50 protein-coding genes are annotated in these 47,461 nt (G+C 71.8%); 25 read left to right on the plus strand and 25 right to left on the minus strand.

Annotation, left to right across the window (positions count from 1 at the left end; translation table 11 throughout):
- Positions 1-12: 12 nt before the first annotated feature.
- Positions 13-1,563 (minus strand): flavin monoamine oxidase family protein, encoded by a 1,551-nt coding sequence (locus tag HF577_RS14535; protein WP_169396375.1) that lies wholly within the window; start codon positions 1,561-1,563, stop codon positions 13-15.
- A 255-nt stretch (positions 1,564-1,818) separates the two neighbouring features.
- Here HF577_RS14535 and HF577_RS14540 point away from each other — a divergent pair, with 255 nt between their 5' ends.
- The 4 genes from HF577_RS14540 to HF577_RS37485 all read left to right on the plus strand — a co-directional run bounded on the left by HF577_RS14540 (position 1,819) and on the right by HF577_RS37485 (position 5,362).
- The gene (locus tag HF577_RS14540; protein WP_169396376.1) at positions 1,819-3,360 is read left to right on the plus strand and encodes an APC family permease; all 1,542 of its coding nucleotides are present in this window, start codon (positions 1,819-1,821) and stop codon (positions 3,358-3,360) included.
- Positions 3,360-4,124, plus strand: a complete 765-nt coding sequence (locus HF577_RS14545; protein WP_169396377.1) for an IclR family transcriptional regulator — start codon at positions 3,360-3,362, stop codon at positions 4,122-4,124. Before HF577_RS14540 ends, HF577_RS14545 begins: the two co-directional genes overlap by 1 nt.
- A 306-nt stretch (positions 4,125-4,430) precedes the next feature.
- Entirely contained in the window at positions 4,431-5,015 is a 585-nt protein-coding gene (locus HF577_RS37480) for a DUF222 domain-containing protein (RefSeq protein ID WP_211174282.1), read from the plus strand.
- A 23-nt stretch (positions 5,016-5,038) separates the two neighbouring features.
- Positions 5,039-5,362, plus strand: coding sequence for an HNH endonuclease (locus tag HF577_RS37485; RefSeq protein ID WP_211174283.1), 324 nt, complete (start codon positions 5,039-5,041; stop codon positions 5,360-5,362).
- A gap of 120 nt (positions 5,363-5,482) precedes the next feature.
- Here the strand turns inward: HF577_RS37485 and HF577_RS14555 are convergent, their stop codons facing one another.
- Positions 5,483-7,033 (minus strand): flavin monoamine oxidase family protein, encoded by a 1,551-nt coding sequence (locus HF577_RS14555; RefSeq protein ID WP_169396379.1) that lies wholly within the window; start codon positions 7,031-7,033, stop codon positions 5,483-5,485.
- A 325-nt stretch (positions 7,034-7,358) separates the two neighbouring features.
- Between HF577_RS14555 and HF577_RS14560 the strand changes: the two genes are divergently transcribed.
- From HF577_RS14560 to hypB, 12 genes are all read left to right on the plus strand, one after another.
- Positions 7,359-8,429: an NADH-quinone oxidoreductase subunit B family protein gene (locus tag HF577_RS14560; RefSeq protein WP_169396380.1), complete on the plus strand. Its 1,071-nt coding sequence runs from the start codon at positions 7,359-7,361 to the stop codon at positions 8,427-8,429.
- Between the two features lie 13 nt (positions 8,430-8,442).
- The gene (locus tag HF577_RS14565) at positions 8,443-10,251 is read left to right on the plus strand and encodes a nickel-dependent hydrogenase large subunit (RefSeq protein WP_169396381.1); all 1,809 of its coding nucleotides are present in this window, start codon (positions 8,443-8,445) and stop codon (positions 10,249-10,251) included.
- Positions 10,252-10,260: 9 nt separating this feature from the next.
- Positions 10,261-10,797 carry a NifU family protein gene (locus HF577_RS39725; protein WP_169396382.1) on the plus strand — a complete coding sequence of 179 codons (537 nt, stop codon included), beginning with the start codon at positions 10,261-10,263 and terminating at the stop codon, positions 10,795-10,797.
- Complete coding sequence (locus tag HF577_RS14575) at positions 10,798-11,469, plus strand: DUF5947 family protein (protein ID WP_169396383.1); 672 nt, start codon at positions 10,798-10,800, stop codon at positions 11,467-11,469. It begins immediately after the preceding gene.
- A gap of 1 nt (position 11,470) precedes the next feature.
- Entirely contained in the window at positions 11,471-12,097 is a 627-nt protein-coding gene (locus HF577_RS14580) for a DUF6084 family protein (RefSeq protein ID WP_169396384.1), read from the plus strand.
- A complete protein-coding gene (locus HF577_RS14585; RefSeq protein ID WP_169396385.1) occupies positions 12,094-13,497 on the plus strand; it encodes a hypothetical protein in 1,404 nt (467 codons plus the stop codon). Before HF577_RS14580 ends, HF577_RS14585 begins: the two co-directional genes overlap by 4 nt.
- Positions 13,494-14,024 carry a hydrogenase maturation protease gene (locus HF577_RS14590; protein ID WP_169396386.1) on the plus strand — a complete coding sequence of 177 codons (531 nt, stop codon included), beginning with the start codon at positions 13,494-13,496 and terminating at the stop codon, positions 14,022-14,024. Before HF577_RS14585 ends, HF577_RS14590 begins: the two co-directional genes overlap by 4 nt.
- Positions 14,025-14,146: 122 nt before the next feature.
- The gene (locus HF577_RS14595; RefSeq protein ID WP_169396387.1) at positions 14,147-14,419 is read left to right on the plus strand and encodes a HypC/HybG/HupF family hydrogenase formation chaperone; all 273 of its coding nucleotides are present in this window, start codon (positions 14,147-14,149) and stop codon (positions 14,417-14,419) included.
- A 37-nt stretch (positions 14,420-14,456) separates the two neighbouring features.
- Positions 14,457-15,584: a hydrogenase formation protein HypD gene (gene hypD / locus HF577_RS14600; protein WP_169396388.1), complete on the plus strand. Its 1,128-nt coding sequence runs from the start codon at positions 14,457-14,459 to the stop codon at positions 15,582-15,584.
- The gene (hypE, locus tag HF577_RS14605; protein WP_169396389.1) at positions 15,581-16,780 is read left to right on the plus strand and encodes a hydrogenase expression/formation protein HypE; all 1,200 of its coding nucleotides are present in this window, start codon (positions 15,581-15,583) and stop codon (positions 16,778-16,780) included. Before hypD ends, hypE begins: the two co-directional genes overlap by 4 nt.
- Before the next feature lie 9 nt (positions 16,781-16,789).
- Positions 16,790-17,119: a hydrogenase maturation nickel metallochaperone HypA/HybF gene (locus HF577_RS14610; RefSeq protein WP_169396390.1), complete on the plus strand. Its 330-nt coding sequence runs from the start codon at positions 16,790-16,792 to the stop codon at positions 17,117-17,119.
- A 1-nt stretch (position 17,120) separates the two neighbouring features.
- Entirely contained in the window at positions 17,121-17,903 is a 783-nt protein-coding gene (gene hypB / locus HF577_RS14615; RefSeq protein ID WP_169396391.1) for a hydrogenase nickel incorporation protein HypB, read from the plus strand.
- A 63-nt stretch (positions 17,904-17,966) separates the two neighbouring features.
- Here the strand turns inward: hypB and HF577_RS14620 are convergent, their stop codons facing one another.
- Together HF577_RS14620 and HF577_RS14625 are read right to left on the minus strand one after the other, a co-directional pair.
- Positions 17,967-18,824: an NAD-dependent epimerase/dehydratase family protein gene (locus tag HF577_RS14620; RefSeq protein ID WP_169396392.1), complete on the minus strand. Its 858-nt coding sequence runs from the start codon at positions 18,822-18,824 to the stop codon at positions 17,967-17,969.
- Between the two features lie 119 nt (positions 18,825-18,943).
- Positions 18,944-20,017, minus strand: a complete 1,074-nt coding sequence (locus HF577_RS14625; RefSeq protein WP_169396393.1) for an aldo/keto reductase — start codon at positions 20,015-20,017, stop codon at positions 18,944-18,946.
- A 178-nt stretch (positions 20,018-20,195) separates the two neighbouring features.
- On the opposite strand from HF577_RS14625, the gene HF577_RS14630 reads away from it, so the two are divergent.
- The 3 genes from HF577_RS14630 to HF577_RS14640 all read left to right on the plus strand — a co-directional run bounded on the left by HF577_RS14630 (position 20,196) and on the right by HF577_RS14640 (position 22,750).
- Positions 20,196-21,086 (plus strand): AraC family transcriptional regulator, encoded by an 891-nt coding sequence (locus tag HF577_RS14630; RefSeq protein WP_211174284.1) that lies wholly within the window; start codon positions 20,196-20,198, stop codon positions 21,084-21,086.
- Between the two features lie 97 nt (positions 21,087-21,183).
- Entirely contained in the window at positions 21,184-21,852 is a 669-nt protein-coding gene (locus HF577_RS14635) for an alpha/beta hydrolase (RefSeq protein WP_169396394.1), read from the plus strand.
- Positions 21,842-22,750 carry an alpha/beta hydrolase gene (locus HF577_RS14640; protein WP_169396395.1) on the plus strand — a complete coding sequence of 303 codons (909 nt, stop codon included), beginning with the start codon at positions 21,842-21,844 and terminating at the stop codon, positions 22,748-22,750. Before HF577_RS14635 ends, HF577_RS14640 begins: the two co-directional genes overlap by 11 nt.
- A 28-nt stretch (positions 22,751-22,778) precedes the next feature.
- On the opposite strand, the gene HF577_RS14645 is transcribed toward HF577_RS14640, so the two are convergent.
- From HF577_RS14645 to HF577_RS14670, 6 genes are all read right to left on the minus strand, one after another.
- Positions 22,779-23,210, minus strand: a complete 432-nt coding sequence (locus HF577_RS14645) for a peptidase inhibitor family I36 protein (RefSeq protein ID WP_169396396.1) — start codon at positions 23,208-23,210, stop codon at positions 22,779-22,781.
- Positions 23,211-23,421: 211 nt separating this feature from the next.
- Entirely contained in the window at positions 23,422-25,722 is a 2,301-nt protein-coding gene (hypF, locus tag HF577_RS14650) for a carbamoyltransferase HypF (RefSeq protein WP_312859133.1), read from the minus strand.
- Positions 25,719-26,378: a D-sedoheptulose-7-phosphate isomerase gene (locus HF577_RS14655; protein ID WP_169396397.1), complete on the minus strand. Its 660-nt coding sequence runs from the start codon at positions 26,376-26,378 to the stop codon at positions 25,719-25,721. Before HF577_RS14655 ends, hypF begins: the two co-directional genes overlap by 4 nt.
- Positions 26,369-26,626, minus strand: coding sequence for a HypC/HybG/HupF family hydrogenase formation chaperone (locus tag HF577_RS14660; RefSeq protein WP_169396398.1), 258 nt, complete (start codon positions 26,624-26,626; stop codon positions 26,369-26,371). The genes HF577_RS14655 and HF577_RS14660 overlap by 10 nt, the downstream gene beginning before the upstream one ends.
- The gene (locus tag HF577_RS14665; RefSeq protein WP_312859134.1) at positions 26,623-27,150 is read right to left on the minus strand and encodes an SIS domain-containing protein; all 528 of its coding nucleotides are present in this window, start codon (positions 27,148-27,150) and stop codon (positions 26,623-26,625) included. The genes HF577_RS14660 and HF577_RS14665 overlap by 4 nt, the downstream gene beginning before the upstream one ends.
- Complete coding sequence (locus HF577_RS14670) at positions 27,107-27,550, minus strand: helix-turn-helix transcriptional regulator (RefSeq protein ID WP_169396399.1); 444 nt, start codon at positions 27,548-27,550, stop codon at positions 27,107-27,109. The genes HF577_RS14665 and HF577_RS14670 overlap by 44 nt, the downstream gene beginning before the upstream one ends.
- A 386-nt stretch (positions 27,551-27,936) precedes the next feature.
- Between HF577_RS14670 and HF577_RS14675 the strand changes: the two genes are divergently transcribed.
- The gene (locus tag HF577_RS14675; protein WP_169396400.1) at positions 27,937-29,103 is read left to right on the plus strand and encodes a uroporphyrinogen decarboxylase/cobalamine-independent methonine synthase family protein; all 1,167 of its coding nucleotides are present in this window, start codon (positions 27,937-27,939) and stop codon (positions 29,101-29,103) included.
- Positions 29,104-29,121: 18 nt separating this feature from the next.
- On the opposite strand, the gene HF577_RS14680 is transcribed toward HF577_RS14675, so the two are convergent.
- Together HF577_RS14680 and HF577_RS14685 are read right to left on the minus strand one after the other, a co-directional pair.
- The gene (locus HF577_RS14680) at positions 29,122-29,691 is read right to left on the minus strand and encodes a TetR/AcrR family transcriptional regulator (RefSeq protein WP_246266371.1); all 570 of its coding nucleotides are present in this window, start codon (positions 29,689-29,691) and stop codon (positions 29,122-29,124) included.
- A gap of 142 nt (positions 29,692-29,833) precedes the next feature.
- On the minus strand, positions 29,834-31,024 hold the full coding sequence (locus tag HF577_RS14685; protein ID WP_407692208.1) for an MFS transporter: 1,191 nt from the start codon (positions 31,022-31,024) through the stop codon (positions 29,834-29,836).
- 72 nt (positions 31,025-31,096) lie between these two features.
- Here HF577_RS14685 and HF577_RS14690 point away from each other — a divergent pair, with 72 nt between their 5' ends.
- On the plus strand, positions 31,097-31,675 hold the full coding sequence (locus tag HF577_RS14690; protein WP_246266372.1) for a CGNR zinc finger domain-containing protein: 579 nt from the start codon (positions 31,097-31,099) through the stop codon (positions 31,673-31,675).
- 10 nt (positions 31,676-31,685) lie between these two features.
- Here HF577_RS14690 and HF577_RS14695 read toward each other — a convergent pair whose 3' ends face one another.
- Positions 31,686-32,546 (minus strand): EamA family transporter, encoded by an 861-nt coding sequence (locus HF577_RS14695; protein WP_246266373.1) that lies wholly within the window; start codon positions 32,544-32,546, stop codon positions 31,686-31,688.
- A 62-nt stretch (positions 32,547-32,608) separates the two neighbouring features.
- Here HF577_RS14695 and HF577_RS14700 point away from each other — a divergent pair, with 62 nt between their 5' ends.
- On the plus strand, positions 32,609-33,118 hold the full coding sequence (locus tag HF577_RS14700) for an Lrp/AsnC family transcriptional regulator (protein ID WP_312859136.1): 510 nt from the start codon (positions 32,609-32,611) through the stop codon (positions 33,116-33,118).
- A gap of 12 nt (positions 33,119-33,130) precedes the next feature.
- Here the strand turns inward: HF577_RS14700 and HF577_RS14705 are convergent, their stop codons facing one another.
- From HF577_RS14705 to HF577_RS14725, 5 genes are all read right to left on the minus strand, one after another.
- Positions 33,131-34,411, minus strand: a complete 1,281-nt coding sequence (locus tag HF577_RS14705; RefSeq protein ID WP_169396405.1) for a sensor histidine kinase — start codon at positions 34,409-34,411, stop codon at positions 33,131-33,133.
- The gene (locus HF577_RS14710) at positions 34,408-35,100 is read right to left on the minus strand and encodes a response regulator transcription factor (protein WP_169396406.1); all 693 of its coding nucleotides are present in this window, start codon (positions 35,098-35,100) and stop codon (positions 34,408-34,410) included. Before HF577_RS14710 ends, HF577_RS14705 begins: the two co-directional genes overlap by 4 nt.
- 196 nt (positions 35,101-35,296) lie before the next feature.
- Positions 35,297-36,175 (minus strand): fumarylacetoacetate hydrolase family protein, encoded by an 879-nt coding sequence (locus HF577_RS14715; RefSeq protein ID WP_169396407.1) that lies wholly within the window; start codon positions 36,173-36,175, stop codon positions 35,297-35,299.
- 14 nt (positions 36,176-36,189) lie between these two features.
- Positions 36,190-37,308 carry a cupin domain-containing protein gene (locus HF577_RS14720; RefSeq protein ID WP_169396408.1) on the minus strand — a complete coding sequence of 373 codons (1,119 nt, stop codon included), beginning with the start codon at positions 37,306-37,308 and terminating at the stop codon, positions 36,190-36,192.
- Positions 37,305-38,594 carry an FAD-dependent oxidoreductase gene (locus HF577_RS14725; RefSeq protein ID WP_169396409.1) on the minus strand — a complete coding sequence of 430 codons (1,290 nt, stop codon included), beginning with the start codon at positions 38,592-38,594 and terminating at the stop codon, positions 37,305-37,307. Before HF577_RS14725 ends, HF577_RS14720 begins: the two co-directional genes overlap by 4 nt.
- A gap of 59 nt (positions 38,595-38,653) precedes the next feature.
- Here HF577_RS14725 and HF577_RS14730 point away from each other — a divergent pair, with 59 nt between their 5' ends.
- Positions 38,654-39,442 carry an IclR family transcriptional regulator gene (locus HF577_RS14730; RefSeq protein WP_169396410.1) on the plus strand — a complete coding sequence of 263 codons (789 nt, stop codon included), beginning with the start codon at positions 38,654-38,656 and terminating at the stop codon, positions 39,440-39,442.
- A gap of 1 nt (position 39,443) precedes the next feature.
- On the opposite strand, the gene HF577_RS14735 is transcribed toward HF577_RS14730, so the two are convergent.
- The 4 genes from HF577_RS14735 to HF577_RS14750 are packed head-to-tail and all read right to left on the minus strand — an operon-like array spanning position 39,444 to position 42,937.
- A complete protein-coding gene (locus HF577_RS14735) occupies positions 39,444-40,412 on the minus strand; it encodes an ABC transporter substrate-binding protein (RefSeq protein ID WP_169396411.1) in 969 nt (322 codons plus the stop codon).
- Between the two features lie 32 nt (positions 40,413-40,444).
- Positions 40,445-41,215 (minus strand): ABC transporter ATP-binding protein, encoded by a 771-nt coding sequence (locus tag HF577_RS14740; protein WP_312859137.1) that lies wholly within the window; start codon positions 41,213-41,215, stop codon positions 40,445-40,447.
- The gene (locus HF577_RS14745) at positions 41,199-42,056 is read right to left on the minus strand and encodes an ABC transporter permease (protein WP_312859138.1); all 858 of its coding nucleotides are present in this window, start codon (positions 42,054-42,056) and stop codon (positions 41,199-41,201) included. The genes HF577_RS14740 and HF577_RS14745 overlap by 17 nt, the downstream gene beginning before the upstream one ends.
- Positions 42,053-42,937 (minus strand): ABC transporter permease, encoded by an 885-nt coding sequence (locus HF577_RS14750; RefSeq protein ID WP_312859139.1) that lies wholly within the window; start codon positions 42,935-42,937, stop codon positions 42,053-42,055. Before HF577_RS14750 ends, HF577_RS14745 begins: the two co-directional genes overlap by 4 nt.
- Positions 42,938-43,096: 159 nt before the next feature.
- Between HF577_RS14750 and HF577_RS14755 the strand changes: the two genes are divergently transcribed.
- Positions 43,097-43,930 (plus strand): class I SAM-dependent methyltransferase, encoded by an 834-nt coding sequence (locus HF577_RS14755; RefSeq protein ID WP_169396412.1) that lies wholly within the window; start codon positions 43,097-43,099, stop codon positions 43,928-43,930.
- Between the two features lie 42 nt (positions 43,931-43,972).
- On the opposite strand, the gene HF577_RS14760 is transcribed toward HF577_RS14755, so the two are convergent.
- From HF577_RS14760 to HF577_RS14770, 3 genes are read right to left on the minus strand one after another with little or no spacing between them, the layout of a single operon-like run.
- Entirely contained in the window at positions 43,973-45,493 is a 1,521-nt protein-coding gene (locus HF577_RS14760; protein WP_312859140.1) for a tripartite tricarboxylate transporter permease, read from the minus strand.
- A gap of 1 nt (position 45,494) precedes the next feature.
- The gene (locus HF577_RS14765) at positions 45,495-46,031 is read right to left on the minus strand and encodes a tripartite tricarboxylate transporter TctB family protein (RefSeq protein ID WP_169396413.1); all 537 of its coding nucleotides are present in this window, start codon (positions 46,029-46,031) and stop codon (positions 45,495-45,497) included.
- Positions 46,028-47,098, minus strand: coding sequence for a Bug family tripartite tricarboxylate transporter substrate binding protein (locus HF577_RS14770; RefSeq protein ID WP_169396414.1), 1,071 nt, complete (start codon positions 47,096-47,098; stop codon positions 46,028-46,030). The genes HF577_RS14765 and HF577_RS14770 overlap by 4 nt, the downstream gene beginning before the upstream one ends.
- Before the next feature lie 148 nt (positions 47,099-47,246).
- Here HF577_RS14770 and HF577_RS14775 point away from each other — a divergent pair.
- The coding region (locus tag HF577_RS14775) for an FAD-dependent oxidoreductase (RefSeq protein WP_246266375.1) at positions 47,247-47,461 on the plus strand (215 nt) is incomplete at its 3' end.

The following is a 47,461-nucleotide window of genomic DNA, read 5'->3' on the forward strand; positions in this document are numbered from 1 at the left end:
GGGTCGGGCCCATCAGTTCGGGCCTCCGACCCGGCTGTGCAGGGCGGCGACGACGGCCCGGGCCGAGGTGAACGCGCCGTGCTGCCACGCGATCGCGTTCGAGAGGTGGTCGCCCGCGAAGTAGATCTTGTCGACGGGCTGCAGGAGCAGCTTGTACTCCGGGCTCGTGGAGTCCCACGACGCCCACGCCGACTCCGAGAACCGGGTGCGCCGCCAGCTGCCGGAGAACGACGAGGTGACGTCCTTCCGGTACTTGTCGCCGTGGATCTCGGCGCCTTCCGCCAGCGCCTTGGCCAGCCGCTGGCGGTGGGTGAGCGACTCGAAGGCCTGGTGGCGCCGTCCGGTGTTGTAGTAGCCGACCACCACGCCCCGGTCGGAGTGGAAGTGGTCGTAGGGGAACATGATCTGCGCGATGTCCTTGTCGGTGTTGCTCGCGCCGCCGTAGATGCGCTCGTCGGTCTCCCACCAGCGCCTCGAGTACTCGATGCCGAGCTTCCCCGATGAGGTCACCTTGGCCGCCTTGAGCGCCGCCAGCACGTCGGCCGGGAGGTTGTTGCCGAGCCGCCCGATCAGGTGCGGCGGGATCGTGCAGACGACGTAGTCGGTGGTGACCGACTGCGCCCGCCCGCCCGCGGTGTACTCGACGGTGACGCCCTCGGGCACGTTGCGCATCGCCGTGACGACGGACCCGAACCTGACACGGTCGCCGAGCCGGTCGGAGAACGCGTGGTAGATGCGGTCCATCCCGCCTACCGGGGTGAACATCATCGTGGCCTGGTCGTACTCGAAGTCGAACGCGAAGTTGCGCCCGATGCCGCTGCGGATGACGTCCGACATGCTGTGCGGAGGGGCGAGCCGGGTGCCGTAGTCGGTGCCCGCCCCCGGTTCCGACGTGTAGCCGCGCCGGGTGGAGCCGACGTAGCGCCCGTCGCTGCCGAGGTCGCCGAGGTCGGTGAGGAACTCCGCCAGTGCGTGCTTGTCGTCGGCCGAGAGCACGTCGTCGAGCGCACCTCGCGAGGCCGCCTTCTGCAGCAGCTCCGCCACATAGCCGTAGGTGTCGGCCTTCGCCGCCCGGTAGGTCATCGACGTCTTCGACAGCGGGGTGTCGCTGGCGTAGTTCACCAGCGTGTTCGCGTTCTGGTTGCCGAACGGCTGGATCTCGACGCCGAGCTCCCTGCAGTAGTCGAGCGTCACGTGGCTCTGCGGGATCCGCGTCGCGCCCATGTTGAAGAAGTGGCCGTCGGAGAACGTGGAGCGCTGCGTCTCGCCGTTCAGGTCGGTCTCCTCGGTGCCCGCCCGGATCGACCACACCCGCCCGCCCGGGCGGGTCCGGGCCTCCAGGACCGTGACGTCGTAGCCGGCCTTGCCGAGCTCGTAGGCCGTACACAGGCCGGCGGGCCCGGCACCGAGGACGGTGACCGAGTGGTGTCCCGGCACCTGCCCGACGAGGTCACGGATCGTGGGCGACCGGAACGGCACCTCCGCGGCGGCCGGGGCCAGCCCGATCGCCGACATCGCGCCGTACATCACCCCCGCTCCCCCGGTGGCTCCCAGCCCCTTCATGAACGATCTCCGCGTTACCGGCAACTCGCGCTCCTGCTCCCCAGTCCGGACGACCAACGGACACCCATGCTCGGAGACGAAGAATTCGGGCAAAGGAAGCGCCGCGAACGATTCGGCGCTCACCGAGTGGGAGAGCGCGGCCCGGTTCCCACTCGCGGGACGGCGGTTCGACCCCGGCGGGCAACCTCACCGCAACATGGCGGTCCTAGCTTCCGGTTGATCACGAGCCGTGGCCAGGCGACCCCGGAGGCAACGATGTCGGCGCTCTCGGACGCCATCAGCCGGTCGTTCTCCGCCGGAGAGCCCGAGCGTCCGGCGGTCTCGCCGTTGCGTGCACTCGGGCGCCGCAGGCTCTCCGGCATCGAGGTGCTCGCCCAGTCGGTGGCCACCACCGCGCCCGCGGCGTCCATGGTGGTGCTGCCGATGACCGTGCTGCGGTACGCGACGCCCCTGACCGGGGTGCTGACGATCCTCGGCGCGACGATCCTGATCTTCCTGATCGCCGTGTGCGTCACCCGGTTCACCCGGCGGCAGGCCGCGGCCGGGGGGCTCTACAGCTTCGTGTTCCAGGGACTGGGCACGCGGGCCGCGCTCACCACCGGGGTCGCGATCCTCGCCAAGTACGTGGGAAGCGCGACGCTCACGCTCTACAGCGGCACCGCTGCGCTCTCCGCCGTGCTGGGCGAGCTCGGGATCGACGTCACGGGGCACGCGGCCACGGTCGCGGTGCACGCCGCCGTCGCCGCCGTGGCGCTGGCGGTGCTGGTGCGCGGCGCCCGGTTCGCCGCGCTCGCGCTCCTCGCCGTCGAGGCCGGGTCCCTGCTCTTCATCGTCGCCCTGACCCTGCTGCCGCCCGCGGGGCCTGCGCCGCCGGCGCCCACCGGGGCTCCGCACGGGTTGCTGTACGTCGCACTCGCCGCCGTCTTCGCGCTGGCCGGGTTCGAGAGCGCCACGTTCTTCGGCCCCGAGGCCAAGCGCCCGCTGGTCACCATCACCCGGACGGTCCTGCTGACGCCGTTGATCTGCGGCGGCCTGTTCGTGTTCGCGGCGTGGGCCGCCTGGACCGGCCGCGCCACCACCCTCGTCGAGGCCTACCTGCACGGCACGGCCTCGGGCGCGTCCGCCCCGCTCGTGATCGCCCTCAACCTCGGGCTGACCTGCTCGTGGCTCGCGTCGGCCACGGCGTCGTCACACGCGGCGTCCCGGCTCGTGTACTCGATGGGGGTGGAGCGGCTGCTGCCGCCGTTCCTCACCGCGGTGCACCGCCGGTTCCGCACCCCGTATGCGGCCCTGCTCTGCATCATGCTGCTCGTCACCGTGGCGAGCGCACTCAGCACGGCCGTCCCCGTGGCCGACACGCTGCGCACCGTCGTCAGGGCGATGGTCGTGGCGGCCTACGTCCTCGTGGCGGTGGCGTCGATCCGGTTCCTGCGCCGGATCCGCGAGCAGACGCCCGGCGCCGTCGGCTGGGCGCTGGTGGCGAGCCTCGCGGGAACCGCACTGCTCGCCTACCTGCTGGTCGCGCGCGTCGTCGACGCCGACGTCGGGGCCCCGGCCGTGATCGTCGCGCTGCTGTCGGCGGGCGCGGTCTGGCACCGTCACCTGCGCCGACGCCGCCCCGGGGACCTCACCAGGGTGGGCGCGTTCGACTGCGCGGAGTCCGCCGACGTCCTGCCCGGCGCCGGCGTGTTCGCCCCCGACGCCCACGGCAACCCGGTCCTCGTCGCCGGTCGGGCCCCGCCCCGGCGCCGGCCTCCACAGCGCGAGGCGCCACCTCACGACCCCGACGCGGCCTGATGGGCGCGGTCACGTCGCGGCCACACGAGCCCGGCGGCCATGAGACGCGGGCTGCGCAGAAGGCGTTGATGCTCCTGGAGGCCGTCGCCCAGCTCGGGTCGGGTGCCACGGCGAGGGACATCTCGAGCCTCAGCGGGATCCCCCCGGCCACGGCGTACCGGCTGCTGAACCTCCTCGTCGCCGACGGGTTCCTCGTGCGGGTCTCCGACCTGTCGGGGTTCGCGCTCGGGCGCCGGACCCGCGAGCTGGCAGGTGAGGTGGGCGCCCCCGCCGCCGAGGACTTCTCGACCGCCCACGCCGTGGTGGAACAGCTGCGGGCCCGCGTGCGGTTCGGCATCTTCGTCGCGTCCTACGCGGACGACCGCGTCCGGCTGGTGGACCGGGACCCCGACCACGAACTGGCGGGCGAGAGCGTCATCCGCACGCATCTGCACGCCTCGGCGATCGGCAAGCTGCTGCTGTCGCACCGGCCCGGGCTGGAGCCCCGCGGACCGCTGCGCCCGCTGACCGGGCGCACCATCGTGGAGCCGGACACCCTCGCCGCCGAGCTGAGCAGGATCCGGGAGTCCGGCATCGCCCACGAGGTGGACGAGATCCGGGTGGGCCGCTCGGCGCTGGCGGTGCCGCTGCGCGACAGCCGGATGACGGTGATCGGGTGCATCGCCGCGATCGGGCGGACCGGGCGCGTCAACAGCGACGACGAGGAGCTCGCCGGGCTCCTGCGCACCTACGCCGAGCGCATCGTCGCGGAGATCATGGCCTAGGCGGGTTGTTGACGCGGCTGATGGGTGGTTGGCCGGTGCTGCCGTCGCGGAGCGTTCGCAGTGGCGGATCACCGTGCCGGGTGGGGCGGTGGAGCCTGGCCGGCCGGGCGAGTGCGTGGCGGGTCGGACGGCATGCGTTGTGGAGGCCGCCAGCCCGACCGGTGGGCCGACGCGGGCCGGGCCGAGCTTGGAATGGTCGCTGCCGCGGACGGCCCTCGCCCGGCAGGCCACCGCCACGAGCGCAGAACGGCTGCTGACCTGCGACGGCCAACATCGATCGAACATGTGTTCGAGTATGATGAAGGGGTGTCGGACAGCCCGCTCACCACCGCGCATCGCCTCCTGGTCGAGGCGATCGACGCGCTGTCCGCGGCCACCGACGGCGCTACCGACGATGACCTGCTGTCCGTGCTCACGCTGTGCGGGGGCACGAGCAGGCGGTTGGACCGGCTCACTGTTGCCACCGTGGCCAGTTTGGAGCGGCGGGGCACGTTCGCCGAGCGCGGCTACACGTCGACCCCGGCGGCGTTGGGGGATCTGCTCGGCTGGGAGCGGTTCGAAGCCCGCCACCGGGTGGTCGCCGCCGAACAGGTATGCCCGCGGGTGAGCCTCGATGGCACCGCGTTGCCCGCGAAGCTGCCTGCCACCGCCGCGGTGTTCGCCGCCGGGCACACCGGGCTGCGGCACGTCGCGGTGATCGCCCGCGTGCTCGCCGGCCCGGCCGCGCAGCGGAGAAGGCGGCCGTCTACACCCCCTCCGAATTGCAAACCTGGGGTACCGCTCTGGTGGAGGCCCTTGACGAGGACGGGCCCGAGCCTGATGACCGGCCGCCCGCCCTGGTCAACGAACTGCACCTGGTGCGTCACCGTGGGAAGGCGGGCGGCGCGCTGAAGGGCCGGTTCGATGACGCGGCGATGTTCGATGCCATCGCCACCGTGATCGACGCCCACGCCCGGCCCGACGGTCTGCGCCGCGCGATCGCCGCCCGCGACCGGGGGTGCGCCGGGTGCGGGCGACCGCCGTCGTGGTGCGAGGTCCACCACGTCACAGCCCGGCAGGACGGTGGTGACACGGCCCTGCACAACTGCGTGATGCTCTGCCGGGCGTGCCACCGGCTCCAGCACCACTCCGAGTGGGAAGTCCGCATCCGCGACGGATTGCCCGAACTCATCCCACCCGCCTGGATCGACCCCCAACGAAGACCCCGCAGACGACCACTCCTGCACCTCGCCGCATAAAGGGGGGCGCACAGAGAGGCGCAGTCGGCAGAGCCTGTGATCACTGGGGGACACATGTGCCCGCGCTGCGATCCTGGCCGGTGACAGGCACTTGTAGCCGGTGGGCTCGCTAGCAGCCCGTCAGTGCAGACCGGCGGCGCGGGCGTGCACGGCGGAGACGGCGGCGCGGGCCGAGGTCAACGCCCCGTGCTGCCAGGACATCGCGTTCGAGAGGTGGTCGCCCGCGAAGTAGATCCGGTCCACGGGCTGCAGGAGCAGCTTGTACTCCGGGCTCCTGGAGCTCCACGACGCCCACGCCGACTCGGAGTACTGGATGCGCCGCCAGCTGCCCGAGAACGACGAGGCGATGTTCTTCGTGTAGCTGTCCCCGTGGATCTCCGACCCCTCCGCCAGCGCCTTGGCCAGCCGGTCGCGGTGGCGCAGCGGCTCGAAGATCTCCTGGCGCCTCCCGGTGTTGTAGTAGCCGACCACGACGCCCCGTGCGCCGTGGAAGTTGTCGTAGGGAAACATGATCTCCCTGATGTCTTTGTCGGTGTTGCTGATGCCGCCGTAGATCCGCTGTTCGGCCTCCCACCAGCGCGTCGAGTACTCGATGCCGAGCTTGCCCGACGCGACCGGCCTGGGCGCCCGCAACGCGGCGAGCACCGCGGGGGGAAGGTTGGTGCGCAGCCGTTCGACCAGGTGCGGCGGCAGGGTGCACACCACGAAGTCGCTGGTGATCGACCGGGCGACGCCTCCGGAGGTGTAGTCGACGGTGACCCCGTCGGGGACGTTGCGCATCGCCGTCACGACCGTGCCGAAGTTGACGCGGCTACCGAGCGTGCGCCCGAACGCGTAGTAGATGCGGTCCATCCCGCCGACGGCCGTGTACATCATCATCGCCTGGTCGTGCTCGAGGTCGAACCCGAAGTTGCGCCCGATCCCGCTGCGCACCACGTCGGAGAGGCTCGGCGGCGGCGGAAGCCGGGTGCCGTAGTCGGTGCCGGCGCCCGGTTCGGAGAGGTAGCCGCGCCGGCTGGAGCCGACGTAGCGCCCGTCGCTGCCGAGGTCGCCGAAGTCCTTGAGGAACTCGGCGAGCGCCACCTTGTCGTCGGCACTCAGCACGTCGTCGAGCGAGCCGCTCGAGGACGCCTTCTGCAGCAGCTCCGCGACGTACCCGAAGGTGTCGGCCCTGGCCGCCCGCTGGGTGATCGAGGTCTTGGTCAACGGGGTGTCGCTCGTGTAGTTGACCAGCGCGTTCGCGTTGTGGTTGGGGAACGCCTGGATCTCGACGCCGAGCTCGCGGCAATAGTCGAGCGTGACGTGGCCCTGCGGGATCCGGGTGGCACCCATGTTGAGGTGCTGGCCGCCGGCGAACGTGCAGCGCTGCGTCTCGCCGTCCAGGTCGGTCTCCCGCGTCCCGTCCCGGATCGACCACACCCGCCCGCCGGGTCGTAACCGTGCCTCCAGCACGGTCACGTCGTAACCCGCCTTGCGGAGCTCGTACGCCGTACAGAGACCGGCGGGCCCGGCACCGAGCACGGTGACCGAGTGGTGCCCGGGGGCCCGTCCGACGAGGTCACCGAGCGACGGCGCCCGGAACGGCTCCGCCGTCGCGGCCGGGGCCAGCCCGATCGCGGACATCGCCCCGTACATCATCCCCGCTCCCCCGGTGATCCCGAGGCCCTTCATGAACGATCTCCGTGTCAGCGCCACCCCGTACTCCTGACCCCCCCGGGTCCCACGACCGAACTCGGCCGGCGAAAAGCCGGGCCGACCCTCGTGTTCGGACAATAAGCGGGGGGTTCCGTTTCCGCCGTCCGGACGTACTCCAACCGGGCCGTGGTCGATATCACGGGCGGCGTTCCGGCGATCAAGAACCACCCGATCCGGTCACTGCACACGACACCTAGTGACAGCGATCACTTACTGCGCTCGGCCGCGGCCGTTAGAACGGACACATCCACCACGTCGGACAGGCGCTTTCCTCCGGGGCGGCGCCATCGAGGGGACGGCTATGTCCACCACCGAAGCGTCCAGCACGGAAGCCACGGAGGCCGACGCGCCGACCGTCCATATACTGTGGATCAACGCGGGACTGAGCTGCGACGGCGACTCCGTCGCCCTCACCGCGGCCACCCAGCCCAGCATCGAGGAGATCGCCCTCGGCGCCCTTCCGGGCCTGCCGAAGATCGCGGTGCACTGGCCGTTGATCGACTTCGACAACGGGCCCGTCGGTGGCAACAACGACTTCATCGAGTGGTTCTTCAAGGCCGAACGCGGCGAGCTCGACCCGTTCGTCCTGGTGGTCGAGGGCTCGATCCCCAACGAGAAGATCAAGCCCGAGGGTTACTGGTGCGGGTTCGGCAACAACCCGGAGACGGGCCAGCCGATGACCACCAGTGAATGGCTCGACCGGCTGGCACCCAAGGCCCTCGTCGTGCTCGCCGTGGGCACCTGCGCCACGTACGGCGGCATCCACGCGATGGCCGGGAACCCGACCGGCGCGATGGGCGTGCGCGACTACCTCGGCTGGAACTTCACCACCCCCGCCGGCATCCCGATCGTCAACGTGCCCGGCTGCCCGGTGCACCCGGACAACCTCTCCGAGACGATCCTGTACCTGCTCTACCAGGCCACCGGCGCGGCACCGATGATCCCGCTGGACGACGCGGGCCGTCCGACCTGGCTGTTCGGCCAGACGGTGCACGAGGGCTGCGACCGGGGCGGCTACTACGAGCAGGGCCAGTTCGCCACCGAGTACGGGTCGCCGAAGTGCCTGGTGAAGCTCGGCTGCTGGGGCCCCGTCGTCAAGTGCAACGTCCCCAAGCGGGGCTGGATCAACGGCGTGGGCGGCTGCCCGAACGTGGGCGGGATCTGTATCGGCTGCACCATGCCCGGCTTCCCGGACAAGTTCATGCCCTTCATGGACGCCCCTCCCGGCAGCCGGATCTCCGGCGCCGCAAGCGGCATGTACGGGGGAATCATCCGCCGGCTGCGCGGTATCACCGAGCGGAAGCTCGACAAGGAACCGAGCTGGCGCAAGAACGGGCGCGAGCTGACCACCGGCTTCACGAAGTCCTGGTAAGGGGAACGCGTCGATGACCACCACACAGGCAAAGCCGAGCAGCACGGGCACCGACAAGACCGGCCTCACCGAGATGGCTTGGGACCCGATCACCCGGATCGTCGGCAGCCTCGGGATCTACACCAAGATCGATTTCTCGCAGGAGCGCGTCGCGGAGTGCCACTCCACGTCGTCGGTGTTCCGCGGCTACTCGATCTTCATGAAGGGCAAGGACCCGCGCGACGCCCATTTCATCACCAGCCGTATCTGCGGCATCTGCGGCGACAACCACGCGACCTGCTCGGTCTACAACCAGAACATGGCCTACGGTGTCCGCCCGCCGCATCTCGGCGAATGGATCATCAACCTCGGCGAGGCCGCCGAGTACATGTTCGACCACAACATCTTCCAGGAGAACCTGGTCGGGGTGGACTACTGCGAGCGGATGATCGCGGAGACCAATCCCGGCGTGCTCGAGCTCGCCAACCGCACCGAGTCGCCGCACGGCGGCGACCACGGCTACAAGACCATCGGCGACATCATGCGGGCGCTCAACCCGTTCACCGGTGACTTCTACCGCGAGGCGCTGCAGGTCAGCCGGTACACCCGCGAGATGTTCTGCCTGATGGAGGGGCGCCACGTGCACCCCTCCACGCTGTACCCGGGCGGCGTCGGCACGGTGGCCACGATCCAGCTGTTCACCGACTACTACACCCGGCTCATGCGCTACGTGGAGTTCATGAAGCGCGTCGTGCCGATGCACGACGACCTGTTCGACTTCATGTACGAGGCGCTGCCCGGCTACGAGGAGGTCGGTCGCAGGCGCGTGCTGCTCGGCTGCTGGGGCGCGTTCAACGACCCCGACCACTGCGACTTCCAGTACCGGACGATGACCGGCTGGGGCCGGAAGATGTTCGTCACCCCCGGCATCGTGGTGGACGGCGAGCTGGTCACCAACGACCTCGTGGACATCAACCTCGGCATCCGGATCCTGCTGGGCAGCTCCTTCTACCGGGACTGGGAGGACCAGGAGACCTTCGCGACGCACGACCCGCTCGGCAACCCGGTCGACCGCAGGCACCCGTGGAACCAGCACACGATCCCGGCGCCGCAGAAGCGCGACTTCGACGACAAGTACAGCTGGACGATGTCGCCGCGCTGGTACGACGGCACGGACCACCTCGCGCTCGACACCGGCGGTGGCCCGCTGGCCCGGCTGTGGGCCACGGCGCTCGGCGGGCTGGTGAACATCGACGAGATCAAGGCCACCGGGCACAGCGTGCAGATCAACCTGCCGCGCACCGTGCTCAAGCCCGAGGTCAGCTTCGAGTGGAAGATCCCGCACGACAAGCAGGGCCGGCCGCTGTCCAACGCCATCGAGCGCAACCGGGCCCGCACCTACTTCCAGGCCTACGCGGCCGGGTGCGCGCTGCACTTCATCGAGAAGGCGCTCGCCGAGGTCCGCGGCGGCAACACGAAGACCTGGCAGAAGTTCGTGGTCCCGGACGAGGCCATCAGCGTCGGTTTCACCGAGGCGGTCCGCGGCGTGCTGTCGCACCACATGGTGATCCGGGGCGGCAAGATCGCGAACTACCACCCGTACCCGCCGACGCCGTGGAACGGCAGCGTGCGCGACTCGTTCGGCACGCCGGGCCCGTACGAGGACGCGGTGCAGAACACCCCGATCTTCGAGGAGAGCCGCAACGAGGACTTCAAGGGCATCGACATCATGCGCGCGGTCCGCAGCTTCGACCCGTGCCTGCCGTGCGGCGTGCACATGTACAAGGGCGACGGGAAACCGCTGCACCGCATGACGTCGCCGTCGATGCTCAACACGATCTGAGCGGCAGCGGTGGCATCGACCGACCTCGACCCGCAAGGACTCGCCGGACGCATCGAGGAGCTCCTGGAGGGCATCACGACCGACGGCGGTCCCGCGGTGGGGCATGCCGCGGAAGAGCTGGTGCGGGTGCTGATGAAGTTCTACGGCGCCGGCCTGGAACAGATGGTCTCCATCGCCGCGGCCGGTGCCGGGGACACCATCGTGCACCGCATGGCGGCGGATCCGCTGGTCGCCGGCTTGCTCGCCCTCCACGACCTGCATCCCGTGCCGGTCGAGCAGCGGCTGGGGCACGCCCTGGACACGTCCCGGCGCAAGCTCGGTTCGCACGGCACGGGCCTCCGCCTCGCCGGCATCGACGACGAGGGCCGGGTGCACGTCCAGATCGCGGGTGGCGGCTGCGGGACGGACACCATCAAGGACGTGGTGGCCGCGTCGATCAGCGAGCTGGCCCCTGAGGTGGCGGGCGTGGTGTTCGACGCCGCACCCGCGGGCCCGGCGCTGCTGCAGATCGGCGTACGCCCCCCGTCGCAGGAGAAGGTGGGCTGAGTGGCGTCACTGTCCTCCCTGCGCCGGTTCCTGGCCGATCCTCCTGACCAGGCACCGGCGCAGGAGGTCTGCGAGCTGTGCGCGACGCCGGTACCCGCCCGGCACCCGCACCTGGTGCAGGTCGCCGAGCGCCGGATGATCTGCGCGTGCGGCCCGTGCGGCTTCCTGTTCGACAACCCCGGCGCTGGGGGTGGCGGCTACCGCCGCGTCCCTGACCGGTACCTGTCCGACCCGGACTTCCGGCTCTCCGACGCGCAGTGGGACGCGCTGCAGATCCCCGTCGGCATGGCCTTCTTCCTGCGCAACTCCGCCCAGCAGAAGCTGATCGCCTGCTACCCGAGCCCGGCCGGGGCCACGGAGAGCGAGCTGGGTCTCGAGGCGTGGACGGCCGGGGTCGGCGGCGGGCGGCTGGCCGCCGAGCTGGAGCCCGACGTCGAGGCCCTGCTGGTCCGCCGGGACAAGGCGGGGTCCGGCGGTGCCCAGGGTCGGGCGGCCGAGTGCCTGCTCGTCCCCATCGACGCCTGCTACCGGCTCGTCGGGCTGGTGCGCCTGCACTGGCGCGGGTTCGACGGCGGCGCGGAGGCGTGGCGGGAGATCGACGGGTTCTTCGAGGCCCTGCGCGCCGAGGCCCGGCCGCTCGCACCCGCGGCCCCGCCCGAACCGGAGGCCTGACGTGCTGCAGTTCGCCTGTACCGGAGCCCGGCCCGAGCCCTACGCGGCCGGCCCGTCGCTCCTGTTCGACCTGCGCATCAGCGAGGACAGCGGCAGGCGCGTGCACTCGGTGGCGCTCAAGACCCAGATCCGGATCGAGCCGCGCGGGCGGACCTACACCGCCGAGGAGTCCGCGAAGCTCGTCGACCTGTTCGGTGAGCCGTCGCGGTGGGGGGAGACGCTCAACGCCCTGCAGTTCGCCCAGATCGGCTCCACCGTCACGGGCTTCACGGGCGAGACCACGGTGCCGATCGCGGTGCCGCTGACCTACGACCTCGACATCGCCGCCACGAAGTACTTCCACGGTCTCACCCAGGGCGAGATCCCCCTGCTGATGCTCTTCTCCGGCACCGTGTACTACGCGACGCCCGCCGGCGTCCAGATCGGGCTCGTGTCCTGGCACGAGGAGGCGGCGTTCCGGCTCCCGGTGGCCACCTGGCGCGCCGCGATGGACGAGCACTACCCGGGAGCGGCGTGGGTGCGGGTCAGCACGAGGACCCTCGACGCCCTCTCGGCCTACCGCTCGGAGCGGGTGATCCCGAACTGGGACGACACCTTCGAGCGGCTGCTCAAGGAGGCCGGGCCGTGAGCACGCGTGACTCCGCCGACCCCGTGCTCGACCAGGTGGCCGCCGTCGCCGACGCGGTGCTGTTCGAGGGCTACCTGCTCTACCCCTACCGGGCCTCGGCGCAGAAGAACCGGCTGCGCTGGCAGTTCGGCGTGCTCACCCCGGCGAGCGACGACACCGAGCCCACCCGCAACCGCATGGAGTGCCTGCTCGAACCGGTTCCCGGCGGCGGGGGCGAGCTGCACATCCGGCTGCGCTGCCTGCAGCTGCAGGCCCGGTCCCCGCGCACCCCGGACGGCACGCCCGTCGAGGAGCTGGTGGTCGACGGGCAGCGCCACCTGAGGTTCGAGGAGGGCGTGCCCCGCTACGTCGACGCCGAGCTGAGCCTCGACCGCCTCCTGCGCGACGAGGTGACCGTGTGGGTCCTGCTGCCGGGGTCGCGAGACGTCGAGGAGCTCCGCGACGCGAGTGGCGCCGTGGCCGGCCGGCTCGTGCGCGAGTGCTGGCCGGTGGCCGCGCGGCTCGTGGTCTCGGCCACCGACCTGCCGGGGCCCTACCTGGTGCACCGGCTGCGGCTCGACATCGTCAACGACAGCTCGTGCGCGCCCGGCGCTCCCCGCGAGGAGGTGCTGCGCACGTCGCTCATCGCGGCGCACACGCTGATCGCGGCCCGTCCCGGCACGTTCCTCTCGCTCACCGACCCGCCGCGGTGGGCCGAGCCCGCGACGAAGGAGTGCGTCAACGAGCACACCTGGCCGGTGCTCGCCGGCCCGGAGGACCGCACCGACCTCCTGCTGTCCTCGCCGATCATCCTCGCCGACCACCCCCAGCTCGCCCCGGAGAGCACGATCAACCTCTTCGACGGGCTGGAGAACGACGAGATCCTCACCCTGCGGACCCTCGTGCTCACCGACGAGGAGAAGGCCGAGGCCCGCGCCACCGACCCGCGCGCCGCGGGGATCATCGACGCGGTCGACGCCATGCCGCCGGAGATCCTCGAACGGCTGCACGGGGCGATCCGCTCGATGCGACCGGCGGGAGCGACGTCGGTCGACATCCCGGTCTTCGACACGAGCAGCGCGGCCTTCGGCTCCGACAGCCCTGCGGCCCAGCCGCCGGAGCAGCTGCCCTGGTGGGACCCGGGGCAGGACGCGGCCGTCGACCCCGACACCGACGCGGTGATGGTGGGCGACATCCCGGTGGCCAAGGGCAGCCAGGTCGTGCTGCGCCCCGGCCGCAGGGGTGACATCCAGGACCGCTTCCTCGAGGGGATGCGCGCCACCGTGCACGCCGTCGTCCACGACGTCGACGGCGGGGTGCACGTCGCGGTGTCGGTGGACGGCGACCCGGCCGCGGAGATGCAGCTCGCCCACGGCCGTTTCCGCTACTTCCATCCCGACGAGCTCGAGGCGCTGTCGTGACCGGCCCGGGGTCGGCCGGTCGGGTGCTCGTCGCCGGGGTCGGCAACGTCTTCCTCTCCGACGACGGCTTCGGCGTGGCGGTGATCGACCAGCTGCAACGGGAGGGCACGCTGCCGGCGGGCGTCGAGCTCGTCGACACCGGAATCCGGGGCATGCATCTCGCCTACCAGCTCCTCGACGGCTACCGCGCGCTGGTGATCGTCGACGCGATCCAGCGCGGCAGCGCGCCCGGCACCCTCCACACGCTGGAACACGACCTCGACGCCCCCCGCTCCCGCACGACCGAGGCCGCACTCGACGGCCACGGCATGGATCCCGACGCCGTGCTGGCGCTGCTCGACGGGCTGGCCGGGTCGCTGGGCCTCGCGCGGCCGGTCGAGCGCGTGTTCGTGGTCGGCTGCGAGCCCGCCGTGCTCGCCGAAGGCATCGGCCTCAGCCCGCCGGTGGCCGCCGCGGTGGAACCCGCCGCGCTGGCCGTCACGGCGCTGGTCACCGTTCTCATGATCGACGAAGGAGCTCCGAGATGATCCGCAAGATGCTGCTGTTCGTGCTGGTGGCCGGGATGGCCACGGCCACGGTGCTGACCCTGCAGTCCCGTGCCGAGATCGCCCGGTACCGCGACCTGCGCCGGATGTAGGAGGAGATCCCCATGTGCCTGGGCATTCCCGGCGAAGTGATCGAGCTGATGACCGAGCACGAGGACCTGGCGATGGTCAGCGTCGAGGGCGTCAAGCGCGCGGTGAACATCGGGCTGCTGCACGACGAGGACCTGAAACCGGGCGACTGGATCCTCATCCACGTCGGCTTCGCACTCTCGAAGATCGACGAGGCCGAGGCTAAGGCGTCACTGGACTTCCTCACCGGGCTCGGCGACGCCTACACCGACGAGCTCGAAGCGCTCGCCGCCAGCGACATCACCTAGCGAGTACCGACTCTCGGCCAGAGGTAAGGGGACGGCGATGAAGTTCGTCGACGAGTTCCGCGATGCGGGCATGGCCCGCACGCTGGCGACGCAGATCGCCGCGCTGTGCGAGCCCGGCAGGCACTACAAGTTCATGGAGGTGTGCGGCGGCCACACCCACACCATCTACAAACACGGACTCGAGGACTACCTGCCGGAGACCGTCTCGCTGGTGCACGGCCCGGGCTGCCCGGTCTGCGTGATCCCGATGGGCCGCGTCGACGACGCCATCGCCATCGCCGAGCACGACGACGTCATCCTCACGACGTTCGGCGACATGCTGCGGGTGCCCGGCGGCCGCGGCTCGTTCTTCGACTCGAAGGCGGCGGGCGCCGACATCCGGATGGTCTACTCGCCGCTCGACGCGTTGAAGATCGCGCGGAAGAACCCGGACAAGCGCGTGGTCTTCATGGCCATCGGGTTCGAGACCACGGCGCCGTCCACGGCCATGACCGTGCTGCGCGCGGCCGCCGAGGGTCTCGACAACTTCTCGATCTTCTGCAACCACGTCACGATCATTCCGGCGATCAAGGCGATCCTCGACTCCCCCGACCTGCGCCTGGACGGCTTCCTCGGCCCGGGGCACGTCTCCACGGTGATCGGGTGCCGGCCCTACGAGTGGATCGCGCGCGACGCCCACAAGCCGCTGGTCTGCGCGGGCTTCGAACCGCTCGACATCCTGCAGTCGGTGTACCAGCTGCTGGTGCAGCTGAAGGAGGGCCGCTGCGAGATCGAGAACCAGTACGCGCGGGTGGTGCCGTGGGACGGCAACCCCAAGGCGTTGCAGGTGATCGGTGAGGTGATGGAGCTGCGGCGGCACTTCGAGTGGCGCGGGCTGGGCTTCATCTCCCACTCGGCGCTGCAGGTGCGGGAGCGCTACGCCCGGTTCGACGCCGAGCGCATCTTCTCCGTGCCCGGCGTCCGGGTCGCCGACCCGAAGGCCTGCCAGTGCGGCGAGGTGCTCAAGGGCGTGCTCAAGCCGTGGGAGTGCAAGGTCTTCGGCACCGCGTGCACGCCGGAGACCCCGATCGGCACGTGCATGGTGTCGTCGGAGGGCGCGTGCGCCGCGTACTACAACTTCGGCCGCTTCAGCCGGGACCGCGTGAAGGAGGCGACCCGGACATGACCCAGGATCTCGGCTCGACCATCCCGACGCGGGCGAACTGGGCGGAGGAGGCGGTCACCACGGCCGCCGCCCAAGAAGCACAGAACCCCCATGCCGGCGCCGAGCACCTCACCCGGGAGGAGCAGGTGCTGGCCCGGATCGCGAAGGCCCGCTCCCGCAAGGCGAAGATCAAGGAGGAGCGGGTCACGCTCTCCCACGGGGCAGGCGGGAAGGCCACGCAGACGCTCATCGAGGCGGTGTTCCTCGACGCCTTCCGCAACCCGGTGCTGGAGCAGTTGGAGGACGGCGCCCAGCTCGCCATGGCCTGGGCGGACGGCGGCACCGGACGGCTCGCGTTCACCACCGACTCCTACGTGGTGTCCCCGCTGTTCTTCCCCGGTGGCGACATCGGTGACCTCGCGGTCAACGGCACCGTCAACGACCTGGCGATGTGCGGGGCGCGGCCGCTGTACCTGTCCTGCGGGTTCATCCTGGAGGAGGGCTTCCCGGTCGCCGACCTGCAGCGCATCGTGGCCTCCATGGCCGCCGCGGCCGCGGCGGCCGGGGTGCAGATCGTCACCGGCGACACGAAGGTGGTCGAGCGCGGCAAGGCCGACGGCTGCTACATCACCACCGCGGGCGTCGGCGTGCTGGAACGCCCGGTCGTGCTGTCGGCCGCGGCGGCGAAGCCCGGCGACGTCGTGCTCGTCTCGGGCCCGATCGGGGACCACGGCATCACCGTGATGCTGGCGCGCGGCGAGCTCGACATCTCCGCCGACATCGTCTCCGACACCGCCCCGCTGCACGAGATCACCGCGGGGCTGCTCGACGCCGCGGGCGAGGGCGTGCGGCTGCTCCGGGACGCGACCCGCGGTGGCGTCGCCACGATCTGCAACGAGGTGGCGGTGGCCTCGCAGGTGGCCGTCGTGCTCGACGAGGCCGCGCTGCCGGTGCGGCCGGTCGTCAACGGCGCGTCCGAGCTGCTCGGGATCGACCCGCTCTACGTCGCCTGCGAGGGCAGGCTCGTCGCCGTCGTCGCGCCGGAGCAGGCCGATGCGGCGCTCGCCGCGCTGCACGCGCACCCGCTCGGCGACGGCGCCGCCGCGATCGGGACGATCAAGGACGACCCGCCGGGGCTGGTGCTGCTGCGTACGGCGTTCGGCGGCACGCGGATCGTCGACCTCCTGGTGGGCGACCCCCTGCCCCGGATCTGTTAGCGCGCTGACGTGCACGAACTGTCGATCACCCAGACCGTCGTCAGCACCGTGACCCAGCGGATGCAGGACGCCCGCGTCTGCCGCATCCGGCTGGAGGTCGGCAGGCTGTCCGGTCTCGTGCCGGACGCCGTGCGGTTCTGCTTCGAGATGGTGGCGGCCGGCACCACGTGCGAGGGCGCCGTGCTGGAGATCGACGAGCCGCCGGGACGGGCGGTGTGCCGCACCTGCGGCGCGGCGTTCGAGACCGGCGAGGTGCTGCCGCTGTGCGACTGCGGCAGCGCGGACATCGAGGTCCACGGCGGGCGCGAGCTGCGGATCCGAGAGGTGGAGGTGGTGTGAGGTGTGCGCGACATGCGGCTGCTCCGACGACGCCGGCGTGCGGGTGACGGACCCGGTGGCGGCCGGCCACGACCACCCGCACGACCACGGCGACGGGCACGGCCACGGGCACCGCGAGCCGGACTCGCGGACCGTCGCCCTCGAGGTCGACCTGCTGGCCAAGAACGACGACCTGGCCGGGGACAACCGCCGGTGGCTCGCGGAGCGGGAGGTCGTCGCGCTGAACCTCATGAGCTCACCGGGCTCGGGCAAGACCACGCTGTTGACCCGCACGATCACCGACCTCGGCGACGAACTGCCCTGCGCGGTCCTCGAGGGCGACCAGGAGACCCTGCTCGACGCCGAGCGCATCGGCGCCACCGGAGCGCGCGTCATCCAGATCAACACCGGTGCGGGCTGTCACCTCGACGCCGACATGGTCGCAGCGGGACTGCGTGCGCTGGCTCCCGCGCGGGGCTCCCTGCTGTTCGTCGAGAACGTCGGCAACCTGGTCTGCCCCGCGCTGTTCGACCTCGGCGAGGCGGGCCGGGTCGTGATCATGTCGGTGACCGAGGGAGCCGACAAGCCGCTCAAGTACCCCCACATGTTCCGCACGGCCGACCTGATGCTGGTGAACAAGGTCGACCTGCTCCCCTACGTCGACTTCGACGTGGAGTACTGCGTCACGGCCGCCCGCCGGGCCAACCCCGCGGTGGAGGTGCTGGAGATCTCCGCCACCCGGGGAGACGGCCTGGAGTCCTGGTACGACTGGCTGCGCCGGCGTGCGGGGGCGCTCACGGCGTGAAATGTGCACCAGAGCTGCGGAACCCCGCATCGGCAGCGCTGGTGTTCATCTCACGCCCGCCGCTCAACCCTGGGCGAACACGTTCAGGGGGTCGGTGTGCTTGGGCTCCCAGCCCAGCTCACGCTTCGCCTTGGCCGGGGTGAGCTGCTGGTCGAGAGCGAACGCGTCCGCGATCGGCCCCATCTCGGCCCGAGCCTGCTCGAGCGTGATGGACGTGGTCTTCCCGTCCAGGCCCACGGCCTGCGCACACGCCTCGGCGACCTGCCTCGCGGTCGGGTTCACCCCGCCCACCCCCAGGTAGACCGAACCCGCCGGCGCCGACAGGGCGGCCACGTAGAGCGGGGCGAGGTCGTCGATGTGCACCAGTGCCCAGTGGTTGGCGCCGTCGCCGATGTAGGGGATGGCGCCGTTCTTCCGGCCGGGCTGGACGAAGAAGTCGTCGATCAGGCGGTTGTCGCCGCCGTAGAGCAGCCCCGGTTGCACGATGACGGGGCGCCCGCCACCGGCCGCCCGCGCCAGCACGGCGTCCTCCACGGGCTTGCGCCAGGCCACCGCGCCCGGCGGGTTCCACGGCGCGGTCTCGTCCTGGACCCCGTCGGTGTCGCCGTAGACCCAGCTCCCGCCGGTGTGCACGTAGGTGCCGCCGCCCACACCGTCCAGCATCGCCGTGGCCGCAGCGAGGTCCTCCTCCCCCGAGGTCGCCTGGGCGAGGTGGATCACCCCTTCGGAGCGGGCGGCGGCGTCCCCGAGGACGTCCAGGTCGGTCAGTGCGCCGCGGACCGCGGTCGCGCCGGCCGCCACGACGGCCTGTTCGGCGCGCTCGCTGCGGGCGAGTGCCTCCACCGTGTGGCCCTGGTTGATCAGTTCGGCGATCGTGGCCCGGCCGATGTAGCCGGAACCTCCGGTCAGAAAGACCCTCATGACAACTCCCTCTTCTTGCATCACGTGCACCCAACGTGCTCCGTGACCCCGGTCCCCGTCCAAGACCTGTTCCGCGGTCTGCGATGCCCGCTCGGCATCGCCGCCCGCCGTCACGACGGTCAGTAGCGGGTGGCGGAGGCGCGCAGCAGCGGGGACACCGGCGAGGAATGACCGTCCACGGTGGCGCCGGCGTACTGCAGTGTCGGTGCCAGTTCCCTGTTGTTCCGGGCGGGGAAGTTCAGCGTGGGAGCCGACACGTCATCCAGCGCGGCGCGCTGGGCATCGCTGAGCGTCACGTCCACGGCGCCGAGGTTGGTCTCGAACTGGTCCATCCGGCGGGCACCGATCACGATCGAGGTGACGCCGGGTCGCCCCTTCAGCCAGGCCAGGGCGACCTGGGCCGACGGCACGCCCATCTCGTGGGCGATGGCGTTGAGGGCGTCGATCACGACCAGGTCGGCCGCGCTCGGCATCCGCCCGCGGGTGGTGTCGACCGAGGTGGTGGTGGCGCTGGAGTACTTGCCCGACAGGAACCCGCCCTTCAGCGGCGACCACGGCATCACCCCCATGCCCATCGCCCGGGACATCGGGATCAGCTCCCCTTCCGAGGTCCGCTCGAGCAGGGAGTACTCCAGCTGCAGCGCGATGATCGGCGTCCATCCGCGAAACCGTGCGAGCGTGGCCGCCTCGGCGGTGGCCCACGCCGGCACGTCGGAGAAGCCGACGTAGCGGATCTTGCCCGCGCTGACCTGGTCGTCCAGCGCGCGCAGCGTCTCCTCGACCGGCGTGACCGGGTCGAAGTTGTGCAGCCAGTAGATGTCGACGTAGTCGGTCTGCAGGCGCCGCAGCGAGTTCTCCAGCTGTTGCACGATCGCCTTACGGCTGGGTCCGCCGCCGTTCGGATCCTTTTCGTGCAGATTGCCGAAGAACTTCGTGCCGAGCACAACGCGGTCACGCAGCGACGGCCGGTCGGCGAAGTAGTCGCCGATGATCTTCTCGGAGTGGCCGTTGGTGTAGAGGTTGGCGGTGTCGATCGAGTTCCCGCCGCGGTCCAGATAGGCCGCGAGGATGTTCGTGGACTCCTCTGAGCTGCTTCCCCAGCCCCAATCCTCACCGAAGGTCATGGTGCCCAGGGTGAACGGGCTGACCCGCAGGCCCGACCGGCCGAGGGTGACATAGGAATCGAGGGACATCGTGGACCTCCAGGCCGATATGACGACGAGACGCCGGTGAAGCGGTCTCCCGGTACAACTCCAGTGAAGTCGGCGGCGGCGTGATCACCTAGACCGATGCGGGCGATCCGTTGCACGATCCGCTCAACTTTGCCCGGATCGTGGTGGCGGACCTGCGCCCGCGTGGTTCACTCGGACGATGAGCCCGCTCGACGAGCTCGGTCGCCGGATCACGCGGCTCGCCGGGCGCAACCCACGCCCGTCATGGATCGAGGGCGTGATGGTGTTCGCCGCCGAGCACGTGACCGAGCCGATGAGCTCGGTCACCGAACCGATGCTCGCCCTGGTCGTGCAGGGAGCGAAGCGCTCGATCCTCGGTGACCATGTCTTCGAGCACCACCCCGGCCAGGCCGGAGTGGTGACCGTTCACCTTCCGCTGATCTCGCAGATCATCCGGGCCAGCCCTGACGAGCCGTTCCTCGCGCTCGGGCTGCGGCTCGAACCCGCGACCATCGCGCAGCTGCTGGTCGACGCCGGTCCCACCACGACCCGCCCGCACGACGGCCCCGGCATGGCCGTCGACGACGCGGACGACAACCTGCTCGACGCCATCGTCCGGCTGATGCGGCTGCTGGACGAGCCACGCAACCTCCGGGTGCTGGCGGCCGGGGTGCGGCGCGAGATCCACTGGTGGCTGCTGAACGGCCCGCAAGCGGGCTTGATCAGACAGGCCGGGATGGCTGACAGCCGCCTGGCCCTCGTCGCCCGCGCGATCGGATGGATCAGGTCCCGGTACGACCGCGTGATCCGCATCGACGACCTCGCCGCGGAGGTCGGCATCAGCGTCTCGTCCCTCAACCGCCATTTCCGCGCCGTGACCGCGATGAGCCCGCTGCAGTACCAGAAACAGATCCGGCTGCAGAAGGCCCGCATCCAGCTCATCGCGGCACCACACGACGTGGCCGCGATCGGATACGCCGTCGGGTACGACAACCCCTCGCAGTTCAGCCGCGAGTACCGGCGGATGTTCGGGGCGCCCCCGGGCCAGGACGTGGCACGCCTGCAGAACATGGCCGTCGTCCAGGAGTAGCCACTGCGCGGAGTCTCCGTGGTGGTGCATGCAGGGCATCACAGGAGCCCGATCAGGTCTTGGACGCGACCCGCAGGGCGCGGGCACAGTCGGAGCAATGAAACCCGGGATCAACCGCGACGCGGTGCTGTGGTCGGAGTCCGAGCACAGGCGCAGTGAGCGACCCGTGCTGGTGATGCTGCACGGCTGGAGCTACGACGAGACCCACCTGTACCGGCGGCTCGCGTCCCGGCTACCGGACGAGCTCGTGGTCGCCTCGGTCAGGGCGCGCATCCCCGAAGCGGGTGGGTACGCCTGGTTCCCCAGCGCAGGAAACCCGATCGGCGATCCTGCGCCCCACGTGGCGAACGCCGCGACCGACGACGTTCTGGACTGGGTGCGCACTCTCGACGCGCCGTCGATCGGCCTGCTCGGGTTCTCCCAGGGTGGCGCCATGGTGCACCAGCTGATGCGGCACGCCCCGGAACGCTTCGCCTACGGCGTCAACCTCGCGGGGTTCGTCGTGCGCGATCACCAACCCGGCGACACCACCCTGGCCACCCTGCGCCCCCCTGTCTACTGGGGCCGCGGCGGGCACGACCGGGTCATCCCGGACGACGCCATCGAGCGCACCGAACGATGGCTCGAGGAGCACGCCACCGCCGACACCCACGTCTACCCCGGCTTGGGACACGACGTCGCCGGACGAGAGATCGACGACGTGGCGGCGTTCGTCGCCGACCAGATCTACTCCGCCTCCAGGTCAGGAGACTCCCATGCGTCATGACATCGAGTTCGACGCCGAAGGCGCGCTGCTGCGCGGATGGTTCTACGAGGCCGAGGGGGCGACCGGTCCCGCGCCCTGCGTGGTCATGGCCCATGGCTGGACGTCGACGAAGCGCATGTACCTCGACCGGTTCGCGGAGGTGTTCGCTGCTTCCGGCCTGTCCGTGCTGGTTTTCGACAACCGCGGCTGGGGTGACTCCGATGCGGCACCGGGGAAGCCACGGCACGAGGTCGACCCGTGGGAACAGGTTCGGGACTACCAGCACGCCATCACCTGCGCACAGAACCGGTCCGAGGTCGATCCGGACCGGATCGGCGTGTGGGGCACGAGCTTCTCGGCCGCGCACGCCTTCGTGGTCGCCGCCGTGGACCGCCGGGTCAAGGCGGTGAGCGGGCAGGCACCGTTCATCAGCGGCCGGGCGACCTACGCGAACCTCGCCCGGGTCGACAACCACGTCGTCGGCCCGGAGGTGTTCACCGCCGACCGGCGGGCCCGCGCCATGGGCGAGCCGGCGGCCACCGTGCCGGTCATCGGCAACGATCCCGGCGAGCTGGTCGGGCTACCGACGCAGGACTCCTACGAGTGGTTCACCCACGCACGGGCGGAGCTCGACCCCAGCTGGCCGAACGAGGTGACGCTGCGCAGCCTGGACAACTTCTACGGCTACGAGCCGGCGCGGTACCTGCCGGACATCACCCCGACACCGCTGCTGATGATCGTCGGCCGCGAGGACGGGCTGACCGGGGGGAACCTGGCCGCCTCGGCCTACCGGACGGCGGCCGAGCCGAAGAAGATCGTGTTCTTGCCCGGCGGACATTTCGTCGCATACACGGGTGCCGGTTTCCTCGTGGCGTCCCAGGCGGCCCGCGACTGGTTCCTGGAGCATCTCTCGCCGTGACCGGCGCGAGGTGACCCGCGCCACCCGGTCAGCAGGGCTTCACCGACGAGACCGCGTTGTCGAGGTTCACCGGGAACTGCTGGATCTGGGTGTGCGGGGGGAACTCGATCCGCTGCCCCTTGAAGTTCGCGTCGGTGAACAGGCACATCTTGGTGTTCGAGTTGTTCACGGCCGAGGAGATCTTGTCGTTGAGGTTCAGCGGGGTGAGATCGGGAATCGTCGAGTTGGACAGATCGGCGAACCCACCGTCGAAGCCGGAGGCGTCGAAGACGTCGAACTCGCCGGGAACGCCCGACGCCACCACCGCAGCGGAGCCGGGCTGGGCGGCGGCGCTGGTGAACACGGCCGCCGTCGGCTCCGCGGCGGACGCCGTACCGGTACCGACGAGGGTCAGCGCGGCGACCGCTGCGGCCCCGGCGATCGCGGCGACCAGGACCCGGCGAACCGAGTTTCGGGACATTACGGGCCTCCTGTCATGAGCCGCCGCATCCTGCACCGGCCGACATATCCAGACACGGCCGAACGCGGGCATCTGTTCACACCGGCCGCATGGCATACCTCATAACCGGCGGCCTGAACCATCGGACGCCGCCGTGCGTTGTTTCTGCACGACATGGCCACATAACGCGATCAGAACCCGCCACCGAGCAGCGATATGTGTCCGTGTCGCGTCAGGAGATCGTCGCGGCGGCCACCGCCACCTGGCCGAGGCTGATCCCGCCGTCGTTGCACGGCACCCGGGAGTGCACGAGCACCCGCAGCCCGGCCTCGGTCAGCCGCCGGGACACCCCCTGCAGGAGCCGGATGTTCTGGAACACCCCGCCGGACAGGGCCACCACGTCGAGACCGGTGTCCGCGGCGGCCGACACGGCCGCGGCCACGAGCGCGTCGTGCAGGCCGGCGTGGAAACGGGCGGCGATCACCGGCGCCGGGGTGTCTGCCCGGAGGTCGGCCACGACGGCGCGCACGAGGTCGCCCACGCGGATCAGCTCGCCGTCGAGCCGCACGGCGTAACCGTCGCACTCCCCCACCGCCGACGCGGCCTGCTCCAGCTCGACGGCCGCCTGGCCCTCGTAGTTCACCCGGTCCCGGACCCCGACGAGAGCCGCGACGGCATCGAACAGGCGACCGGCGCTCGTGGTGACCGGGACGTCCACACCGGATCCCAGGAGCCGCTCCACCTGTGTCCACAGCGGACCGTTGCGGGCCACGACGGCGAGGCCCGCCGGGTCGGTGCCGGTGGCGTGCAGCCAGGCCGCGGCCATCCGCCACGGCTGCCGGATCGCCGTGGCTCCGCCCGGCAGCGGCACCGGCTCCAGGTGCGCCAGCCGCCGGAACCCGGTGAGCGAGACCGCGAACACCTCCCCGCCCCACAGCACACCGTCCGGGCCGTAGCCGAGGCCGTCGCACGCGATGCCGATCGCCGGCCCCGCCTCGCCGTTCTCCGCCAGGCACGCGGCCAGGTGGGCGTGGTGGTGCTGCACCCCGACCAGCCGCAGGCCCGGCTCCGCCTCGGCCCTGGCGAGCGCGTACTTCGTGGACAGGTACTCCGGGTGCAGGTCGTGGGCGAGCACCGCGGGCGTGACGTCCAGCAGCCGTCCGAGGTGCTCGATGCCGTCGAGGTACGCCCGCAGCGTCTCGGCGTTCTCCAGGTCGCCGACGTGGTGCGACGGGAACGCCTCCGCGCCCCGCAGCACGCAGAACGTGTTCTTGAGCTCCGCACCGCAGCCGAGCACCGGCTCCCCGGCGACGACGCCGATCCGCAGGGGCTCCGGGGTGTAGCCGCGCGAACGGCGGATCGGGTAGGCGCGCCCGGCCACCACCCGCAGCACCGAGTCGTCGGCCCGGGTGCGGATCGGCCGGTCGTGGGTGAGGAAGGCGTCGGCGATGCCGGCGAGCCGGGTGACCGCATCGTCGTCGAGGTGGGCGATCGGCTCGTCGGAGACGTTGCCGCTGGTCAGCACGATCGGGGCGGCGAGGTCGTCGAGCAGCAGGTGGTGCACGGGCGTGTAGGGCAGCAGCACGCCGACGTGGTCGTTGCCGGGGGCGACGGCGGTGGCCAGTGGCGCGCCCGGGCGTCTGCGCAGCAGCACGATGGGCGCGCGCCGGGACGACAGCTGCGCCGCCTCGGCCGGCCCGACCTCGCCGAGCGTTCCGGCGGCGTCCAGGTCCGGGGCCAGCACCGCGAACGGCTTGTCCTCCCGGTGCTTGCGCGCCCGGAGCTCGGCGACGGCGCGCTCGTGCCCGGCCGAGGCCGCCAGGTGGTAGCCGCCGAGCCCTTTCACGGCCAGCACCCCGCCCCCGGCGAGCAGCCGCGCCGCGGCGGTGACCGGTTCACCGGAGAGCTCGCGACCGGTGGCGTCGACCAGCCGCAGGGTGGGCCCGCAGCCGGGGCAGCACACGGGCTGCGCGTGGAACCGCCGGTCGGCCGGGTCGTGGTACTCGGCGGCGCAGGCCGCGCACATCGGGAAGCCGGCCATCGTGGTGGCGGCCCGGTCGTAGGGCACCCCGGTGACGATCGTGAACCGGGGCCCGCAGTTCGTGCAGGTGATGAACGGGTGGCGGTAGCGCCGGTCGGCCGCGTCGCGCAGCTCGGCGACGCACTCGGCGCAGGTGGCGGTGTCGGCTGGGACGAGGGTGGCCCGGCGGCCGCGGGCGGAGCTGGCGGCGATGGCGAAGGCGGTGTCCCCGCGCACCGGCATGTCCGTGGCGGCGACGCCGGTGACCAGCGCCAGCGCGGGCGGCCGGTCCTGCAGGGCGGCGAGCAGCGCGTCCAGGGCAGGCGCGGCGCCCTCCGCCTCGATGACCACGCCGGACTCGTCGTTGCCCACGAACCCGGCCAGCCCCAGCTGCCCGGCGAGGCCGTGCACGAACGGCCGGAACCCCACTCCCTGCACGATGCCGCTGACCCGGATCCGGGCCCGCACCCGCTCCCCGGCCCGCGGTTCGACCTGCGCGGGCGGTTCGGTCACGGGCGGCCCAGCGCGCGCTGCACCAGCTCCCACAGCACGTGGTAGGTGGTGGTCTGCGCCTCCTGGATGCGGTGCACCGACGCCGAGGGCATCACGAAGAGGTAATCGATCTCCCCGCGCGCGGCAGCCTCGGCCATCGACCCACCCGAGTACCCGGCGAGCCCCACGGTGAGCAGGCCCCGCTCGTGCGCGACGGCCAGGCCGCGCAGCACGTTGGCCGAACCTCCGCTCGTGGACAGGGCCAGCGCGATGTCGTCCGGGCGGCCGGCCGCGGCCACCGGCCGGGCGAAGACGTTCTCGAAGCCGACGTCGTTGGCCAGCGCCGTGAGCGTCGCGACGTCGGCCGCGAGCGCGAGGGCGGGCAGTGGTCGCCACGCCGGCCCGGGGTCGACACAGAGCGCGGCCACGGCTGCCGCGTCCGTGCTCGACCCCCCGTTGCCGAAGGCCATCAGCCTCCCGCCGCGCTCGAAGCGCTCCGCCATCGCGGTGGCGCAGGCCGCCATCCGGGCGTCGTCGGCGGCCACCACCTCGCGGCGCAGCCGCCCGATCTCGTCGACCTTCTCCGCCGTGGAACGCGCGACGTCGGCCAGCAGGGAGTCCAGGTCGGCGGACCCGGAGTGCAGGAACGGGTAGAGCGACTCGATGCTCATGACCATCGGCCTCCGTGCCGGGCCGGTCCGGAAGGGTCCACCCTGGCGATGGCCTCGCCGGCGTGCACGAGGACGGTGTCACCGACCACGGCGTCCACGAGGGCGACGCTGACCTCCTCCTCGGTGCCCGGCCCCGCGCCGGTGTCCACCATGGCGAGCCCGTCGCCGAGCAGGGCGGTGACCGTGACCGCCACCGCCGTGTCGGAGCAGGTGATGCACACCTCGCCCGGGTGCGGGTCGGGAGCCGGGTTCATGCCAGCACCTCCGGCGCGTCCAGGAAGACGTGCACGAGCTCCCACAGCACGTGGTAGACGGTCACCTGGCCCTCGCGCACGATGCGGGTGTCGTCGGAGCGCACTGCGATGACGTGGTCGAGGCCCCCGAGTGACGCGACGAGGCCGCCTTCCCCGCCCAGCAGCGCGACGGTCAGGAGGCCGCGGTCCCGCGCCGCCGCCAGGCCGTCGGCGAGAGCGGCGTCGCCGCCGTCGGGCGCGATGCCCAGCGCGATGTCCTCGGGCTCGCCGAACAGACCGAGCTCGGCCCGGAACCCGGTGGATCCCCCGGGCAGCGACAGCGCGGGCAGCGCACGTTTGCCGATGATCACCGGATGCACGAACTCCACCACCACGTGCGCGGCGTCGGCCGCGGAGCAGCCGGTGCCGAACGCGAGCAGGCGGCCCCCGCGGTGGAAGCGCCGCGCCATGGCGTGGCAGGCGGCGGCGAGCGCGGGCGCGTCAGTGGCCAGCAGGCCGATCGGCCCGTCGCGCCGCGTGAACACCGTTCGTGTATCCGCAGCTGTCAGCTCGACGGTCAATTCGGCTCCCCTCGGGGCATCCCCGCTTGGCGGCGGCGACCACCCGGGCGTAGCGATCGAGGAAGATGTGCAGGGCCTCGTGCGTCTGCTCGAGGCTGTCGGCGAGCGAGTCGAGGCAGGTCACCCCGTCCGGGGTGACGTAGTAGGTGCGCCGGGCCGGGCCGACCTCGGAGGTGTGCCACTCCGAGCGGACCAGTCCTTGCCGCTCCAGGCTGCGCAGCGCGCGGTAGACCCCGCCGGCGTCGCCGTCCCCGTCGTGCATGGGACGGAGCCGCGCGGCGAGCTCATAGCCGTGGTCGGGCTGCTCCCGCAGGAGCAGCAGCAGGCAAGGCTGCAGGAAGTTGCGCGGTTCGAGCTCGGCCATGGTGGGCGTTGCCCTCCGGGTCGGCGGTGGTGGGCGCCTGACCTGGCCGATGTTCCCACTGTGTGACGCGAACCACAAGACAGGTCGGTCTCACGGGTGGACGACATCGGCCCCCGACCGGGTGTAGCGGCTATCACATCGGTCGATAACCCGTCGAGAACGGGATAATCGGCCCCGGATCGGGAACGTTCCTGGTAATCGCGCGCCTCTCGTTGACCGTTCCTGCCGACCCGACTACCCTTTCCTCGCATGCGTGAGACAGACCTGTCTCCTTCTGCCGTCCTGCCTATTCACATGTCTTCGCCGCCGGCACCGAGTACCGCGTCCGTCGATCACGCCGAGCCCGGCGTCCGCGTGTCCAGGGATTCTCGAGGAGGAGATCCACAATGGCCTACGACCCGCGCACGGCCACCGGAGTCCCCACCGAGCCGGTGGGCTCACTGCCCCGGCCCGCGAAACTGCAGGAGGCCTACGCGAAGTACGACGCAGGCGAGATCAACAAAGATGACCTCGAGAAGCTGCAGGACGCCTCGGTGAAGGACTCGATCGAACGGTTCGAGGCCACCGGCTCACCGATCATCTCCGACGGCGAGCAACGGTGGTCGTCGTTCGCCACCTATCCGATCGCCGACACGTTGGCCGGCACCGGGCTGGCACCGGGACTGGCCCCGGGCGGCCAGTTCTTCGCGATCTTCGCCGACGGCCACGGACGTCAGCTGCCGAAGCTGGAACACGGACCGTTCCGCTACAACCAGCATGCGGCCGACACGCTGCGCAAGTCGATCCCGTACGCGAGCAGGCCGATGAAGCAGGCCGTGATCGCGCCGTCGATGCTGGCGCTGCTCTACCCGTTGAAGGACCCGGTGGAGGGCTACAGCCGCGAGGAGTTCGAGGCGGCACTGGTTGACGAGTGCGAGAAGGACATCCGGGAGGCCTTCGCCGCCGGGGCCGAACGGGTGTCGGTCGACTTCACCGAAGGCCGGCTGGCCACCCGCGAGGATCCCCGCAACCCGTGGACCGGAGCCGGTCTCCTGCCGCACTTCATCGAGCTCAACAACCGCGTGATGGCCCGGTTCTCCGCCGAGGAGCGCCGCACCATCGGCATCCACACCTGCCCCGGCGGCGACCGCGACTCGGTGCACTCGGCCGATGTGCCCTACAACAACCTCCTCGGCACGATGTTCGACATCAACGCCGGGTACTTCCTGATCCAGCTCGCGTCGGAGCGGGAGAAGGACCCCGTCTACGCGACCATCGGCAAGAACCTGCGCTCCGACGCCGACGGTGTCGCGCAGATGGCCTACATCGGCGTCACCAACCCGCAGAACCCGCGGGTCGAGAGCCCGCAGGAGATCGCCGACCAGCTCATCCGGGCGGCCAACTTCATCCCGAGGGAACAGCTCGGCTCCACCGACGACTGCGGGTTCTCCCCGTTCTCCATCGACGAGAAGCCCAACCACGGCTCACCCGACTACGCCAGGGACGTGGCCTTCCAGAAGATCACCTCCCGCGTGGAGGGTGCCCGCCTGGCCGCCGAGAAGCTGGGCCTCTGAGGGGTGCGCGACGCCCGGTCAGTCCGGGACGCCGTGGGCCCGGAGCAGCAGCACTCCCAGCTCACGGGCGGCCGACGCCGCGCCGGCATCGCCCTCGTGGGCCGCCATGATGGAGCCCTTCATCAGCACGTGCCACTGCCGGGCCACCTGGTCCGGGTCGGCCACGCCCGCGGCCTCGGCGAGCTCCCGGAGGTAGCCCCGGATGCGCGCGAGGTGCGCCACGCTCGCCTGGAACACGGGGCTGCCCTTGTCGTTGACCGCCATCATGGTGGTGAGGAAGGCGCAGCCCTCGAAATCGGGCCGCTCGAACCATTCCGAGAACAGGTCGAAGATGGCCAGCAGCTGATCCTGGGGGCGCGTGCCACGCAATTGGCTCTCGTGCTGGAGCCATTCCTCGGTCCACAGCCGCTCACGGCGGCGGAGGAAATCGAGGATCAGGTCGTCCTTCGACGGGAAGTTGCGGTACAACGTCATCTTCGCGGTGCCGGCGCGAGCGATCACGGCATCCACACCGACGTCCCGCACGCCGTTGCGGCTGAACAGCTCATAGGCGGCGCGGCGGATCCGCTCGCCGCCACTCTCCGGCAAGCGTCGGGAACCGTCACTACCCGTTGTCGTCACCCGCATCCGTTCCGCCGTGGTTCGCCGAAACGATACCTCCCCGATCGGGCGGCAAACGGGTCGCGCCGTGGCGTTCCGGTGACGTGCCGCGGCACAGACGGCACGGTTGTCAGCGGTGACCGGACCGGCTGATCCGCACGACCGCGAAAGCCTGCACCGCCGCGGCGGCGAGCAGCACGGCGATGGCAGGCGGGTAGCCGCCCGCCAGGTCGACGAGCAGCCCCATCAGCAGCGGTCCGAGCCCGGCGACGGTGTACCCGACGCCCAGTGCCATACCGCTGGTCGCCGCGCTGGCAGCGGCGTCCGGAGTCCGCCACGCGACCACGGCGAGCCCGAGCGGGAAACCGGCACCGGACCCGATCCCGATGAGCACCACCCACGGCCACGGCCCGGCCGCCGGGTTCGCGGGGGCCAGCAGCAGCCCCGCCGTGCCGACGGCGGTGCAGGCCAGCGCCACCGCCGACCAGAACCCCCAGCGGCGGTGCCGCTCGGCCAGTGCCGGGAGGAACAACGCCCCCGGGATCTGCGCCATCGCCCACACCGCGAGCAGCAGGCCGGCCCGCTCCCCGCTCCACCCCAGGCTCGAGACGTAGGGCGCGAGCCAGGTCATCCAGCCGTACACGATCAGCGACGCGCCGGCCTGGTGACAGGCCACCAGGCGGGAGAACCCGTCGCGCCACGGCAGGCGCGGGCGCGCCGGTGCCGCCGCAGCGGCGGGTACGCCGCGCGTGACCGCGCTCCAGCCGGCCAGCGCCAGCACCGCCGGTACGGCCCACCCGGCCAGCGCCAGCGACCAGCCGCCGACGACCACGGCGAGCGGCACCGCCACCGCGCTGGCCACGGTGGCCCCCACCATCATCGCCACCACGTAGCCGCCGGTCACGGCGCCCGCCCGCGCGGGGAGGTACTCCTTCACCACGCCGGTCAGGAGTACGCCGGCGAGCCCGATGCCGAACCCGACCAGCAGGCTGCCTCCGATCAGCGCGACGATCGCGGGGACGCCGCGGGCAAGACTGCCCGCCGCGACGAGGCCCACCGCGGCACCGAGCGCGCGCTCGGAACCCAGCCGGACTCCCAGCGCGGGACCGGCGAACGACCCGGCCGCCATCATCAGGACCGCCGCGGTCTGCACGAAGCCCGCCTCGGCCGCAGAGATCCCGAGGTCGGAGCGGACGCCCTCCAGCAGCGGCGGGTAACCGGCCAGCGCGGCCCTCAGGTTGAGGGCGACGGCCAGCAGGCCCAGCAGCACCGACCCCGGGCGGACCCGGGATGCGACGGATGTCGAGCCCGGCACGGCCATCACCTCTCGAAAGGGATGTAAGGTCTCTTCATCCATTACCTTACGAAGGGCGTGTAAGAGGTGCAAGTCCTGTTGGACGATTACGTGCTGGGAGCGGCCGTGGCCACGGACCTCGTCAACACCGCCCCCGAGGTGATGGTGAACACGGGCGACACCCTCGCCGACCCCGACGCGTTGCTGGCCTTCCTCACCGCGCACGACCTGCGCCTGGACGCGCTGGACGGCGGCACCGTCCCGCTCTCCCCCGCCGACGTCGCCTCGGTGCACGCCCTGCGCCGGACACTGCGCGACCTGCTCGACGCCCCGGACGCCGGGGAGGCAGCCGCCCGCGCGGGTGTCCTCAGCGCGGCCGCCGGAACGGGACCCGCGCTGCGGGTGGACGCCGAGGGGCGATGGCGCTGGGAGGTCGGCTCCCGCGACGGCGCCGGCGTGGGTGACGAGCTCGCGCTCCTGACGGCCACCGCCCTGCTCTCCGTGCTGCGCACCCTCGGGTTCGACAGGTTCCGCCACTGCGCCTCACCGATCTGCACCGGGATGTTCGTCGACACCAGCCGGGCCGGACGCAGGCGCTACTGCGTCCCGGAGGTCTGCGGCAACCGGATCAACGTGGCCAACCACCGGGCCCGCCGCCGGGCCGCCGGCCGCCTGTGACGTCCAGCCCTCACGTCGGCTGCGCCGTCGCCCGCCGCTCCCGGTGGACGGCCACCCCCGCCACCACCAGCACGACTCCCAGGATCTCGACGGCGCTCGGTACCTGGACCAGCACGACGATCCCGATCACCGTCGCAGTTGCCGGCAGCAGCGACACCATCAGGGCGTAGGTCGCGCGGCGCAGACGCGCCATTGCGAGCTGGTCACAGACGTAGGGGATCACCGATGACGACACTCCGACCCCGATCCCCGCGGCGAGCGCGACCGGGTCGGCGAACGCGGGCGCGGCGTCCACCACGCCCGTCGGCAGCGCGACGACGGCGGCCACCAGCATGGACAGGGCGAGGCCTTCGATGCCTCGCACCTGCGGGCTCTGCGCCACCCGGTGCCCGAGCACGATGTAGAACGCGAACAGCACCGCGTTGGCGGCGGCGAACACGAACCCCCACGGCTCGGCGACGAACCGTACGTCGGTCAGCAGCCAGACCCCCACCACGGCCAGCAGCAGCGCGACCGCGTTGCGCCCGGTGCGGGCGGCCAGCGCGGCCAGCGCGATCACGGGCACGAACTCGATCGCCGCGACCGTTCCGAGTGGCAATCGGTCGATCGCGAGGTAGAAGACGCTGTTCATCACGGCCAGCACCGCTCCCCAGCCGACGAGGAGCCACCGGGTGGCACGGTCGAGCCGCAGCCACACACGCCATGGCCTGCGCCACAGCGCGAAGACGAGCGCCGCCGCCGCGATCCGCAGCCAGGCCACACCGAGCACGTCGACCCGCGCGAAGAGCAGCACCGCGAACGCGGGTCCGAGGTAGTGGAACACCGCGCTGACGAGGAAATACACGTGCGGCGGGACCCGGGTTTCGTCCATGGTCCTATCGTCGAAGGCTGCGATCGGGTGGGCCATGGGCATCGAAAGGTGGAGTAGGCGTTGTGACCACGACCGGCACGCCCCGCCCCCCGAATGGCCTTCCGGATGGAAAGTCACTGCTCGACGAGGTCAACCGGCGCATCCTCGCCCTGTTGACGGAGGACCCTCGCCAGAGCAGCGCCGAGCTCGCGCGCCGGGTCGGGATGTCGGCTCCCGCGGTACGGGAGCGCGTGGCACGGCTCGAGCAGACCGGTGTGATCCGCGGTTACCGCCTCGACATCGACCCGGCTGCGATCGGGCTGCCGGTCACGGCGTGGGTGCGGGTGCGGCCCGGTCCCGGTCAGCTCCAGAAGATCAGCGAGCTCGCCCGGCGCGTGCCCGAGGTCAGCGAGTGCCACCGCATCTCGGGCGAGGACTGCTTCCTCCTCAAGGTGCACATTCCAGACATCGACGCCCTCGAGGCCGTCCTCGACCGGTTCCTGCTGCACGGGCAGACCACGAGCTCCTTCGTGGTGTCGACGCCCGTCCCGCCGCGACACCCGCAGGCCGGTGCGACCACCGAGCCGGCGTAGCGACACCCCGGGTCAGGACGGTGCGGCGGGCAGGCTCGGATCCGACTCCACCGGATTGAGCTCCGGCGGCCGCGGCGGCCGCGGCGACACACCCGCCGCCCGCAGCGGGAACCACAGCACGAAGGTCGCGCCCGCACCGGGAACGCTGTGCACCGCGATGCTGCCGCCGTGGCTCTCCACCACCTGACGGACGATCGCCAGCCCGAGGCCGGTTCCACGGTCGCGGCGCCCGGTCCCGTCGGGGCCTCTCCAGAAGCGGTCGAACACCCGCTCCTGGTGCTCGGCGGTGATGCCCGGGCCGCGGTCGCGGACGGCCAGCCACGCCCAGCCTGCGCGCCGCCCCGTGGCGATCAGGACCTCCCGGCCCGGCGGCGATGCGCGCAGCGCGTTGGACAGCAGGTTGTCCGCGGCGCGGCGCAGCGACTCGGCGTCGCCGATCAGCACCAGCCCCGGCTCCAGGCGGCGTACCAGCTCGTGGCCACCGCTGTCGGCCAGCAGCGCGAACCCGTCCGCAGCCTCGGCGGCGACGAGCGTGAGGTCCACGTCGGTCTCGCTGAAGGCGGGCGCGGTCCGGCGCGCCGCGGCGAGCAGGTCCCCGATGAGGGTGCCCATCCGCTGGACGGCCCGGCCGGCCACGGTGCTCGCGCGCTGCCGCTCGGCCGCCCCGACGTCGTCGCGCGACAGCACGGCGTCGAGGTTGACCTGGATGACGGCGAGGGGGGTGCGCAGCTCGTGGGAGGCGTCGTCGATCATCTGCCGCTGGGCGGAGAAGGCCCGGTCCAGTCGGCCGAGCATGTCGTCGACGGTGTCGGCGAGGTCGTGCAGCTCGTCCTGCGGACCGTCGAGTGCGATGCGACGCGACAGGTCCGTGGCCGTGATCTCCCGCGCCGTGGCCGTGACCCGTCGCACCGGACGCAGCACCCGGCCGGCCAGCCACCAGCCCACGCCGAAGCTCGCGACCAGCATGACGCCGAGCACCAGGACCAGTGCGCCGCGCAGCTTCTCCAGAGTCTGGAAGTTGACCGCCCGCTGGACGCCGGCGAGGTCGGCCGCCTGGAACTCCTGGCCCTCGCGCAGCTGGAGCTGTCCACCGACCTCCGTCACCTTCTCCACCGTGATCGGGTCGAGCGGCGCGGCGTCGACGCTGCGGTACATCACCACGTAGACCGCGACCAGGACCAGTGCGACCACACCGAACTGCACCAGTGAGTAGGTCGCGGCCAGCCGGAAGCGGATCGTGCGGGTCCACGGGGGCCGCAGGTGTCCCGCCCACCCCCGGGCGGCGGTGGTCACGCCGGCTCCCGCAGCCGGTACCCGCGCCCGATCACGGTCTCGATCACCGGCTGCTCGCCGTCCCGGGTGAGCTTGCGACGCAACGTCCCGACCGTCACCCGCACGGTCTGGGTGAACGGGTCGGCGTTCTCGTCCCACACGTGGTCGAGCAGCTCCTCGGCCGACACGACGTGACCCGGCCGGTTCATCAGGTAGCGCAGCACGGCGAACTCCTTGCGGGTCAGCGTCAGCTCACGGCTCCCCCGGCTGGCGATGTTGCGGCCGTCGTCGAGCGACAGCTCGCCGACGGTCAGCACGGACGTTCCGCCGCTGGTGTCGCGGCGCAGCAGCGCCCGCACCCTGGCCAGCAGCTCGGGCAGCGCGAAGGGCTTCACGAGGTAGTCGTCAGCGCCCTCGTCGAGGCCCCGGACGCGGTCGGTCAGCTCGCCCCGGGCGGTGAGCATGAGGATCCGCAGCTCGGTGCCGCCGGGGCCGGCGATGCTGCCGTCGCGGACGTGACGGCACAGCGTGAAGCCGTCGACGTCGGGCAGGTTGAGGTCGAGCACCAGCAGGTCGTAGGTGTTCACGGCGAGCTTGGCGGCCGCGTCGCCGCCGGTCAGCGCGATGTCGACCGCGTAGCCCGCCCGCCCGAGACCGACGCGCAGCGCGCTCGCGAGGTCGGCGTCGTCCTCGACCAGCAGCAAGCGCATGGCCCGACGGTAGCGAGAATGCCGCGCTCCTCCCACGTGTTCTTTCGGTCCGTCTTCGCTGCGGTTTCCGAGGGTTTTCGGGTTCGGCTGTTCTGATGTGCCGACCGATGACGGTTCCTACCCCGCCGCCGCTCCCCTGACCGGTCCGGCCGCCGCCCGTCCACGGCGGCCGGACCGGAATCGCCGCGCGCCCATCTCAGGCCACGGTGACCGTCATCGCCCCGATCCCGCTGATCGACATGTCCAGCTGCTCACCGGCGGTGATGGGGCCGACCCCGGGCGGAGCTCCCGTGAAGAGCACGTCGCCGGGCAGCAGGGTCATCACCGAGGAGGCGTAGGCGACGATCGCCGGCACCGGGGTGAGCATGTCCCGGGTGTTCACCGACTGGCGGACGGTGCCGCCGGACGTGAGGCGGATGTCGAGGTCCGAGCCGTCGCCGAGCTCGTCGGTGGTGACGAGGTAGGGCCCGAGCGGGCTGAACCCGTCGTAGCTCTTGCGGCGGGAGCGGTCCGCGGCGCTGCGGACCGTGATGTCCAGGCCCGCGGTGAACCCGAGGACCGCGTCCATCGCCTTCTCGACCGGGATGTCCTTGCCGCCGCGGCCGATCACCACGACCAGCTCCGACTCGTGGTGCACCTCGTGGCCGGCGGCCACGACGTCGCGCGGGAGCACGATCCGCCCGCCCGGCCCAACGATCGACGACGGCGCCTTGAGGAAGACGTCGAAGTCCATCATCCAGGCCTCGACGCGACCGAGGGTGCGCTCCTGCACGACGTGCATCTCGGCGACGTGCTCGCCGTAGTTGCTCGCCGCGGCGATCACCTTGGACGGGCCGAGCACGGGCGCGTGCAGTACCACCTCGGAGACGGGCCGGGCCCGGCCGTCCTCCGCCGCGGCGCGCAACGCCCCGGAGAGCTCGTCGAAGTCGCGGGCGAGGCCCCGCCACCAGCCGGCCGTCACCGGGTCGGGGTCGTGCGGGCCGGGCAGTGCGGCGGTGACGTCGACGATCACGTCACCGTCCGGGGAGGACCGGACGACACCGAGCCGGTAGTCGTCGAACAGCGCGAGCTTCACGAACGCTCCAGGAGTCAGCGGGGGGAGAAGAGGTCGGTCACCGGTTGGGGAGCAGTCAGCGTCTGCTCGCGGTACAGGCCCAGCGCGCGAAGCACCGGTGCGTCGGAGACGACGAACACCTCGGCGTGTTCCTCGGTCCCCTCGGCGAAGTGCTCGGTGTCGACGAAGTGCTCGACGGCCGACCAGGACGGCACCACGAACATGTCGCCGGGCCCCCAGTCGAAGCGCCGTCCGTCGATCACGCTGGAACCGTGGCCGCTGAACACGACGTGCACCGAGTTGCCGGTGCGGCGCACCGGAAGGCTGTGGGCGCGGGCCCGCACCCGGTAGGCCGCACACGACATCGTGGGCATGACGCTCGCCCCGGACTCCGGGTCGGTGTACTCCACCGACAGCAGCGGGTCCTCGGAGGCCGCGGTCAGGCGGTCGAGCTCGGCGACGGTGTCGGCCCACCGGTAGATCATGAGCTTCGAGTGCTGCGGGCTCAGCACGTCGGAGACGGCGCCGTCGGTGTAGCGGACGCCGCCGGCGTGCACCCGTTCCGACACGTTGTGCTCGGCGGGCTCCGGCTGGCTCTCCCCGGGCCCGGGGTAGGACTCGAAGAAGATGCTGTCGAGGGCCGACACCATCGGCAGGTCCAGGCCGTCGAACCAGAACATCTCCCCGTCGCCTGCGTTGACGTGGTCGTGCCAGTTCATCGACGGGGTGAGCACCAGGTCGCCGGGGTGCATGTCGCAGGCGTCGCCGTTGACGGTGGTGAAGACGCCCTCGCCCTCCAGCACGAACCGGATCGCCCCGGGCGAGTGGCGGTGCGCGGGCGCGACCTCCCGCGGGCCGAGGCACTGCAGCGCGCCCCAGAGCGTCCCGGCGGCGTAGGGCAGGCCGGAGAGACCGGGGTTCTGCAGGCTGAGCACCCGCCGCTCGCCGCCGCGCTCCACGGGCACGAGCTGGATGGCGCGGCGGGCCAGCGGCTTCATCGTCGCCGCCGACCACAGCCAGGGAACGGCCCTCGGCCGGGGGGTCGGGGTGAGCAGCTGTTCGGTGATGGTCCACAACGGGGCGAGGTCGACCGCGGACAGGTCGCTGTAGAACTCCTCGAGTGCCGCGTCCGTCTCGACCGGGTTGACGGTCATCTGGCTTCCTCCAGTTCCAGCTCTGCAGGTGGCGTGCCGACCCCGAAGCGCTGCACGCTCTCGAGGAGGGACACCCGCCGAATGTAGGCCCGTGCCCGCTCGGGGTCGGCGGCAATTGCCCGCATGTCGTCCTGGTGGCTGCGCCGGACGGCCTCGTCCGTTTCGCGCAGGCGGTCGGTGTTGCGCTGAGTGTCGGCCTGGACGTACTCCACCGCAACCGTGCGCCGGACGCGGTCGTAGGTGGCCAGCTCGGCCTCGATGTCGACACCGCGGTCCGGCAGGCCGTGCCCGGCGGCCGCGGCGATCCGGCCCAGCCGGCGCGCGGCGTCCATCGCGTCGTGGATCCCCGAGTTGAGCCCGACCCCGCCGACGGGCGAGTTGATGTGGGCCGCGTCCCCGGCCAGCAGCACCGGACCCACGCGGAAGGCCGCAGCCACCCGCTGGTGGACGTTGTAGAGCTGGTGGTCGATCACGGGGTAGCCGGGCTCGTAGGGCGCCACCCGCTGCAGCTGGCTCTGCAGCCGCTCCGGTGCGCTCGCCTCGTCGGCGGAGAGGTCCTCCGGCACCGGCCACACCACGCGCCACGACTCCGGCGTCCGCAGGATGAACAGCCACTCCTGCGGGTCGGCGACGTAGTTGACGTGACCCAGGTCGGGCAGCAGCTCCTGCAGGTCGACCGACGTGCTCGTGATCGCGAAGCGCTCGGGGTAGGTGAAGCCCTCGAAGCCGACGCCCAGCTCGCCGCGGACGGTGCTGCGTGGCCCGTCCGCGCCGATCACGTACGAGGCCAGGAGCTCACGCTCCCCCGCCGGGGAGGACAGCTGCAGCCGCGCCCCGTCCGCGGTGATGTCCAGGCCCGTCAGCCGGGTGCCGAAGAGCAGCCGGACGCGCTCGTCGCGCTGGAGCCGCTCGGCGAGCATCCGGACGAGATGCTGCTGGTTGAGCTGCAGCCGGTAGGGGAACCGGGTCTCGTCGGCCAGCAGGCGGAAGTCGAACTGGGCGATCAGCCCGTCGCGGCGGTCCCGGAACTGGTAGGTGGGGACGACCAGCCCCTCGGCGTGCATCCGGTCGGTGATCCCGATCGTCTCGAGGAGCTCCAGGGTGGCGGCGTGGAACGTGCTGGCCCGCCAGTCCGGACGCGGCTCGGGCGAGAGCTCCACCAGTGCGACGGGCAGACCCTCGGCGGCCAGCGCGGCGGCGGCGGTCATTCCCACCGGACCGCCGCCGACGACGACGACCGGACGCTCGGGGCTCACCGGCGCGGCAGTGGCGGGATCCCAGATCATGGCCCTGAGGCTAGACATCCATTCCGTTCTGAGAGAAGGCGGTTGGCTATTGTTCCTGCATGTCGAACAACAGGCCGGCCGACCATGGGACGCCGACCACCTCGGTGGACAACGCCTTGTGGCTTCTCGAGCTGATCGGTGAGCGCCAGGCGTTGCGGGTGGCCGAGGCGGCCGACCTGCTGGGCGTCGCCCGCTCCACCGCGCACCGGCTGCTCACCGCCCTGCGCCGGCGCGGGTTCGTGATGCAGGACCGGCCCAACGGCGCCTACCGGCCCGGGCCCGCGCTGGTGGAGATCGGCCTGGCCGCGGTCAGCCGCATCGACATCCGCCGCGTCGCCCGGCCCGTGCTGGAGGACGTGCGGGAACAGACCCAGGAGACGGTGAGCCTGGCCGTGCTGGAGGGTACGTCGATCCGGTTCGTCGACTGCGTGGAGAGCCCGCGGTCGGTCCGGGTGGGCAACCGCACCGGCGTGGTCCGGCCCGCGCACGCCTCGGCCGTCGGCAAGGCGATCCTCGCCGGGCTGTCGGCCGCCGAGCTGGACCGCCGCTACCCCCACGAGGAGCTGCCGCCCGCCACCACCGGGGCGGCGCTCACCAGCCGCGCGGTCCTGCAGGCCGAGCTGTCCCGCATCCGCGGCCAGGGCTACGCCCTGAACTGGGAGGAGAGCGCCGACGGGGTGTGCGCGGTGGCCGTGGCACTGCGCGACACCGTCGGGCAGCCGCTGGCCGGGCTCGGCGTCGCGGCCCCGAGCAGCCGGATGGGCAGCGCCGAGGCGATCCGGGCGCTCGCCCCGGCCGTGCTGCGCGGGGCCGAGCTGGTGCACGAACGGCTCCGCTCACCCCACTGACCTAGCCCACCACCGCCTGGTCGAGGTCGACCGGGGCGTCGACCAGCTTGTAGTCCACCATCAGCCCCATCACCAGCTCCAGCGACTCCCGGTCTGTCGTCCCCCGCCACTGGTTGATCCGCACCTTCTCGGCCAGTGCCGGATCGGTCTGGCTGATCCTGGGCAGCGCGGAGCGGAACGACTGCGGGTCCGCGGCGATGGAGTCGGCGGTGGCCTTCACGGCCTGCTGGAACTTCGTCACCAGCTCGGGGTCGGAGCCCACCAGCTTCTCGCTCATGAGGTAGGTGCCGATCTGCAGGCCGGGCCGCAGGTCGGTGTACGGGCGACCGATGATCTTCAGGCCCTGCCCCTCCGCCACCGTGATGAACGGCTCGATGAGCATGCCGGCGGCCACGTCCCCGCGCTGGATCGCCGGCGCCATGTCCGGGAACGGGATCTCGACGAACTGCACGCTGTCGTAGGTCAGCCCGGCTTGCTGCAGCTGGTGCCCGAGCACGATGTCGTTGATGTTGCGCAGGCTGTTGACCGCGATCTTCTGCCCCGCGAGCTGGCCGATCCCCGTCACGGCGCTGCTCGGCGCGACCATGAGCGCCGAGAAGTCCTGGGCCGGGTCGACGGAGGTGCTGGTGCCTGCGGCCACCATCCGGATCGGCAGGCCCTGGCTGATCGCGATGATCCCGGACACGACGTTGGAGCCCGCGACGTCGAGGTCGCCGCTCACCAGCTGCGGGATCACGGTGGCCCCGCCGCTGGACGAGGAGATCTCGAGGTCGATCCCGGCCTTGGCGAAGTGACCCTGCTCGTCGCCGTAGGTGAGGAAGTTCAGCGGTGCCCCCGCCGTCTCCGCGATGCGCAGCGTCGTCAGTCCGTCCGCGCCCGCCTGCGGGGCCGAGCCGGAACCGCCGCCACAGGCGGTGGTGAGCAGTGCCGCGGCGGCGACGGCGACGCCGAGGCGTGACCAGGTCTTCATCGGTGCCTTTCGGGGAGATCGGGGAGGAGGGATCAGCCGGGGAGGACGGCCGGGTCGGGCGCGCGCAGGCTCGACAGGACGTGCGAGCGCAGCTCGCCGAACCGCGGCAGCTGCTTGGTGGCCAGCTGGTCGCGCTCCGCCGGCAGGTCGATCTCGACGACCTCGTGCACGTGGGCGGGCCTGCGCAGCACCAGCACCCGCTGCGCGAGGTACACGGCCTCGTCGATGTCGTGGGTGACGAACAGGATCGTGATGTCGTAGCGGCGCCAGATGTCGAGCAGCAGGTCCTCCAGGTCGGCGCGGGTCTGCGCGTCGACGGAGGCGAACGGCTCGTCCATCAGTAGGATGCGGGGCTGGTAGGCCAGCGCCCTGGCGATGGCGACGCGCTGCTGCATCCCGCCGGAGAGCTGCCACGGGTAGCTGTCGCCGCGGTCGGCGAGACCGACGGCGGCCAGCGCCTCGGCGGTGGCCGCGGCGACCTGCGCCTTCGACAGGCCCTTGTAGGGCAGCGGGAAGCCCACGTTCCCGGCGACGGTCATCCACGGCAGCAGGGAGCGGCTGTAGTCCTGGAAGACGAACGCCATGTCCTTCGGCGGCCCGTCGACCGGCACGCCGTCGAGCGTCACGGTGCCGGACGTCGGGGCGACCAGGCCGGACAGGCAGCGCAGCATCGTCGTCTTGCCGCAGCCCGACGACCCGACGATGCAGACGAACTCGCGCTCGCCCACGGTGAACGTCAGGTCGGCCATCGCCGGCGTGCCCGCCGGGTCGTAGGTCTTGGTCAGGTCACGGACGTCGAGCACCGGCTGCCTCCGTCGGGTTCGGGGTGGTGCGTCGGGAGCGACGGCGCGGTGCGCTGCTCGCCCGGCCGGTGGTCGCCCTTCCAGAGATGGCGAGGTGCCAGTGCAGGACGCGTCTCTCGACCGCGACGAACAGCGCGTTGGCACTGAACCCGAGCAGGCCGAGCAGCACGGTGCCCGCCCACATCTCCGGGATGTCGAACCCGCGCTGCGCGAGCTGGACGACGTACCCGACGCCGTTGTCGGCCCCGATCAGCTCGCTGACCACCATGAGGATGATCGCGATGCCCAGCGCGGTGCGGGCGCCCGCGAAGATCCGCGGCAGCGCGGCCGGCAGGACCAGCCGGGTGAGCCGCGCGTGCGCAGGCACCCGGTACGAGCGGGCCATGTCCAGTGCGGTGCGGTCGACCCCACGCACCCCGTCCACGGTGTTGAGCAGCACCGGCCACACCGCGCCGAGCGCGATCAGGAAGACCTTGGCGCTGTCGCCCGCGCCGAACACCAGCAGCGAGACCGGGATCAGCGCGGGCGGCGGGAGCGCCCTGAGGAACTGCAGCACCGGGTCCAGCGCCGTCGACAGCGTCCGGGAGAACCCGAGCAGCGTGCCGAGTGCGACACCGATGAGGACGGCGAGCGCGAAGCCCGCGAGCATCCTGACGAGGCTGGGGAGCAGGTCGGTGGGGATGCGGGTGAAGAGCCACTCGTCGGCGAAGGTACCGCCGATCTCCGACAGCGGCGGGAAGAAGAAGTCGTCGGCCGTGCGCGCCCAGCCGTCGTAGGCCACGAGCAGCAGGACGGGCAGGACGAGCGCGAGCGCCCAGTCCGTGATGCGGTTGCGGATCACCGGCCACCTCCGGGGCGGAAGGACGGGTGCCAGTGCAGGAGCCGCCGCTCGGCCATCTGGAGAGCGCCGTTGAGCACCCACCCGAGCAGGCCGGCGGCGAGGATCCAGGCGTACATGAGGGCCTCGGCGCCGCCCGCGGACTGGGCGTCGGTGATCCGGACGCCGATGCCCGGCACGCCGACCACGATCTCGCTCGTGACGGCGAGGATGAGCCCGATCGCGGACGCGATCCGCAGGCCGGTGGCGATGTAGGGCAGCGCGCTGGGCAGCGTGACCCGCAGCAGCACCGCCCGCGGCGCGAGCCCGTAGGACCGGGCGGTGTCGCGGGCGGTCGGGTCGACGTCGTGGACGCCGTAGACCGTCTGCAGCAGCACCGGCCAGAAGGTGCCGAAGGCGATCAGGAAGACCTTCATGTCGAGGTTCGACCCGAAGATCAGCACGGCGGCGGGGATGAGCGCGACCGGCGGGATCGGCCGGAGGAACTCGAGCATGAAGCGCGTCAGCCGGTGGGCGAGCTCCAGCGACCCGATCAGCACGCCCAGCGGGACGGCGACGACGGTGGCGGCGAGGATGCCGAGCACCCAGCCCTGCAGCGTCTGGCCGAGCGGGACGAACAGCTCACCGGTGGTGACGAGCCCGGCGAAGTCGGGGAAGATCTCCGACGGCGGCGGGAACCAGGCCTGCGGCAGCAGTCCGACGCGGACCACGATCTCGAGCAGGAGGACCACGGCGACCACTCCGGCGAGGCCCAGACCCAGGCGACGCAGCCCCAGATCCGCGGTGCGCAGCCGGGAACCGTCCCGCGCGACGCCACGCCGTGCCGTGGGCGGGGCCGCCGCAGGCTCCCCCGGCGCAGCGGTGCCGGTCGTCGACAGCTGCACCTGGCGTCCTCCCTCGGCGGCAGAACACGGGGCCGCATCGCAGTGTGGCCGGAGCCACCCATCCGGGGCGAAAGGTATATGCGGAACCCGCAGAGGGCTATATCCGGGCCCAGAAGTTCCTGTATGTCGAATTAGCCGGATCTGGGCTACCGTCACGGCATGATCGAGCCCGGGGCGGACCGCGAGAAGATCATCCTCACCGGCGCGCCGGAGACGATGCTCGCCACCCTCTACGGCCGGGCCCTCGACAGCCGCTCGCCGCACCCGATCCTGCACGACCGGGCAGCCGACGACGCGGTGCGGCGCATCGACTACGACTTCGCCAGGACCGGGATGACCGCCACCTCCGGGGCCGGCGTCGCGCTGCGGGCCCGGCAGCTCGACCGGTGGACCGCGCAGTTCCTGGCCGCCCACCCGCACGCCACGGTGCTGCACCTCGCCTGCGGGCTCGACACCCGGGTGCAGCGGCTGGACCTGCCGCCGTCGGTCCGCTGGGTCGACGTCGACCACCCGGAGGTGATCGCCGTGCGCGACCGCCTGCTGCCGGCACCCGCGGGTGACTACCGCACGGTCGGCGCGTCCGTGACCGACGACGGGTGGCTCGACGACGTACCCGCCGACCGCCCCACCGTCGCGGTCTTCGAGGGTCTGACCATGTACCTGCGCAAGCAGGACGGCAGGCGGCTCGTCGAGCGCATCACCGGGCGGTTCCCCACGGGGCAGTTGCTCTTCGACTGCTACGGCTCCCTGGGCATCCGGCTGCAGCGGTTCGTGCCTGCGGTGCGCAACTCGGGCGCCACCCTGCACTGGGCGATCGACGACCCGCGGGAGCTCGAGAGCTGGCACGACGGGCTGGAGTGCCTCGACGCGCTGCGCAGCGTCGACATGCCGGGTGTGGAGGAGCTCCCCCGCTCCGGCCGGGCGAGCATGTGGGTGCTCGCCCGGCTCCCGGGCTTCCGCGACGTCGGCCGGATCCTGCGGTACCGCTTCTAGCGACTCGCGGGCGAAAAACGGGCGACTCGCGGGCGTTGCGCGTCAGCTCTCCTCGCCGTCACCCACGTTGACGAGGGCGCGGCGGCGCTTCCTGGCCACCGGCAGCACGACCGGGATGAGCAGCGCCAGTGCCACCACCACCCACAGGAACACCGTGATCGGCGACGACACGAGGATCGACGGGTCGCCCTCCGACAGCGTGAGTGCCCGGCGCAGCTGCTGCTCGGCGATCGGTCCGAGGATGAGCCCGACCACGGCGGGTGCCACCGGCACTCCCGCCTGGCGCATCAGCAGCCCGAGCAGGCCCAGCCCGCACAGCACCAGCAGGTCGACGGTGGTGCCGCCCGCGGCGAAGGCCCCGAGGGTGGCGAACACCAGCACACCGGCGTAGATCCCGTACGCCGGGATCTGCAGCAGCCTCGCCCACACCCGGGCCAGCGGCAGGTTGAGCACCAGCAGCATGACGTTGCCGACGTACAGGCTCGCGATCAGCGTCCAGACCAGCGGCCCGGACTCGGTGAACAGCTGCGGGCCCGGCTGCAGCCCGTAGGACTGGAACGCGGTGAGGATCACCGCGGCCGTGGCCGACGTGGGCAGCCCGATCGTCAGCAGCGGCACGAGCACGCCTGCCGCGGCGGCGTTGTTCGCCGACTCCGGCCCGGCGACGCCCTCGATGGCACCGTGGCCGAACTCCTCGGGGTGGCGGGTCAGCTTCTTCTCGACGCTGTAGCTGAGGAAGGTCGGCACCTCGGCGCCACCCGCGGGGAGGCTGCCGATGGGGAACCCGAGCGCCGTGCCGCGCAGCCAGGCCGGCCAGGACCGGCGGAAGTCCGACCGGGACAGCATCAGGCGCTCCCGCAGCGGCTGCACGGTGGAGTGCCCGGTGCCGGTGAGCAGGTGCCCGAAGGCCTCGCTGAGCGCGAAGAGCGCGACCACGACGATGACGACGTCGATGCCGTCCAGCAGCGCGTCGACGCCGAAGGTCAGCCGGGGCTGGCCGGTCTGCGAGTCGATCCCGATCAGCCCGATCGTCACGCCGACCAGCAGGCTGGCCACGCCCTTGAGCAGGTTGGGCCCGAGCAGCGCGCTCACCGTCACGAACGCCACGGCCATCAGCGCCACGTACTCCGGTGGCCCGAAGCCCGTCGCGAAGTCGGCCACGACCGGCGCCAGGAACGTCAGCGCCACCGTGCCGATGGTGCCGGCGACGAAGCTGCCGAGCGCCGCGGTGGACAGGGCGGCCGCCGCCCGCCCGGCCCGCGCCATCTTGTTGCCCTCCAGCGCGGAGATCATCGACGCGCTCTCACCCGGGGTGTTGAGCAGGATCGACGTGGTCGAGCCGCCGTACATCCCGCCGTAGTAGATGCCGGCGAACAGGATGAGCGCGCTGGAGGGCTCGAGCCGGAACGTGATGGGCAGCAGCAATGCGACCGTCAGTGCCGGGCCGATGCCGGGAAGCACCCCGACCGCGGTCCCGATGGTCACGCCGATCAGCGCCCACATCAGGTGCTCCGGCGTCAGCGCGCCGGCGAATCCCTCGAGGAGGAGCCCGAGCTGGTCCACCTCAGAACCCCCACGGACCGGCGGGCAGGGTGAGCCCGATCAGCCGGTCGAAGACCAGGAAGACGGTGGCGGCCAGCGCCCACCCGTACGCCACGACCTGCCAGCCGCGGGGGGCACCCAGCAGCAGGGCCGCCGCCACGAACAACGCCGTCGCCGTCACGACGTAGCCCAGCAGCGGGAGCAGCAGGGCGAACGCCACCAGCGCCGCGACCAGCGCGAGCACGCGCAGCCCCGCCCGGGACTGCCACGGTGGACCGCTCACGGCCACCCGGAGCTTGAGGCGGGAGTCCACCAGCAGGCCCGCGCCGACGGCGCCGAGGAGCACCCCGACCGGCAGTGGCACCGCGGCCGGTCCCACCACGGCCGTGGTGTCCGGCAGCCGCACCGCGTCCACGATCACGAGCACGGCGGCCACCAGCATGAGCGCGCCGAAGGCCGCGGACGCGAGCACGGTGCCGCGGTCCACGCTCCCCGGCGCGGGGGGCGTCGGGTCGGGAGCCGGCTGCGCGGTCTCCCGGCTGGTCGTTGCGTCGCTCATCCCAGTCCGATCTCGTCGAGCACCCGTGACACCCGGTCCTGTTCGGTCCGGACGAACTCCTCGAACTCCGGGCCGGCGAGCGTCGCGTCCCCCCAGCCGCGGCGGTCGAGCGCCTCCCGCCAGGCGTCGGTGCGGGTCATGTCCACCAGCAGTCCCTCCAGCGCCTGCTCCTGCTCCGGGCTGATGCCGGCGGGCGCGACGACGCCGCGCCAGTTCTGCAGCTCCACGTCCACGCCGCTCTCACGCAGCGTCGGCACGTCGGGCAAGCCGGGCAGCCGCTCCGGGCTCGACACCGCGAGGGCGCGCACCGTGCCCGCCTCGATCTGGGACTGCAGCTCGGAGACGCCGGAGACGCCGATCGTCGAGCGACCGGACAGGAGGGTCGTGAGGGCCTCCCCACCACCCGAGTGCGCCACGTAGCTGACCTTCGCCGGGTCGGCTCCGACGGCCTTCGCCAGCAGGCCGGCGAGGATCTGCTCGGCGCCTCCCGCCGACCCGCCCGAGATCGACACGGCCGCGATGTCGGCGCGCATCGCACTCACCAGGCCGGCCACGTCGGTGAGCGGCGAGCCCGCCGCGACCACCACCACCTGGTAGTCGGTGGTGAGCCGGACCAGCGGCGTGGTGTCGGCGAGCGAGTGCGGGGAGCCGTTGGCCTCCACCGCCCCGACCATGATCAGCCCGGTGGTCATCAGCTCGGTCGGGTCAGCGGTGCGCCGCACGAACTGGCTCAGCCCGATCGTGCCGCCCGCCCCGGCCACGTTGTAGACCTCGGTGCGCCCGACGAGCTCCCGCAACGCACCCTGCATCTCGCGCGAGGTCTGGTCCCAGCCCCCACCGGGAGCGGCCGGAGCCATGATCCGCAGCTGGCGCTCGCCGATCACGTCCCGCAGTGCGGAGCCTCCCGAGCCCGCGGTGTCCACCGGAGCGGTGACCACCACCGCGCCCGTCACCACGGCGGCCACCGCGAGCGGGGCGAAGCGGTACCAGCGGCGGCGCGGCCCGGCGCGGCCCGCACCCGGCTCACCCTGGTCGTCGGCCGCGGCCGTCGAGCGTCGTCGCTCCATCCACCGTTCCTCACTCGTGCCTGGCACCGGCGCCCGAATGTCCGACACCGGATCGAGTGCCGCATTCGTCACGCATGGTCGACAGTTGCATACAGTGATGGCGACCCGGGGACAAGTGGTGGTGGGCGAACACGGGGGTGGGACAGCGATGCCGGTGACCGACGAGTCCGTCGACGTCGTCGTCGTGGGCGGGGGGAACGCCGGGTTCAGCGCGGCACACGCCGCCGCCGAGCGGGGCAGGCGGGTGCTACTGCTGGAGAAGGGCGACGCCGCCACGGCAGGCGGCAACAGCTACTACACGGCAGGCGCGGTGCGGATCGCGCACCACGGGCTCGCCGAGGTCGCCGACCTGCTCGACGACGA

The sequence above is a fragment of the Pseudonocardia xinjiangensis genome (assembly GCF_012911925.1).
Taxonomy (GTDB): domain Bacteria; phylum Actinomycetota; class Actinomycetes; order Mycobacteriales; family Pseudonocardiaceae; genus Pseudonocardia; species Pseudonocardia xinjiangensis.

Excerpts from the sequence above, each read along its gene's own strand:
- HF577_RS14540 (WP_169396376.1), top strand. The coding sequence starts at position 1,819 with ATGTCGGCGCTCTCGGACGCCATCAGCCGGTCGTTCTCCGCCGGAGAG.
- HF577_RS14765 (WP_169396413.1), bottom strand. The coding sequence starts at position 46,031 with ATGAGCGACGCAACGACCAGCCGGGAGACCGCGCAGCCGGCTCCCGAC.
- HF577_RS14695 (WP_246266373.1), bottom strand. The coding sequence starts at position 32,546 with ATGGACGAAACCCGGGTCCCGCCGCACGTGTATTTCCTCGTCAGCGCG.
- HF577_RS14720 (WP_169396408.1), bottom strand. The coding sequence starts at position 37,308 with ATGACCGTCAACCCGGTCGAGACGGACGCGGCACTCGAGGAGTTCTAC.
- HF577_RS14725 (WP_169396409.1), bottom strand. The coding sequence starts at position 38,594 with ATGATCTGGGATCCCGCCACTGCCGCGCCGGTGAGCCCCGAGCGTCCG.
- HF577_RS14670 (WP_169396399.1), bottom strand. The coding sequence starts at position 27,550 with ATGGCCGAGCTCGAACCGCGCAACTTCCTGCAGCCTTGCCTGCTGCTG.
- HF577_RS14730 (WP_169396410.1), top strand. The coding sequence starts at position 38,654 with ATGTCGAACAACAGGCCGGCCGACCATGGGACGCCGACCACCTCGGTG.
- HF577_RS14620 (WP_169396392.1), bottom strand. The coding sequence starts at position 18,824 with ATGAGGGTCTTTCTGACCGGAGGTTCCGGCTACATCGGCCGGGCCACG.
- HF577_RS14545 (WP_169396377.1), top strand. The coding sequence starts at position 3,360 with ATGGGCGCGGTCACGTCGCGGCCACACGAGCCCGGCGGCCATGAGACG.
- HF577_RS14645 (WP_169396396.1), bottom strand. The coding sequence starts at position 23,210 with ATGTCCCGAAACTCGGTTCGCCGGGTCCTGGTCGCCGCGATCGCCGGG.
- HF577_RS14640 (WP_169396395.1), top strand. The coding sequence starts at position 21,842 with ATGCGTCATGACATCGAGTTCGACGCCGAAGGCGCGCTGCTGCGCGGA.
- HF577_RS14560 (WP_169396380.1), top strand. The coding sequence starts at position 7,359 with ATGTCCACCACCGAAGCGTCCAGCACGGAAGCCACGGAGGCCGACGCG.
- HF577_RS14675 (WP_169396400.1), top strand. The coding sequence starts at position 27,937 with ATGGCCTACGACCCGCGCACGGCCACCGGAGTCCCCACCGAGCCGGTG.
- HF577_RS14660 (WP_169396398.1), bottom strand. The coding sequence starts at position 26,626 with ATGAACCCGGCTCCCGACCCGCACCCGGGCGAGGTGTGCATCACCTGC.
- HF577_RS14755 (WP_169396412.1), top strand. The coding sequence starts at position 43,097 with ATGATCGAGCCCGGGGCGGACCGCGAGAAGATCATCCTCACCGGCGCG.
- HF577_RS14595 (WP_169396387.1), top strand. The coding sequence starts at position 14,147 with ATGTGCCTGGGCATTCCCGGCGAAGTGATCGAGCTGATGACCGAGCAC.
- HF577_RS14625 (WP_169396393.1), bottom strand. The coding sequence starts at position 20,017 with ATGTCCCTCGATTCCTATGTCACCCTCGGCCGGTCGGGCCTGCGGGTC.
- HF577_RS14655 (WP_169396397.1), bottom strand. The coding sequence starts at position 26,378 with ATGGTCATGAGCATCGAGTCGCTCTACCCGTTCCTGCACTCCGGGTCC.
- HF577_RS14735 (WP_169396411.1), bottom strand. The coding sequence starts at position 40,412 with ATGAAGACCTGGTCACGCCTCGGCGTCGCCGTCGCCGCCGCGGCACTG.
- HF577_RS14685 (WP_407692208.1), bottom strand. The coding sequence starts at position 31,024 with ATGGCCGTGCCGGGCTCGACATCCGTCGCATCCCGGGTCCGCCCGGGG.
- HF577_RS14555 (WP_169396379.1), bottom strand. The coding sequence starts at position 7,033 with ATGAAGGGCCTCGGGATCACCGGGGGAGCGGGGATGATGTACGGGGCG.
- HF577_RS37485 (WP_211174283.1), top strand. The coding sequence starts at position 5,039 with ATGTTCGATGCCATCGCCACCGTGATCGACGCCCACGCCCGGCCCGAC.
- HF577_RS14565 (WP_169396381.1), top strand. The coding sequence starts at position 8,443 with ATGACCACCACACAGGCAAAGCCGAGCAGCACGGGCACCGACAAGACC.
- HF577_RS14535 (WP_169396375.1), bottom strand. The coding sequence starts at position 1,563 with ATGAAGGGGCTGGGAGCCACCGGGGGAGCGGGGGTGATGTACGGCGCG.
- HF577_RS14630 (WP_211174284.1), top strand. The coding sequence starts at position 20,196 with ATGAGCCCGCTCGACGAGCTCGGTCGCCGGATCACGCGGCTCGCCGGG.
- HF577_RS14770 (WP_169396414.1), bottom strand. The coding sequence starts at position 47,098 with ATGGAGCGACGACGCTCGACGGCCGCGGCCGACGACCAGGGTGAGCCG.
- hypE (WP_169396389.1), top strand. The coding sequence starts at position 15,581 with ATGACCCAGGATCTCGGCTCGACCATCCCGACGCGGGCGAACTGGGCG.
- HF577_RS14710 (WP_169396406.1), bottom strand. The coding sequence starts at position 35,100 with ATGCGCTTGCTGCTGGTCGAGGACGACGCCGACCTCGCGAGCGCGCTG.
- hypD (WP_169396388.1), top strand. The coding sequence starts at position 14,457 with ATGAAGTTCGTCGACGAGTTCCGCGATGCGGGCATGGCCCGCACGCTG.
- HF577_RS14635 (WP_169396394.1), top strand. The coding sequence starts at position 21,184 with ATGAAACCCGGGATCAACCGCGACGCGGTGCTGTGGTCGGAGTCCGAG.